The sequence below is a fragment of the Psychrobacter sp. genome, assembly GCF_018260395.1.
Classification (GTDB): Bacteria; Pseudomonadota; Gammaproteobacteria; order Pseudomonadales; family Moraxellaceae; genus Psychrobacter.
In genome coordinates this window covers 1-44,445 of record NZ_JAGLBC010000006.1, presented here as the reverse complement: position 1 = coordinate 44,445, position 44,445 = coordinate 1, and the positions used below count along the sequence as shown (strand labels likewise).

Annotated in this window: 32 protein-coding genes; 17 read left to right on the top strand and 15 right to left on the bottom strand. The window is 39.6% G+C overall.

All coding sequences use genetic code 11. The features are described from left to right. Nucleotides 1–299: 299 nt before the first annotated feature. Both acpP and lysM read left to right on the top strand, forming a co-directional pair. On the top strand, nucleotides 300–542 hold the full coding sequence (gene acpP, locus QZ265_RS01295; RefSeq protein WP_296402600.1) for an acyl carrier protein: 243 nt from the start codon (nucleotides 300–302) through the stop codon (nucleotides 540–542). A gap of 387 nt (nucleotides 543–929) precedes the next feature. Next, a complete protein-coding gene (gene lysM / locus QZ265_RS01290) occupies nucleotides 930–1,451 on the top strand; it encodes a peptidoglycan-binding protein LysM (RefSeq protein ID WP_296402598.1) in 522 nt (173 codons plus the stop codon). A 253-nt stretch (nucleotides 1,452–1,704) separates the two neighbouring features. Here the strand turns inward: lysM and queG are convergent, their stop codons facing one another. Then, nucleotides 1,705–2,883, bottom strand: a complete 1,179-nt coding sequence (queG, locus tag QZ265_RS01285) for a tRNA epoxyqueuosine(34) reductase QueG (RefSeq protein ID WP_296402596.1) — start codon at nucleotides 2,881–2,883, stop codon at nucleotides 1,705–1,707. 90 nt (nucleotides 2,884–2,973) lie between these two features. Here queG and QZ265_RS01280 point away from each other — a divergent pair, with 90 nt between their 5' ends. Next, the gene (locus QZ265_RS01280; protein ID WP_296402594.1) at nucleotides 2,974–4,653 is read left to right on the top strand and encodes an NAD(P)H-hydrate dehydratase; all 1,680 of its coding nucleotides are present in this window, start codon (nucleotides 2,974–2,976) and stop codon (nucleotides 4,651–4,653) included. Here QZ265_RS01280 and QZ265_RS01275 read toward each other — a convergent pair. Together QZ265_RS01275 and QZ265_RS01270 are read right to left on the bottom strand one after the other, a co-directional pair. Continuing rightward, nucleotides 4,650–5,243, bottom strand: a complete 594-nt coding sequence (locus QZ265_RS01275; protein WP_296402592.1) for a hypothetical protein — start codon at nucleotides 5,241–5,243, stop codon at nucleotides 4,650–4,652. The genes QZ265_RS01280 and QZ265_RS01275 overlap by 4 nt on opposite strands. Before the next feature lie 79 nt (nucleotides 5,244–5,322). Beyond that, nucleotides 5,323–5,886 carry an NUDIX hydrolase gene (locus QZ265_RS01270; protein WP_296402590.1) on the bottom strand — a complete coding sequence of 188 codons (564 nt, stop codon included), beginning with the start codon at nucleotides 5,884–5,886 and terminating at the stop codon, nucleotides 5,323–5,325. Nucleotides 5,887–6,162: 276 nt separating this feature from the next. Between QZ265_RS01270 and QZ265_RS01265 the strand changes: the two genes are divergently transcribed. After that, on the top strand, nucleotides 6,163–6,996 hold the full coding sequence (locus QZ265_RS01265) for a CoA pyrophosphatase (RefSeq protein ID WP_296402589.1): 834 nt from the start codon (nucleotides 6,163–6,165) through the stop codon (nucleotides 6,994–6,996). Between the two features lie 99 nt (nucleotides 6,997–7,095). Here the strand turns inward: QZ265_RS01265 and QZ265_RS01260 are convergent, their stop codons facing one another. Continuing rightward, nucleotides 7,096–8,136 carry a ligase gene (locus tag QZ265_RS01260; RefSeq protein WP_296402587.1) on the bottom strand — a complete coding sequence of 347 codons (1,041 nt, stop codon included), beginning with the start codon at nucleotides 8,134–8,136 and terminating at the stop codon, nucleotides 7,096–7,098. Between the two features lie 288 nt (nucleotides 8,137–8,424). On the opposite strand from QZ265_RS01260, the gene QZ265_RS01255 reads away from it, so the two are divergent. The 3 genes from QZ265_RS01255 (at nucleotide 8,425) to QZ265_RS01245 (ending at nucleotide 14,714) form a co-directional block, all read left to right on the top strand. After that, entirely contained in the window at nucleotides 8,425–9,237 is an 813-nt protein-coding gene (locus QZ265_RS01255; protein ID WP_296402585.1) for a sulfite exporter TauE/SafE family protein, read from the top strand. A gap of 193 nt (nucleotides 9,238–9,430) precedes the next feature. Then, nucleotides 9,431–13,285 (top strand): AAA family ATPase, encoded by a 3,855-nt coding sequence (locus QZ265_RS01250; RefSeq protein WP_296402584.1) that lies wholly within the window; start codon nucleotides 9,431–9,433, stop codon nucleotides 13,283–13,285. Between the two features lie 310 nt (nucleotides 13,286–13,595). After that, complete coding sequence (locus tag QZ265_RS01245) at nucleotides 13,596–14,714, top strand: cell division protein ZipA C-terminal FtsZ-binding domain-containing protein (RefSeq protein ID WP_296402582.1); 1,119 nt, start codon at nucleotides 13,596–13,598, stop codon at nucleotides 14,712–14,714. Nucleotides 14,715–14,786: 72 nt separating this feature from the next. Here the strand turns inward: QZ265_RS01245 and QZ265_RS01240 are convergent, their stop codons facing one another. The 4 genes from QZ265_RS01240 to QZ265_RS01225 all read right to left on the bottom strand — a co-directional run bounded on the left by QZ265_RS01240 (nucleotide 14,787) and on the right by QZ265_RS01225 (nucleotide 19,119). Beyond that, nucleotides 14,787–15,665: an SDR family oxidoreductase gene (locus QZ265_RS01240; protein ID WP_296402580.1), complete on the bottom strand. Its 879-nt coding sequence runs from the start codon at nucleotides 15,663–15,665 to the stop codon at nucleotides 14,787–14,789. Nucleotides 15,666–15,745: 80 nt separating this feature from the next. Further along, nucleotides 15,746–16,495 (bottom strand): histidine phosphatase family protein, encoded by a 750-nt coding sequence (locus QZ265_RS01235; RefSeq protein ID WP_296402578.1) that lies wholly within the window; start codon nucleotides 16,493–16,495, stop codon nucleotides 15,746–15,748. Between the two features lie 60 nt (nucleotides 16,496–16,555). Next, nucleotides 16,556–17,761, bottom strand: coding sequence for a phosphotransferase family protein (locus QZ265_RS01230; protein ID WP_296402576.1), 1,206 nt, complete (start codon nucleotides 17,759–17,761; stop codon nucleotides 16,556–16,558). A gap of 116 nt (nucleotides 17,762–17,877) precedes the next feature. After that, a complete protein-coding gene (locus QZ265_RS01225) occupies nucleotides 17,878–19,119 on the bottom strand; it encodes an acyl-CoA dehydrogenase family protein (protein ID WP_296402575.1) in 1,242 nt (413 codons plus the stop codon). Between the two features lie 388 nt (nucleotides 19,120–19,507). On the opposite strand from QZ265_RS01225, the gene ligA reads away from it, so the two are divergent. Both ligA and QZ265_RS01215 read left to right on the top strand, forming a co-directional pair. Next, nucleotides 19,508–21,595: an NAD-dependent DNA ligase LigA gene (gene ligA, locus QZ265_RS01220; protein ID WP_296402573.1), complete on the top strand. Its 2,088-nt coding sequence runs from the start codon at nucleotides 19,508–19,510 to the stop codon at nucleotides 21,593–21,595. A gap of 326 nt (nucleotides 21,596–21,921) precedes the next feature. Continuing rightward, nucleotides 21,922–23,187, top strand: coding sequence for an FAD-dependent oxidoreductase (locus QZ265_RS01215; RefSeq protein ID WP_296402571.1), 1,266 nt, complete (start codon nucleotides 21,922–21,924; stop codon nucleotides 23,185–23,187). Between the two features lie 44 nt (nucleotides 23,188–23,231). Here QZ265_RS01215 and QZ265_RS01210 read toward each other — a convergent pair whose 3' ends face one another. Together QZ265_RS01210 and QZ265_RS01205 are read right to left on the bottom strand one after the other, a co-directional pair. Further along, nucleotides 23,232–23,894 (bottom strand): hypothetical protein, encoded by a 663-nt coding sequence (locus QZ265_RS01210; RefSeq protein ID WP_296402569.1) that lies wholly within the window; start codon nucleotides 23,892–23,894, stop codon nucleotides 23,232–23,234. Nucleotides 23,895–24,134: 240 nt separating this feature from the next. Then, entirely contained in the window at nucleotides 24,135–25,832 is a 1,698-nt protein-coding gene (locus QZ265_RS01205; protein ID WP_296402567.1) for a VWA domain-containing protein, read from the bottom strand. Between the two features lie 336 nt (nucleotides 25,833–26,168). Between QZ265_RS01205 and QZ265_RS01200 the strand changes: the two genes are divergently transcribed. Continuing rightward, entirely contained in the window at nucleotides 26,169–27,086 is a 918-nt protein-coding gene (locus QZ265_RS01200; RefSeq protein ID WP_296402565.1) for a DUF808 domain-containing protein, read from the top strand. 162 nt (nucleotides 27,087–27,248) lie between these two features. Here QZ265_RS01200 and QZ265_RS01195 read toward each other — a convergent pair whose 3' ends face one another. Further along, complete coding sequence (locus QZ265_RS01195; RefSeq protein ID WP_296402564.1) at nucleotides 27,249–31,424, bottom strand: Rne/Rng family ribonuclease; 4,176 nt, start codon at nucleotides 31,422–31,424, stop codon at nucleotides 27,249–27,251. Between the two features lie 1,207 nt (nucleotides 31,425–32,631). Here QZ265_RS01195 and QZ265_RS01190 point away from each other — a divergent pair. Genes QZ265_RS01190 through QZ265_RS01175 form a run of 4 tightly spaced genes read left to right on the top strand, consistent with a single transcriptional unit; the run spans nucleotide 32,632 to nucleotide 36,106 of the window. Beyond that, nucleotides 32,632–33,726: an RluA family pseudouridine synthase gene (locus QZ265_RS01190; protein WP_296402561.1), complete on the top strand. Its 1,095-nt coding sequence runs from the start codon at nucleotides 32,632–32,634 to the stop codon at nucleotides 33,724–33,726. 25 nt (nucleotides 33,727–33,751) lie between these two features. Beyond that, nucleotides 33,752–34,447 carry an HAD-IA family hydrolase gene (locus tag QZ265_RS01185; protein WP_296402559.1) on the top strand — a complete coding sequence of 232 codons (696 nt, stop codon included), beginning with the start codon at nucleotides 33,752–33,754 and terminating at the stop codon, nucleotides 34,445–34,447. Between the two features lie 26 nt (nucleotides 34,448–34,473). Then, nucleotides 34,474–35,424: a 4-hydroxybenzoate octaprenyltransferase gene (gene ubiA / locus QZ265_RS01180; protein WP_296402556.1), complete on the top strand. Its 951-nt coding sequence runs from the start codon at nucleotides 34,474–34,476 to the stop codon at nucleotides 35,422–35,424. 25 nt (nucleotides 35,425–35,449) lie between these two features. Then, on the top strand, nucleotides 35,450–36,106 hold the full coding sequence (locus tag QZ265_RS01175; RefSeq protein WP_296402554.1) for a DUF4112 domain-containing protein: 657 nt from the start codon (nucleotides 35,450–35,452) through the stop codon (nucleotides 36,104–36,106). Here the strand turns inward: QZ265_RS01175 and QZ265_RS01170 are convergent. Beyond that, nucleotides 36,103–36,528, bottom strand: coding sequence for a secondary thiamine-phosphate synthase enzyme YjbQ (locus QZ265_RS01170; RefSeq protein ID WP_296402553.1), 426 nt, complete (start codon nucleotides 36,526–36,528; stop codon nucleotides 36,103–36,105). The two genes, QZ265_RS01175 and QZ265_RS01170, sit on opposite strands and share 4 nt — an antisense overlap. Before the next feature lie 347 nt (nucleotides 36,529–36,875). Continuing rightward, complete coding sequence (gene efp / locus QZ265_RS01165; protein ID WP_296402551.1) at nucleotides 36,876–37,448, bottom strand: elongation factor P; 573 nt, start codon at nucleotides 37,446–37,448, stop codon at nucleotides 36,876–36,878. Nucleotides 37,449–37,505: 57 nt separating this feature from the next. Between efp and epmB the strand changes: the two genes are divergently transcribed. Next, nucleotides 37,506–38,606, top strand: coding sequence for an EF-P beta-lysylation protein EpmB (epmB, locus tag QZ265_RS01160; protein ID WP_296402549.1), 1,101 nt, complete (start codon nucleotides 37,506–37,508; stop codon nucleotides 38,604–38,606). 59 nt (nucleotides 38,607–38,665) lie between these two features. After that, nucleotides 38,666–39,196, top strand: coding sequence for a c-type cytochrome (locus QZ265_RS01155; protein WP_296402548.1), 531 nt, complete (start codon nucleotides 38,666–38,668; stop codon nucleotides 39,194–39,196). Nucleotides 39,197–39,402: 206 nt separating this feature from the next. On the opposite strand, the gene QZ265_RS01150 is transcribed toward QZ265_RS01155, so the two are convergent. Then, nucleotides 39,403–42,201 carry an acyl-CoA dehydrogenase gene (locus tag QZ265_RS01150; RefSeq protein WP_296402545.1) on the bottom strand — a complete coding sequence of 933 codons (2,799 nt, stop codon included), beginning with the start codon at nucleotides 42,199–42,201 and terminating at the stop codon, nucleotides 39,403–39,405. A 477-nt stretch (nucleotides 42,202–42,678) separates the two neighbouring features. Then, on the bottom strand, nucleotides 42,679–43,359 hold the full coding sequence (radC, locus tag QZ265_RS01145; protein ID WP_296402543.1) for a DNA repair protein RadC: 681 nt from the start codon (nucleotides 43,357–43,359) through the stop codon (nucleotides 42,679–42,681). Between the two features lie 510 nt (nucleotides 43,360–43,869). Here radC and QZ265_RS01140 point away from each other — a divergent pair. Next, entirely contained in the window at nucleotides 43,870–44,328 is a 459-nt protein-coding gene (locus tag QZ265_RS01140) for a GNAT family N-acetyltransferase (RefSeq protein WP_296402541.1), read from the top strand. The last annotated feature ends 117 nt before the right edge of the window (nucleotides 44,329–44,445 follow it).

Genomic DNA, 44,445 nt, shown 5'->3' with positions numbered 1-44,445 from the left:
ATTGGTTGTTATATCTTGATATATGGTTCTTTTAAGGTATGATTATTTAATTATACGAGCATTTAAATATACGAATAATGACATTAGGGCGTGTCCCTATTTGGATTATGAGGCTAAAAATGAGATAGATTTTTGTCAAACACGAATAATTTCGAAGATAATATAGGCATATTAGCTAGAAATTAGACACAGTTTGGCGAAAATATAGCCATTTTTAGACCATAACTTATTTAATTTGCAAATAGGGACACGCCCTAACCAAAATAAACTTTGAAATTTACATAAAGATGGAGATTCTAATGAGCGAAGAAATTGAATTAAAAGTAAAATCTGCTGTGGCTGAACAGCTAGATGTTGACATCGAAGACATCAAAAACGATTCTTCATTCATAAATGATTTAGGTGCTGACTCTTTAGACGTCGTTGAGTTGGTAATGACTTTTGAGAATGACTTTGATATCACCATCCCTGATGATGATTCAAACGAATTGACCACAGTTCAAAAAGCAGTAGATTATATTAAGTCAAAACTTGAATCTTAATTTTTAAATTAATTGCAGATTATAGTATATTTTTTGATTACAGTTTAAGCTGCTATTGATTAGTAAATTGACCATAAAATATTTTATGGTCTTTTTTGTTTTTGAGCATTAATATCTACTTTAAGGTTTAGTTTATCTCCTGTTTAATTATTTTACGTATACAGTGAGTAATAAAATTTAACAATTATATACACTGATTTAGTAATAAATACACCTTTCAATGAGTATACTTTGATGGTGGAAAACACAGCTATAAGCCACGCTTAGAGTGACTAATTTATTTGATAGATATTTTTTTTCTAAATCTACTATCACTTTAAGAGCATAATACTAATTTTATAAGTTATGTTTGGCTTATTTATCAACAATAATATTTAGGAGAAATTCATGGGAATTTTTAGTTTTGCAAAGGATATTGGCGACAAGATTTTTAATCATGATGACGCAAAAAAAGAACAAGAGTCACATGCAAATGCTGCGCCAGCACATACATCAACTCCAGCGCCTGCTTCTACTGAGCCTTCTGCTCAATCTGTAGCTAACTTGCTTTTAAAACGTGTTCAACAACAAAATCTCAATATCTCTAATTTATCAGTTAAGTACAATGCCACTACGGATACTGCTGAAATTAGCGGTAATGCAGAAACACAGGCAGACCGTGAGAAAGCCATTATCACTGTGGGTAATGTTCAGTACGTGGCTAAAGTTATCGATAACATCGATATCAAACAAGATGCTCCTGAGTCAACTATGTATACTGTAAAATCAGGTGATACATTATCGAAGATCTCTCAAGAAGTGTATGGTTCTGCTAATGAATATAACAAAATATTTGAAGCCAACCAACCAATGTTATCAAGCCCTGATAAAATTTACCCAGGTCAAGTGCTACGTATTCCAAAGCCATAATTAGCTTATTTCTTATTAATAGCTAACTAATTGATAGGTAACTGCCTTATAGCTAAGTAGATTACTGCTACTAACTAATTCGCATCTAATTTGCTTATGTTGTTAGTCAAGTGATAGTTAACTAGAATGCAGTATCTAAATTAATATAAAACAAAGCATCTACTTTATTTGGTAGGTGCTTTTTTTATAGCACACTTTTTTAAGTGCTTTTTTTATTGCACCGTTTTTATAGTGCTCTTTTTTTTACAGCACCTTAATCAATAAAAACATCGTTCGCTTGTTTAGATTTTTGTTCCAAAATTGACCATTGAATGTGCTCATCCAAAACGTCTCCTAAAGTTCCCAGTCTTGATTTAAGCTGAACTATATTGTCATACGCATAAGGCGCATTGCCAATGCCAATGGCTAAGTTACGCAAAAAATTAACATACCCTGTTCGACGTATGGGGCTGCCTTGTGTTTTATCTAAAAACATTTCTTCTGACCATTGCCACAGTTGTATTAATAGACTGTCATCTAAATTATGACGTGCTAAAAAGTCATCGATGGGGCTTATTTTGGCATAGCGGTTCCAGGGACAGATTAACTGGCAGTCGTCACAGCCAAAAACTCGGTTACCAATTGCCTTCCTATATTTTTCTTCAATAACACCGTCGTGTTCAATGGTCAAGTAAGAAATACAAGCGTCTGCTTTGAGTTTATAAGGGGCAACTATGGCCTTTGTAGGACAAATATCTATACAGGCAGTACAGCTACCACAATGCGCGGTTACAGGGCTATCATCTGGTAATGCCAAACTTAAAAACAGTTCTCCTAAAACAAAAAATGAGCCAGACTGCTTATTTAGTAACAAAGTATGCTTGCCGGTCCAACCCAAACCTGCAGCATCTGCTAACGGACGTTCAAAAATAGGTGCTGAATCACTAAAGGGGCGAAACACAAAAGGCTGGTCTGCATTGACATCAAGGTGTTGCCACTGCGGTAACATGATTTGAATTTTTTGGGCCAACAGCTTTAAGCGTGAACGCATGGTTTTATGATAGTCACGACCACGGGCATAACGGGCAATTATGGCATGATTAGGACGCAAGTTATCTTCTATGCGTCGCGGCCTTGGTGCTGTCTCAAGATAGTCCATGCGTACAGACACAATGGTGCGAGACCCTTCTACCAAAAGGCCAGGATTGGCTCGTTTGTCATGATTTAATGCCATAAATTTGAGTTGGCCATAGTGACCTGCTGCTAACCAGTCGCGTAACCCTTGCATTTGCTGCGAAAAAACGGGGTGATTGACTCCAATAAAGCCGCAATCAGCAAATCCAAGCGCCAAGGCCTGCTGTCGAATCCAATTTTTGACATCTTGAGCGTCATTAAAAGGGTTAACATTAAGCGTCTCAGAGTTGTCTAAATCTGGGATGTGGGAGGCGGACATAGCACAGTTGACTCGTAGCTTATAAGAAGGTGTATGATAAGCTATTCACTAACCAATATAAAACCTTACTCATAAACTAGGAGTAAAATCATGACATTAAATACTCAGTTTACTCAAGATTGTATTGCCCTAGCCGCAAATAACTATATTGCTTTATATACCCCAGAGCAAGTTTATGCCATTGAAAAATCTTGGTTTGACCAAGGAAATATGAGTTACGCTTTGATGCAACAAGCGGCTTGGCAAATTGCACATTGGATTATCCATAACATCACTGCTAAAAGGTTTAAAAAACTAGATGATAAAGGTTTGCTACAAGTATCAGAAGCATGTGACTTGACGGTTTGTGTTTGGGTCGGCAGTGGTAATAACGGAGGCGATGGGTGGTTGGTGGCCTATTATTTAAGTAAACTAGTGGCGAAAGTAACAGTCATTGAGGTGGCACAAGCGTCTACTGCTGACGCTAAAATGGCGAAAGAGCAGGCGTTACAAGGTGATATAGCAGTTTATCAGTTTTCTAATAAAGCAGTTTCTAAAATAAATGGTGATAACGCGATAGCGCAAGCTGATTTGTATGTTGATGCCATATTTGGAATTGGCCTAGATCGTGAACCTACCAATGAGTATGCTCAGGCAATAGCTACCATAAACAATCATCAACGTCTCTATAGCGATAGACTTAAGGTACTTAGTATAGATGTGCCAAGTGGTCTTGTAAGTCGTACTGGACAAGTTTTCAATCGTAGTGCGGTTAAAGCAGATATCACCCTATGTTTGGTCGCTAGAAAATTAGGACTTCATATCAAAGATGCCGCAGATTATTGTGGTCAAATAATTGATTTATCGTTAATACCCAGTGTCTTGAATATACCTCCTGTGGCATGGCTGCAATCCCATGCTAAGCCTTTAGTGGAGCGTGAAAACAATACCCATAAGGGTAGTTTTGGTCATGCTTTAATTATAGGGGGCAATCAAATAGACGGCTCTCAAGGCATGGGCGGCGCAGCCCTATTATCAGCGAGCACTGCGTTTGCAACCGGTGTGGGTAAACTGACAGTGGCTTGCCATAAAGCATTCCATAGCAGTCTAATTGGTTATGTGCCAAACGCCATGAGCTTGGATTTACACAGTATCGAGGCGGTTAAAGATTTAATATCACAATGTGACGCAATCGCCATAGGGATGGGGTTGGGTCGTGATGAGTTAAGTCTTAACTTATTTGAGCCGTATTTACAGCAAGCGCTACAGCAAAATAAAGATTTAATTATTGATGCCGATGGTCTGTATCATTTAGCCACTTTGAATAAAAAATCGCCAGAAATTGTAAAACAACTTGCTAATCATGCTGAGCGTCATGAAGTTTGGTACACGCCGCATAGTGGTGAGGCTGCTAGATTGTTGAACAAAAAAGTTTCAGAAGTAGAAGACGATAGATATAAAGCACTATCAGAATTACAACACAAATACCAAGGCAGTTGGTTGTTAAAAGGGGCAGGTTCAATGGTGATGACAGCGCAGGCAAGTTATGTCTGTGCTGCTGGAAATGCAGGCATGGCCACTGCTGGTATGGGTGATGTGTTATCTGGCTTATGTGTGGGACTTTTGGCACAGTCTAGTTTATCTAAAGAAGTTCGTAGTTTGACTCAAGCGGTAATGTTACATGCCATGGCTGGAGATAAGTTGCAGTCTATAAAAGGTACTTGGGCACTTCAAGCCAATGATATGGCGCAGATGGTCGGGGAGGTCTTCAAAGATTTAACTATAGATTAACTTTGACAATAATTATCCAATAGGCTTTGGGTTTCCTCTATCTTAACGGCCACTTGTGGGGGTGATAAGTAACGCCGTTCACCACCGGATATTGATTCATAAATGTCACCACTTGCCTGCAGATTCAATAAATTGTTATTAAGTTTCTGGCACTGTAAGTGGGTAGCGGACTTAGAATTAGAAGTTTTTGCAGTGGTTTGGTTTGAATTTGAGGTCAAAGCAGTTTTGCTTTGAGTAAAGCTTGATTGAGTCGTATCTGATTGGTTGTTAGGGTTAGGAGCATATAGTCCTGGTTGGTTTTGTCGACCATCATGACGCATCTGAATAACTTCAAAATGAGTCCCTGATTTGGGCTCAAATTGCGAATATTTGGTTTCGCCAAATTTACCAGTACTTTTATAAATAGTTTTATAGCCATCGATCGCTTGAGCGTGACAATGACCCATTGCACCAATCAACAACGTAACCAATGCCAATGCTTTAACGAAGCCTAACTTATGATTGTGGTCATTAACAGTTTGGTTATAGTCAATGGAATGATTATTGTAAATAGCATAAGGTACGGATTGATTGGATGTAGTAAAGGCCATTGGCAAGGTTTCCGTATAAAAGGTCAAACGTTTTTTTGATAAGAAGTTTATGCTGAATGATGCAACTTTAGCCCTTGTATTAATAACGTTTGATACCTTTATCTTTGGGAATGCTTTCTTGATGAATAGGAAAGCTACCGTGATCACTAATGGTTTGACGATCCTTGAAGTAATGTTTTAAAGTTCGTTTAACCGCTTCGAATGCAATCTCATCCCAAGGTATCTCATCTTCTTCAAACAATGCACATTCTAGACTCTCAGGGCCAACATCAAACTCTCCATCTTTAAGCTCAGTGAGATAAAGCACATAGATTTGTCCAATATGAGGAATATCATATAAGCAATAAAGATTAGGTTTGATAGCTATGGCCGCTGCTTCTTCTATGGTTTCTCGAGCTGCACCTTCTGCCATGGTTTCACCAATCTCCATGAAGCCGGCAGGTAATGTCCAATAACCGTATCTAGGCTCAATAGCGCGGCGGCATAGCAGAACTTTATCTTGATGAATAACAATGGCACCACAGATTACTTTTGGATTTTCATAATGTATATAATGGCAGTTGGGACATACCAAGCGTGGGTTGTGGTCTCCTTCTGGAATCTTATGTTCCGCTTGGTGTCCGCATTGTAAACAGTACGCCATAGGGCCGTCCTTATTTTTGCAGGTAGTGACTTATTAAATGCATTTAAAGTGATAAAATATTATATTTAATTTAAGGTATTCATTGAGTCAGCTTACATTTTAACTTGCAGAAACCTTAATTGTAGTAAGTTGACGGTAACGGTATCATGATATTCTATTTATCATTACTGCAAATCCGTTACTAAAACGTGCAAGTCATCAAGATAGCATACTTAATAGTAATACGTTAGTCTAACCTAAACCTCTAACCTATTTGAAAATTATTTATTAGGTATTATGAAAACCTCTATTGAAACGTTGTCAGCATCAAAAACCACTCATCAAAATACACACTCAGCGCTTTTTGAAGAGTTAGCTGTGGTATTGCCTCAGCACATCTCTCACCCTTTGTTAAGACAAATGGCCGAACGGGTGCAACAGGCTATGTTCGAGGAAAGCATAGCAGATGTCGTTAGCCAAACTAGTGGCGATGATGATAGTGCCATTTATAATGATAATGACGATCATAATAACTATGAAAGCCTGAGCGAGATTGGCCAAGTTAAAGAGATCCTTGATCATCTGCTTAACACGCCCAATGCTGATGCAGCGGTATTGGTGTTGATAACCAATGAAGATCAGCCAAAGGTATTATTAACTCGTCGTGCAGCACATTTGAACAGCCATGCCGGTGAAGTGTCTTTTGCTGGTGGTAAGCACGATGTTGGTGATGGCAATAATGTGGTTACTGCGTTACGAGAGGCTTGTGAAGAGGTTGCGTTACCCCCTAGCAAGGCACAAATTGTAGGTCAATTGCCTCCACAAACTTCAAAGAAAGGATTGGCAGTTCGACCTATTGTTGCTTTGGTTGAGCCCCCGGTGACCTATGTTCCTGAGCTAGGAGAAATTGACCGTATTTTTTGGGCAGATTTTGAGAAGCTACTTACTGCACCCACATGTGATTATGTCTTACCTTATAAAAGGTCTGGTCAAACTGTGCATATCAAAACCGCCTGTTGGAAGGTAGATGGTGAGGTGGTATGGGGTTTGACAGGTCGAATATTGGCAAGCTTATTACAAATAGGGTTTGATCGTGAAGTTGAATGGTACTATCAACAGGTCAATCCTTAAGCCAAGCTCTTAACTTAAACCAGCGTTAAACTTTGATTTAAGACCGTATTTTTTGATTTAAAACTGTACCTTCTAGTTTAAAACTGTATCTAAAATCGCTCAGAGCAAGCGAATAGTTCCTGTATAAATATTCATAGTCAGCTTTGAGTCAGTTAATTTTAGCTTTAAACTGCCATCTTCATTTAAGTCCATGACCTCACCTTGTAAAATATGGGTCTCTATAGTCTGTCTACCCGATTCATCACTTTGCTTAAAAGAATGCTGAGTAAACTCTACTTTATGCCCGTGTAATACATTTAAAGACCTATACTCATTGATAAACTTAGGCAGGCTGTAGTCTTGTTGCCTAAAGCCTATAAATTGATTAATGGCACGTACTATAGTGGCACTTATAGGATAATATAAATCATCAGCCTTTGGACATGGCAAGCTAGGATGAGAAACGCTTGCCGTTTGCCGTACCTGTTGCGTAGCATCTAAGTTTTTAGCATTGCCACTTATAGCGTAAGCTTTATGAGTCTCGTCTATTATCTGGGTCAAACTGACTGCCTGATAGTCCATACTTTGCTTAGGGTGCTTACCCAATATTGGGGCAGCCTCAATGTTCATGCCCACACCTACAACAACCCCAGTCAATTTGTCATCAATAAATACCGGCTCTATTAAAATACCCGCAAGCTTATTAAAACGTTGATGTGTAGTGCTATTAGGTGTTTCAGATTCGCTTACTTCATAATAACCAATGTCATTGGCCCACTTCACGCCAATCATAGGAAGATTGACTGTCTGACGTTGACGGTTTATCTGTTGCATTATAGGCAGGCGAGTCAAGTGAAAGCCAATCACCAAAGACAATAATCCTGAAATAGGTACTTGCAACGGGTGATATAGCGATAGATATACATTGCCAATAGGCGACTGCCAGGTACGGGTACGTTGACCTCGACCTGCGGTCTGCATGCTAGCCGTTAATAGATAAGGTTGGGTTTTATCAATTTTATCTTCTATGAGGCTTTGCATAAGCTCGCTATTAGTTGAGCTACAGACGGCTAGGTGATGATGAGCGATAGGCTTAGAGGATAAATGTGATGATGCATGGGATGATGAATGGGAGGATAACTGAGAATAAGATGAGGTCATAGCAAAGCCTATTATTTTGGAACATGCTGAGTCTAGTTAGGTATAGCCTTTTGTTTTAAAAAAACGTCAAGTTAACAAGTTTTAGGGTTAAAAAAATCAAACATTAAATAAATTTAAAAATTGTTCAAATAAAAATAGCAACTAAGATTAATCAAAGTTATAGGTCGATTATACGCTGAATGGGAAGTTAGCTAAAGCGATGCTCAACCTATGCTTTATTTGCTACCGACGTATATGGTTTTGCTATACTGTGGGTTTATTCATTGTTAACAGCAGAGTAATGGCCTTATGATGATAGTTTGGTTTTTAGTTGCTGGAACTTTTGCAGGGTTATGTGCAGGGTTGTTCGGTGTTGGTGGCGGTATGATTATTGTACCAGCTTTGGTCTGGCTGTTTACCGCTTACGGTTATTCTCCAGAGATTGTTGCTCACTTAGCAGTTGGCACCTCTTTGGCCACTATTATAGTGACCTCAATCAGTTCCTTAACCGCTCATCATAAACGGGGCGGGGTACGCTGGGATGTTTGGAAAAATATGGCGATTGGATTGGTTGTGGGTAGTTTGTTAGGCGCCGCCGTTGCTGAACAAATCCATGGACTAATGTTGCAAGCTTTGATTGGGGGCGGCGCGTTACTAATCGCCTTTAAGATGCTATTTTTCTCTAACAAAGAGCAGTTGGGCAAACCCTTACCTTCAACACCTGTGCAAATAGGTGCAGGGTCGGGCATTGGTCTTGCATCGTCTATATTTGGCATTGGAGGTGGTAGTTTAACGGTGCCATTTTTAACTTGGGCAGGATTGCCTATGCGTCAGGCAGTAGGGACTTCAGCAGCTTGCGGTTTGCCCATTGCGCTAGCGGGGGCGGCAGGTTTTGCTTGGTTTGGTCAAAATGTAGCTGAGTTACCAGAAGGGGCAGTAGGTTTCGTCCATATAATAGGATTTGTTTGTATTTCACTTACAAGCTTTATCATGGCGAAGCTTGGCGCTAAATGGGCACATCAGTTACCTGCAAATACTTTAAAAAAATGCTTTGGTATATTGCTAGTTATCGCAGGCGGTCAATTACTATGGTCTGGATTATCTGGTATGGGTATTGTTTGATAAACCTTATATAGCCATTTTCTATGAACCGTGCAATTTGAGGTTTGGGAGAGTTAACCTATTTGTTCATGTCTGCTCGCAAATGATACCTTAAGCCTGAAAATTACTGCGATTTAGGGTAAAATACGCCACCTTATTTATAGCAATGCTTTGAATAATATATTCTACTAACCCTCAACCACATGCGGCCTTCATGCGTTTAAAATCTCTTAAGCTGGCAGGATTTAAATCTTTTGCTAATCCCACAACTTTTATTTTCCGACATGGCATTACTGCGATCGTAGGCCCTAATGGTTGTGGTAAATCCAACGTAATTGACGCTATTCGTTGGGTACTAGGCGAGTCGTCTGCCAAACAACTGCGTGGCGGCGCAATGAGTGACGTTATATTTGCAGGGACGCAGAATAAGGCATCTAAAAGTGTCGCCAGTGTCGAGTTAACTTTTGAGCACACCCAACATGAACAAACTGGTATACGACATGAATTAAACCTATATCATGAATTGTCTGTACGTCGTCAAATAAACCTTGAAGGTAAGTCGGATTATTTTATCAATGGCACCCGTTGCCGTCGCCGAGATGTGGTAGATGTGTTTTTAGGCACAGGTCTAGGACCACGCAGCTATTCTGTGATTCAGCAAGGTATGATTGGTCGAATAGTAGACTCAAGTCCCCAGCAGCTACGTGAATTTATTGAAGAGGCGGCAGGGGTGTCTCGTTACCAAGCGCGGCGTGAAGAAACCCAGAAAAAACTCTTAATAACGCAAGAAAACCTTGAGCGTCTTAAAGATATTGAAGCTGAGTTAAGCCGTCAGAAAAAAAAGCTGTTAAAACAGGCAGAAAGTGCCAATCAATATCAGCAAATTCAGCAACAACTGACTACGGTCAAAGAACAGTTGGCTATTTATCAGTTGTGCCAAGCCAAAGCATCGCAAATGCAGCATAAATCTAGTGAAGAAGCCCTTACTAAATCCGTATCCGCTTTACAGCTTCAGCATAGTCAAATAAAAGCTAAATTTAACAAATCAAGCGAACGCTTGGCTCAAGAGCAATGGCTTAAAGACGAGGCGCGTGACAAGCTTCATGTACAAGATATGCAGTGTCAGCAAGCAGAGCATCAGCTAAGCACCTTGCAAGCCAATATTAACCAGCTTGAAGGACGCTATCAAGTCAATTTAGAACGTCAAAAGACAACAGAAAATAGGCTAGCTGAAATTGAAAAAGAGCAGACAGAACATGCTGAGGTCATTCGTTTAGTTAGCCCTAAAATTATAGAGCTTGAGCAAAAACTACAACAAAAACATCAAGCTAATGCGCCGTTGCAAAAAGCGTTAGCAGAAGCTAACAATCAAGTGGTAAGTTTAGACAATCAAAAGCGTCAGCATGAACAACAGCTAGCGCTCGCTAAACAAACGGAAAGTCGCTTACAACAAGATTATTCTAAATGGCAATCGCAAAATAATACTTGGCAAAAAGAGGCAGTCAAATGGGGTCTTACAACTGAGCCTGACAATAAAGATACTGCAAACCATGAGGATAATTTTGCAAAAGATTTGGCACAATTAGAATCGAAGCTGGGCAGTATTGTTAAGCAGCAAGAGACAGTGAGCGAAAACTTAGAAACTGAGCAGCCTGCTTTATATGAGCTATCGCAAACCGTAAGTACTCAGCAGGTGCAATTGGCACAGCTCGAAAAGCAACATGCCAGTTTAGTAGCTGAGTATGAAACGCTACACAGTATAGTGCACCCAAAAAAGATGAAGAGTACCAATAATGTCTTAGCAACGCATCATCCAACGGATACCGCACATAGCAGTGAAATTGGCAGTGCTAGCAACAAATCTCTTGCTGCATTAAATAATCTACCAGTATTAAATCAGCAAATAAAATTAACCAAAATGGGCGAGCAACATGCATCAGTGTTAGACAGATGGCTGGCTTTTTGGTTAGACAGCCGAATTGTCGATATCTCTTTATCAAAAGACAAAAAAGATGCCGATAAGTGGCAACAGCTTTTATCTTATTTAATGCAAACAGAGGCGGATTTATCCGTCAGTGCTACCGCTCATAAAACCCTAAATCAGGTTAAAAATTCAAATAAAAAGACAGCTACGACGCAAGATACGCAGTCATTTGACAATCAGGCAAATAGTGTGCTCTTTGCCAACTCATCTATGGATATCAATAATCATAAAATTGCGGAGCAATTAACATCGCTAGCTGATTTAATTGCTACACCGAAGCTTGGTTTATGGCAACAATGCTATTTGTATACGCCTGTAAATTCAGAGTCTATTTTGGAAGATGAGAGACTAGTTACAGTGAGCGCTTTAATAGGTCAATTGCCTCAGTCTGCTTTTATATTAACCGCTTCAGGTTGGGTGATTGGGCATTTTGGAGCCATTCATTTGTCCAAACTTAGCAATAACGCTCATACCTCTGAGTTTTTGAGTGTACGTTTACAGCAGCAACAACGTTTGGCTATTTTAGAGGACAAGCTAAATGACATTGAGCAACATATTGAAACTGCAAGTAAAAGCTTAAAAGCAAACACCCAGAAAAAAGAACAAAGCGCAGTTTTTGTAGAAGAGCTCACGGCGCAGTTGTCCACCTTGACTCATAGTTTACATAACCTGAAGCAGCAACAAGTGACGCTATTGGCGAAGCAAGACAGACAAAATAGCGAGCATCAACGACTAAAACAGCAACGAGAGCAGTTAGAAAACGATTATCAGCAGCTTCAAAAACAAGAGTTTGATGTTAAAGCTTGTATTGATCAGGCCAGTGACAATTTGCAAACTGTAGTACCTAAACTGATAGCGGCTCAGGATACGCAACAAAAGTTAGAGTATCAGCGACAAACCATGTCCTATCAAGAGCGTGAAGAAGCGGATATCTTACGTCAATTGCAGATTGAACTGAATAAATCTGAGTTGGCTGAAAAGCATAGTCGACAACAGTTGCAACAACTGTCTATTGAGCTAAAACAGCTACAACAAGCTCAGCTGAGAATCCAACAAGAACAACAAAATCTCGAAAGTCAGTTGCCAAAGCAAGAAGCTTCTTTAAAACAAGCCAGTAGTAGTTATCATGAGTTACAAACGGCTTTGAAAGAACGTAATGCGATTATTCATACTTTGCAATCTGAAGCCGCTACTATGCAAAAGCAGCAAAACGAAATCGAGCTTCAGTTACAGCAGCAGCAGCAAAATTTGTCCGAGACAATAACTCTACTTGCTATTGCCAATGAGCGTATCAATGAAGCTGGTGAGCGTTTAAAACAGGTGAGTAATGAACTTACACCTGAGCGTGTGCTGACGGATTATTTGACCCATGGTCGTAGCTTATCAGAAAGCAAATATATAAAACTACAGACTGATGAGGTAGAACTTAGCGTTAAGTTAAATGATATGGGACCTGTGAACTTAGCAGCCGCAGCAGAATTGGCAGCTGTTGATGAGCGTTTATTGCCCTTAGAGCAACAAATTGATGATATTACTGCTAGTATGGCTACATTAACTGATGCTATTGCTTCTATTGATACTAAGACTAAGACGCTATTTTTGGATACGTTAGACTCGGTTAATAAGTCGTTGACCAATTTGTTTACCAAAGTATTTGGGGGCGGGCAGGCTAGTCTTGCTTTAGTCAAAGAAGAAGGATTTACCCAAAGTGAACAATGGCGGGCAGGATTGGAATTAATGGCTCAGCCAAAAGGTAAGAAAAATAGCCGATTGGCAGTGTTGTCTGGTGGTGAAAAGACGTTGACAGCGCTTAGTCTGATTTTTGCTATTTTTAAACAACATCCCGCTCCGTTTTGTGTTTTGGATGAAGTAGATGCCCCTTTAGATGATGCCAACGTGATGAGGTTTACCAATCTGATTTCAGATTTGGCAGATGAGGTTCAATTTATTTTTATCAGTCACAATAAGCTTGCGATGCAAATTGCTGATGAGTTAAAAGGGGTGACCATGCCACAACCAGGTATATCCTCGTTAGTGAGTGTTAGTCTGGAAGAAGCAGAGCATTATTTGGAACCAACCATTTAGAGATAAGTAGCTATAAAGCATTATTTAGACTTAAGTTTAACGCTTTATCGTTACATTGGCGGAATAGATTATTTTAGTTTTATGACGTTATAATAAATGGTGTAATAATTTATTATTATTATAAATAATTTTAAATTAGAGTTTGATACTTAATTTTTTTATAAGTCACTGACACTTTTATATTTAATTTAACCACTAGCCTTATCTTGCTAAAAAAGGTGTCTATTGCCAGTCATCATTGATGACGAGTGACGGTAAGCGTGGTAGACTTACATCGATTTTTCTATCTATTTTTTAGGACGCGTACATCATGACCACCGTAGACTATATTTTAATCATCATTGCTGTTGTAATTATGGTCGTAGGTATTTATATGATTATTCGCGCAATATTAGCCCGCAAAAATGATACCAATTCACAAGCAGTTGAGAGAGATAAAAACGGTATTCCTATTATCCCTCGTCATGAGCGTAAGCTAGTAGAAGAACCTAAACCTGTAAGTTTGGGTGAAATCGAAACCATTATTATTCCTAATCGTGAACATTTAAAGCCCGTTATTCATGATGCGCCTACTGCAACATCTCAAAATAACTTTGCTACCACTAACACTCAGCAGCCAGTAACGTTAGATGATTATGCCAACGACCATTTAAATGATCAGGCAATTAATTATGAGCAAGATCTCGCCCATCAACCGGCGACTCAAATGATAAGCAGCCAGCAACCTATCCCTACTAGTCATAATTCTAGTAATACTGTTAATAAACCAGGTATCTTAAATAACCCCAATGCAGATACTCAAAATTCGCAACAGGTTGAAATACCAAGTTTGCATATGGATGAAAGCGAAGACGATGTGTTCTCAACTTTAGCTACTGCTACAGAGAAACTAATGCCTGTTATTGACACTGCGCAAGAGACTGAATTTGCAGATAATAGCCCTATGTTAGACCATCATTTATTAGCAGAAGCTGATCAGGATCAAAATAGTCCTTTAAATCATGCACAAGAGAACATCAATATCACTGTAGTGCCTAAGAATAGTCAAGAGCTTATCGACGGAAAAACCATTTTATCTTTGGTATCTCAGTATGGGTTAAAGTATGGGGCAATGAATATGTTCCATCGTTATGAGAACAAAGATGGTTCGGGTATTCTTTGGTTTAGTATGATGGGTATTAATCAAGAAGGTATCGCACCTTTTGATTTAAACTTATTACCAACCTCTCATTATTATGGATTGGTTCTGTTTTTATCATTGCCACATCCGAAAGCGACTCAAGGCTTCGATACTATGATGAGTGTTGTAAACCTTATTGCCAATGATTTAAATGCACAAATATTAGATGAAAATAATGAAATATTAACCCGTGAGCGTAGGCAGCAGTTACGTGCTGAGGTTCAAGAGTACCAAGCATCGATGCGTTAGTTATTGGTTTGCAAAGTAAAAAGGTTGCTTAACACTAAAAGCCGTAGATTGACATGAATCTACGGCTTTTTATTATCCTATTTTATTGACCAAAGTCAATGGTAAGTGCTTCATCGCTTTGCCTACCACTAGCCAAGGCATAGCAGGTACACAAGCTTCATCAACGCCAGATTCTATGGCAGCAACTAAAGCATTGCTGCCGGTCTCTTCATCCACTTCAAAAGGCAGTTTTTTAGCACCAGCATTAATCTCTGTACGGATATAACCGGGATAAATTGTGGTAACTTTAATAGGAAGTTTGTCGGCTATCATTTCAGCACGAATGCCTTCTGCTAAGTGTGCCAACCCTGCTTTACTTGCCGCATAGACGGTCAAGTGCTTTGGCATACCTCGCATCGCTGACATACTTGAGATGACCACCAAATGTCCGAAGTTTTGTTCGCGGAAGATTTCCATTGCTGCTTCACATTGAGCTAAAGCAGAAATGAAATTAATTTCAGCAGTGCGACGATTGATGTGAAAGCGACCTGTTCCGATACGTCGACCTTCACCCACACCTGCGTTGACGATTACTCGATCAATAGTCCCAAACTGTTTTTGGAATGCCTTAAAGGTTTCAAAAACTGCTTCATAATCGCAAACATCAAGAGATTTTACTTCTACTTGAATATCTGAACTATCAGCCTCTAATTGTGTTTTTAGAGCATCTAATCGATCGATGCGTCTGGCACAAATGGCCAAATTGTAGCCCATTTTAGCAAAATTTCTGGCCATACCAGCGCCAATGCCTGAGCTGGCGCCTGTAATAAGAACCGTCTTACCTTTGCCGTGCTGACCAATTATTAAAGGGTCTAAATTTTGGTTTTGTAGCAACAACTTAGTGTTGGCAATTTTACTTTGTACCGTGCCCATAAGCCCTTTTTGTATGGTACTAAACAGTGAATTTTTCATAAATATCCTTATAGTTTGAAAAAAATAACTAGTATGAATAAGGTTTAACGGTTCAGTTAAAACCTAGCGTTGGTTTTTATTTATTGCCAAGAAACCAAACGCTCACCTTGATAGTATAGGTGACTGTATTCATTCAATGACAGTAATCGAGGCTGGTTACCTTTGAGGACAATTGAGGTAACGCCAGTATTAATCAAGCTACGATTAATCTGATAAGCTGCCATACTGATATGGTCACTGTCTGGATTAAGTAGACTGGCAGCAATGGCAGCAATAACACCCCCTGAAGTAAAAATGAGCACAGTCTTGGCTTGCTGCTGCTCAGCATACTCAACAACCTGCTGTAAGGCTTGCTGTACTCGTTGATTAAATTGAGGCCAACTCTCTATATAGTCATCATCATGCGCCCCAGAATGCCAGCGAATCATGGCATCATTGAACAGCTCTGCCAGTCGCACTTTTGGCACCGGTGCTTGAGCCACTGCTGCCATAATGCCTTCATTGTTGGCAAAATTTGGATCTAACTTTATAAATACATCTTGGTGATTAAACTCATTAAGGGCTTCGATGATTTGGGGTGAGGTAGGATCTAATTCTAGTGAAGATGATCCATGACAACCATCATAACCATCATATGCGGTCAAAAAATGCTTGGCTGAGTCCTGTTGACGCACTAAACTACCTGTAATAATCGCTTCTATTTTACGCTGAGTATGGGCATAATGCTGACCTAATAGTGTGGCTTGCCGAACCCCTAAAGGGGACAGTTGATCATAGTTTGACTTACCAAAAGAGGCCTGTCCGTGTCTGGCAAATAACAAAGTAGTCATAACTTCCTTCAAATTACTATAACTTCAAATTACTATAAATAAACGTTGTCTTATTAATAACTATTTAACCAAACGCTGTGCCAAAGATTGCACAGATGTTGGTAACTTACCACTATCGATAAGGCGTGAGGCTTCATGCTTAGCAATTAGTTTCAACGCACGTGCATTAATGGCATGGGTGATAATCCAAAAGCTTTTAAACGCTGGATTATTGGTTTGTTTATTGTAATATCGATAATAAATTTGCTGGGCAATCCCTGCCAGACGAAATAGGCCAAATACTTCATAAAAGGCCCAATTTTCAGTGCTCAAACCTGTTTTTTGTAAATAATACTCTACCACTTGTTCGCGAGACATCATGCCTTTTAGATGCGTAGGCTGACGACGCGATTGACGCATGATTATGTTGTCATCTTTTTGCACCCAATAAGCAAGCGCACTGCCCAAATCCATTAAAGGATCACCTAAGGTGGCCATTTCCCAGTCTAATACTCCAATTACAGATGTTGGGTTTTTAGGGTCTAAAACCACGTTGTCAAAGCGCCAGTCATTATGAATAACACAGGTACGGGTGTCTTTGGGAAGATTACGTTTTAACCATTGGCGCACAATGAAAAAGCTTGGAACATTAGGGGTTTTTGCTTTTTTATAGCGTTTATCCCAGCCCATAACTTGACGTTCACAATAGCCTTCTCCTTTACCTATCCCAGTTAATTGAGAGTTACTAGCATAGTCAATTTGATGCAGCTCAATAAGAGCGTCAATCACATTGGTACAGAGGGTGTGAATTTCAGACGTATTGAGGCTTAGTTGCTTCGGAAGATTGGCGCGAGGTATGATACCTAGCAGTCGCTCCATGACATAAAAGTCACAACCAATAACTGACTCATCGGTACATAGAGCTATCATCTCTGGCACGTAAGGATAGTCTTCTTTTAAGGCCTGTTGGATGTTGAACTCCCGCACCATATCGTGTGCTGATTTGGCCTTGGTACCAGAAGGGGGACGACGTAAAATCAAATCTCTATTGTCATAGTGTAGGCAGTAAGTCCAGTTCGATGCCCCTCCAGAAAACTGAGTCACTTCAGGGGTACCTTGAATGTCTACGTTTTGTGATTTAAGCCATTGTGTAACTGCTTTGGCATCTAACGTTTCCGTCTCTCTAACTTTGGTCGGCTTGTCTATAAGGGTATCTGTATCTGAATCTATAATAGCAGAAGTTGAATCAGCGTCATTGGCGGTTGAATTAAGTTGATCAATGCTCATAAAAATCCCTTTAATATGGCGTAAATTACTCAAAGAATAGATATAAAACTTAATTAAATATAAGACCTGAAACTAGATAAGTCAGGATTTTTTTGCAAATCAAGGGTATGCAAAAGCTATTTTGATTTAGGACGGTTATACCCAAGCTTCTTCAGTTCTAATTTAGCGATCATGCCTTTGTGTACTTCATCTGGCCCATCTGCCAAACGTAAACTACGGGCTTGTGCATAGAATGCTGGAAGTGCTGTGTCTTGGCAAACCCCCATACCGCCATGAATTTGCATCGCCATATCGACCACTTCTTGTAGCACATTAGGGGCAACTACTTTAATGGCTGAAATTTCAGTTAAGGCTTCCATCACACCCTGAGTGTCCATTTTTTGAGCGGCATACAGTGTCAATAGGCGGGCTTGGTCAATTTTGATACGGGCTTCGGCAATACGTTCTAAATTACCGCCAAGCATTAATAGGGTTTTACCAAAAGCTTTGCGACTCATACCACGGTGAATAGTCAATTCCAAAGCTTTTTCAGCAGCGCCGATACAGCGCATACAGTGATGAATACGACCAGGGCCCAAGCGACCTTGCGCAATCATAAAGCCCATACCAGGACCGCCGATAATATTAGACACAGGAACACGCACGTTCTCAAACACAACCTCTCCATGACCATGAGGGGCATCATAGTCACCGAAAACCTGTAGCATGCGCTCAATTTTAACACCAGCGGTTCTAATAGGGACCAATACCATCGAGTGCTGTTGGTGACGGCCTAAGGCTTCATTAGGGGTATGGGCCATAAAAATGATAAAGTCGACATCGGGATCTCCCAAACCTGAAGACCACCATTTGCGGCCATTAAGTACAATTTCATCACCCTGTACAATGGCTGTGGCTTCCATGTTAGTGGCATCACTTGAAGCAACATTCGGCTCTGTCATACAAAATACTGAACGAGTCTTACCGTCTAATAAAGGTTGTAAATAGCGCTCTTTTTGTTCCTTATTACCAAAGCGCCATAATAGCTCCATATTGCCACTATCAGGAGCGTTGCAGTTAAAAATGTTAGGAGCAATTAAGCTACGACCGGTTAATTCTGCAATAGGGGCATAATCAGTAACAGACAGGCCAGCCCCTAGTTCATCATCGGGAAGAAATAAGTTCCATAGACCATCGTCTTTGGCTTTTTGACGCAGTTCGTAATATTCTTTTGGCCATTGCCACTGGGTCCAGTCACTATGATTATTGGTATTGTGACTTGATTTGATAAGGTCAGATTCGATAGGTTCGATTTGTGTTTCGATAAATGCTTTGACGCGATTATAAAATTCTTGTCCACGTGGGCTGATATTGAACATTATAAATTCCTTTTTATAGTGTACGGGTTTTCATTTTAGGTAAGTCATTACGTAGCTAGGTTATTAAAATAGCTTATTAAGGTAAGACTGATTAGTTATCTGCTATTCCTACAATAATTATATCAATTTTTTAGTGATAACTTATTACAATCAGAAGCAAAGGTATACCATAGCGTTAAAATAACACCTTAGTAGACAACTGTATCATTAAATCGAACCATTCTTTTTATTTGCTTTTGACCAGATAGTATTTTTTGAGTCTTATAACACGATTATAGCCATATATGTGGTGGTCGTTTTGTGTTTACTTCGGCATCTATATCTGAAAATTGCTATCATATTATACCTAATCTTTTAGATAACCTAATGCCCTGAATAAGATGCCATTATGACCAAAACTACGACCAATAATTGCCAGAAAGCCAAAATGAATGTTAATAAATCGTTAAATGCTGAGCAACACGATATTGTAGAAAAAATGCGCTCTTTGATTAAAGAGGTACGTAAGCATAATTATGCCTATTATGTAATGGATACGCCAAGTATAAGCGATAACGAATATGACCAATTGCGTCTGAGCCTTATTGAACTTGAGGAGCGTTATCCAGACTTAACCCAATCAGACAGTCCGACTGCCAGTGTCGGTGATAATCCTTTACCATCGTTTTCACAAGTACAGCATGACATACCTATGCTGTCATTGGGTAACGTGTTTAGTAAAGATGAGTTGATTGAGTTTATGCGCCGAGTCAATGATAAGCTAGGCGATAGTGACAAGGACCCTGCATATGAGGTCGAATTGAAGCTAGATGGGCTTGCGGTGTCGTTAAAATATCACAATGGTCAATTCGTCAGAGGCGTGACCCGAGGTGATGGACAAACTGGCGAGGACATTACTCAAAATGCAAAAACCATCAATAACATTCCTTTGATAATAGAAGAGGCCTTTGATATTGACGTACTAGAAGTGCGTGGTGAAGTATTGATGCCTAAAGCAGGTTTTGAGCGTTTAAACCGTGAAGCTAAAGCTTCAGATGGTAAAGTTTTTGCCAATCCTCGTAATGCGGCAGCAGGTAGTTTACGTCAATTGGACCCTGCAATAGCTGCTAGTCGTCCCTTGGCTTTTTATGCTTACTCAGTCAATCAAGGTTTACCTGAGCACATTACTAAGCAGTCAGAGGCATTGGGATGGCTAAAAGAGCTTGGCTTCACTGTAAGTGCGGTCAAATTAGTAAAAGATGTTGATGAGTTGCAGGCTTATTACGAATCGGTTATCGACATGCGTGATAGCCTACCTTTCGAAATTGATGGGACGGTGATTAAGGTCGATAACTTGCAGCTACAAAGCCAACTTGGTTATCTATCGCGTGAACCTCGCTGGGCCACTGCTTATAAGTTTCCTGCTGAAACAGTGATGACCAAGCTTAATGCCATTGAGTGGCAAGTGGGTCGTACAGGGCAAATTACTCCAGTGGGTAAGCTTGAGCCAGTGCAGGTGGGCGGCGTCACGGTAAGTAATGTAACCTTGCATAATATTGGCGAAATCCAAAGGCTAGATGTACGAGCTGGAGACACTGTAAGTGTGCACCGTGCGGGAGATGTGATTCCTAAGGTAACTCGTGTCTGGCATGAACTGCGCCCTGAAGACAGTCAGCCGGTCATGCTACCTAGTCAGTGCCCAGTTTGTCATTCGCCTGTTATTTTGCCAGAAGGCGAGGCCTTAGCTCGCTGTACGGGTGAGCTGTTTTGTCCTGCCCAACAACAAGAAGCGCTTATTCACTTTGTGTCACGTAAAGCGATGGATATTGACGGGTTGGGTGAGCGTTGGTTAATCAGCTTCTTTGAGCACGGGATCGTAAAAACGGTAGCAGATATCTATCATCTGCATGAGCACAAAGAGGATTTGATAACTTTTGAAAAATTAGGTGAAAAATCTGTCAACAATATATTAGCGGCCATTGAGGACAGCAAAAAAACCACCTTATCTCGATTTATCTATGCCATTGGCATTAAGGGAGTGGGCGAAACCACGGCACAAAATCTCGCCCAGCGCTATGGTGATTTGCCTGCACTCATGGAGGCTAGTATCGAATCGTTAGAAGCGGTTCCAGACATTGGTTCTGTCACAGCTGAGCTAGTTTATAGTTTCTTTCGTGCCGAGCATAATGTTGAGGTTATCAAAGCATTAATAGCTGCAGGTGTGCATTGGGACAAAGTAGAGCAAGTTGCCACCGAACAATTGCCTTTAAGTGGAGAAACTTGGGTAATTACCGGCACATTGGTCGAAAGTGGTATATCACGTGATGAGGCTAAAGAGATATTGCAGTCCATGGGTGCCAAAGTATCTGGCAGTGTCTCAGCCAAAACTTCAGCGTTACTAGCAGGTGAGAAAGCTGGCTCCAAGCTAACCAAAGCGCAAGATTTAGGGGTTCGTGTGGTAGAAGAAGCTGAATTTTTACAGCTTATAGGCCGATAACAGTTCAAGATTTTAAACTATCGTTGTAAGTGGCATATCCATTAAACAAAGGCAGCAAAAACTGTCTATGCCATTTTCATTTTGTACAAATATATCCCTAAAAATGATGAAAAAAACTCAATCGAAATAGTAGAACTTTGTATCAATAAAAGCGGTATTATAAGACAGTGCACGCCTTATTTACAAAAACGCATGCGCGTGCTTTTATTATTGAATAATCTAACAGGTTAGCGTAGCAGCTATGTTTACAGGTCTAACTAGGCAGCTCTCTATGCGGCACTAACTAGGCACCTATAACTATGCGGCACTAACTAAAAGGAACTTATATGCAATATGATGTTATTGTTATTGGCTCAGGCATGGTAGGTACTTCAATTGCATGGCACCTACAAAAAAACAACTCTAAGGTTTTGGTCATTGATAAAAAAGCGCCAGGTGAGGAGACTTCATATGGTAATGCAGGCTTAATCCAAAGAGAGGCTGTGCATCCAAAAGCGTTCCCTCGAGAAATGGGTGAAATCTTGAGAGTATTGCCGAATACCAGTACGGATATTCGCTATCGTTGGTCGGCTTTATTTAATTATCAAAGTGCGTTATACCAATATTGGGTCAATTCAACTCAAAATAAATTAACCAAAATTGAAGATGAGTGGGCAACCTTAATTGAGCATTGTACCAATGAGCATGGCGTTATGATACAGGCTTCTGGAGCAGATGACTTAGTACGCAAAGGCGGCTGGTTTGAACTTTTTCGTACCCAAAAAAAATATGACGAAGCCATTAAATTGGCGCAAAGAGCTACTTCTAAAGGCGTTCAATATAAACTACTTACGCCAGATGAGTTAAAACAATTTGAACCAAACGTGAATTTCGATGATTTTATCGGCGGTATTCATTGGTTGAACTCTTGGCAGGTAAAAAACCCAAGCCGTTTGGTGAAAACTTATGCCAAAAACTTTGAAGCCATGCAAGGTGAGATTCAAAAAGCTACGGTAAAAACTATCGAGCAACTTGCGGACAAAAGCTGGCAGGTAACGGTTGAAACAGATGCAGGCGAGTCGGCTACTTATAACAGTACCCATGTGGTCATTGCTGCAGGTCCTTGGTCAACTGAATTGACCCGGCCATTGGGTTACAACTTCCCATTATTCCCGATGCGTGGTTATCATCAGCATTTCAAAGTTAGCGAAGCCAATCGTATTGGGCATAGTTTATTTGATGCAGAAAATGGCTATTTAATGGGCCCTATGGAACAAGGTATTCGCATTACCACCGGCGCTGAAATGACGACAATGACGGCGCCAAAAAACTTTGGTCAAATTGAAGCGGTTGTAAAAATCGCTAAAAAATTCTTACCCTTAGATCAAGCGGTTGAGTCTGAAGCTTGGTGTGGGTCAAGACCTTGCATGGCAGATATGAAACCTGTCATAGGTCCTGCGCCGAGACATGAAAAACTTTGGTTTGCTTTTGGACATGCCCATCAAGGCTTTACCCTAGGACCAGCAACAGGGCGTTTGGTAGAAGAGATGATTCATAATAAGCCATTATATATTGATGCAACGCCATTTAGTGCAGAGCGTTTTAGCAGATAGTAATAATAGAGACTTATATTTTTATATTTTTATCTATCTATCTGTTAATGGACGGCTTTAGGGTGCAATGGCTGCCCATCGGTAGTTTTAGATTGCGGTACAATTTCGATAGGTAATGTAAGGCCACGCGCAAATTCATGAGAAATAATATAGTCATGTTGACTAGGCGCAACATTGGGCGTGGTATAAATAAACAATTTAGCGTCACTCTCAGAAAACTTATGAGACAGGTAACTGTCCCCCAACTGATCCAACAGCTTTTCGAGGGGCTCATTACTCGCCATACCTACGGTTAGAGCATACTGAGCTTGCTTAGGGGTTATATTTGAATATTTAGCTTGTGATTTAACGGGATCACTATCTAACTTAAAAGGATAATTGAAGTTTTCGGCATTAACCGCTTTTTGTGCTGAGTCGATACGACTCCAGTCTATTGTTATTGGATTTTCTCGCGTAGAGATTTGCTCATTGCCGGCGTTATCTTCAGTGCCGTCAATTGAAACTGTATTAGCTTTAGTTTCAATAGTTGTGTCAGCTGTGTCAGCTGAAATAGAGGATTGAGTTGTCTCAGTTTTAGGCGTGGTTTCTATAGAAGTAGAATTATTACATCCAAAGAGTAATAAAGACGATGCAATTAGCATAGTTAGTGATACAGGTGATGCAAAGTTAATCATAGGGCGTTTGTTAAATGTTTTTAGTTTTTGCATATTGGGTCTCAAAAATTGAGCTGATGTTAATTAACCCATCAGCATAAGAGTGTCGAATTAAAGATTTAAAACAGCTATACATTGAAGCTTAGTCATTAGATCTTACACATTGGATCTTAAACAATTATTATTGAATATCAATTAACACAGTTGGATCTTAAAAAATATAAATGGATCTAAAAAAATTTAGCTAAAGCGCATGTTGCGGTCTATATATTTGAATTAGCATAAATGTAAGGACTACTGCAAGCCATTCGCAAGTTCTACTAGTTTGATAAATTCTGCTCGGCTGTTGGTTTTATCTACTGAGCTATTTAGACCAGATCTAGCCAATTGAGCCACTTGATTGAAGCTTAACCCATTTACATATTTGCTATCTGTCAAAAGTTGTCCATAGCCAGCCACGGCCATTGCAAAGTTCGTATCTGAAGAAGCATTAGTTGCTTTATTGGCGATAGGGAACGAAATAAGTTTTGACGTATCTGAATTAGGCGCTTTATAACGAATTTTTAGGTAACCAAGCTCATTTTTATTATGAGTGAAAATGGCTGCATTTGATTGATAGCGGCTAGGTTCCAATAATCCTTTTTCTCCTACTGGGGTTACTTCAAATAAAGCAACCACCGACTTACCCGCACCCAATTCTCCAGCATCAACTTTATCATTATTAAAATCTTCTTTAGCCAATACTCTATTTTCATACCCTATCAATCGCCATTCAGAAACAACAGCTGGGTTAAATTCCAATTGAATTTTAACGTCTTTTGCCACAGTATTAAAGGTGGCAGACATCTCATCTATTAATACCTTTTTGGCCTCTGATAACTTATCAATGTAGCTATAGTTGCCATTGCCACTGTCTGCCACTTGTTCCATCATATGGTCATTGTAATTGCCCTGCCCAAACCCTAATGTAGATAAAGATATACCTTTATCACGGTTTTTGCGAATTATATCTAACATATCTTCTACGTTAGAAACACCCACATTAAAGTCCCCATCCGTAAGCATTAAAATACGGTTAATACCTTGCTTTTTGAAGTTTGCTTCAGCTTGTTGGTAAGCCAGCTTAATAGCCGCTTCGCCATTGGTTGAACCGCTGGACGAAAGGTTGTCAATGGCATTAAGGATTTTTTGAGTTTGGTTTCCGGCAGTTGCCGGCAGTACGACTTCTGTATTACCGGCATAAGTTATCAAAGTAATGGTGTCTTGCGCGCGCAGCTCTTTGGTGAGTAGCTTTAAGCTTGATTTTGCCAGTTGCAATTTATCATTACTATTCATTGAGCCTGACACATCTACCAAAAATACTAAGTTTGCATCAGGCTGATTATATTTGGCCGTAACAACATCTTCAGCTTTAATACCCACTTTGACAATGTGATTGGTCAGATGCCAAGGTGATCTAACTACTTCAGTACTGACTAAAAAAGGGGCATCACCTTGTTTTTTGGCAAGGCTAAAATCGTAGTTAAAGTAGTTTATAAGCTCCTCAACTCTAACCGCATCGGAAGGGGGCAGAGTCCCTTGATTTAAGAAGCGACGTACATTGGCATAACTTCCAGTATCCGTATCAATGCTGAAAGTAGCAAAGGCTTGCTCGCTGGTTGCATTGACACTGTTGCGTTCTACCTCAGCATAATTTTCATTATGGGTATCCGTGTTTGCTACAGTCATCTGCCTTACTGTTGGTCTAATATAAGATGCTTCTATACTTGCTGGTGAAGCCATTTTTTTATAAGAGGCATTAGATGAAGTATCTGCAGAAACTATTATGACTGGTTGGATATCAATGGCTTGTGGTTTTTGTATAGTAGCTGAAGTTACTTCACTTGAATCCGCGATATTTTGTTGGGGGCTGCATCCATTTAATAAGGATAAAGTTAAGACAGTTAGCGAGGTCACCAAAATTGGTCGCTTTAGCAATGGGTTTTTTTTCATAATAGTTCCATTATATATGAGTGAATTTATTAGCTTAAAAAGAAAGCTTTGAAATATAGACATTTTTGTTATGTTCAAAAAATTATGCACAATTAAAATAAAAAATTAGCTTCCTAGCTTTATGGTAATTACTCTGACAAGTTGGATATGAGTAAATAAAATTTAATAAATAGTTTAACTTTTAAAGAAAATCTTGCAAAAAAAGGTCTTTGTTTACAATCGTAATATGATTTTAGTAAATTTACGAGATAAACTACGTTCATTTAGCAAATTCATATTAAATGTTATATTGTTAAACTTGTATTAGCATGTTTAACAAATAATTAAGGAGATTTTATGGCAGGTGGTAGTTTATTGATGCTACTCGATGATATTAGTGTGATTATGGACGATGTGTCTGTAATGGCCAAGGTTGCAGCCAAAAAAACAGTTGGGGTACTAGGAGATGATTTAGCACTAAATGCTGAGCAGGTAAGTGGGGTTAACCCTAGTCGAGAGTTGCCAGTAGTTTGGGCAGTAGCCAAAGGGTCTTTTGTCAATAAACTTATACTAGTGCCTGCAGCACTTTTGATCAGTTATTTTGTTCCTTGGCTCATCACGCCATTGCTAATGATTGGCGGATTGTTTTTATGCTTTGAAGGCGCTGAGAAAGTGGTTCATAAATTCTGGCCTAGACTTTTACCAGAAGATGAAGAACAACATGCTCGAATCGCCGCAAATGCAGATGAATCAGTAGATTTAGTAGCAATGGAAAAGGAAAAGGTTAAGGGCGCTATTCGTACTGATTTTATTTTATCTGCAGAAATTGTAGTTATCTCTTTAGGTACATTAACCACTGCTAGTCTACTTGATAAAAGTTTGGTGTTATCACTTATTGCTGTTGTGACTACCATTGGTATTTATGGTTTAGTGGCTGTAATTGTCAAAATTGATGATGTCGGTTTGCATATAATGCAAAGACCGGGTGCAAGTAATATAGCAAAAAAGATTGGTCAATTAATGTTGGTAGTTGCCCCTAAATTGATGAAAATATTAACCATTCTTGGTACTTTAGCAATGTTCTTGGTCGGTGGTGGTATCATTGTTCATGGACTACATAGTCTACACCTTGCTGTAGAAGACCTTGCTCATTTGACTGGCGTATTTCAAGGCTTATCAACTAACTTGTTGAATGGTGTTATTGGTTTGGCTATTGGTTTAGTTGTTTTAATTTTAATGACTTTTATCAAAAAAATGCGCTCTAAAGCTCATTAATTTTCTAGATTAGACATTTTTAAATCCTATGGTTTTAATTCAATCTTAGATTTTCAAAGCTGATTTGAAATAAAAAATGGGCCACTTATAATAGGTGGCCCATTTGTTTAACATAAATTTATGACTATCAACACCTAGCTAAGCTTAGTCAAATCAACAAAATTAGTTATCATTGTTACTTTCAGCTTCGGTATCAGCCTTTGCTTGCTTTTTAGGTTCTTCTTTAGCCTTACGACTACGTGCTTTTGGCACTTTAGGCGAGGTCAGATTAAGCAAACCTGTTTGCGGCAAAAGTTGCTCAGAGATGTTTTCAATCATACTCTTGTAGGTCTCAATGCTGGTCTTATTTGTAGGACTAGCAGGCAGCTCTTGGCTTTGAGCCTCAGTTTCAAATCGAGTTGCTTTTTTACTATCTTCTAAACTCTCTTTATTGCTGACTGCATCGGTTTGCGGTTCATTGACCAAAGCACTTGCAGGTTGCTCTAAACCTTTAGCAACTTGCTGCTCAAGTATACCCGAAGTTAGTTTTTGAGCCACAGATATCAATTTATCTTCAGGAAGACTAAGTGCTTTTAGGAAGGCAGCTTCCGTATTTCCTGATTCAATGATATCTAAGCCTTTTTGACCCAGCACTTGATTCACAAAGTCACCCACATCTAGTGACATTAAGTTTGCCATGAGTGCCTTATTAGACAAATTATTATCATTATGCTTGTCTTGGCTTTCAGTGGTGGGTTCTATTGAAATGTGGACATTATCCTGCGTAACAGCGTCGTTTACAACGTCATTAACCGTTTCATTAACAATGTCATTGCTAACATTGTCATTACTATCAGTGTCATTACTAACAGTGTCAACTATAACACTTTGGGCTACTGGAGCAGTATAATTGGGATGCTGACCACGAGGATCATTAAAGGCTCTTGCCCCAATCGGAGTTGGTTCAACCTCAGTTTTGCCTTGCGCAATATTATGTGTCGCTGCAGCAGAAGTCATCTTAGTAAAGCGCTCTAAGTAGCTTGGAGACAACGACTGATAACCATAATTTACAAAGCTAAAGGCCTTTGATGACTCAGGCGATTGGTTAACGGTGTTACGTTTAGGAGCAGATTTTCCATAGCTACCCGAAGTTTGCTTATGCGCATTTAAAGCCGCTAAGAAACAAGCAATCACCCCGTCTTTAGCCATACGCATACTAGGCTGTGCTAAGTGAGTATGGATAAATTGTCCCACCGTGCCACTAATAGCTGCCTTTTGAACAGGTTGAAATTGCTTTTCTTCTACAACAGTTTTACTTTGCTGCAAGATAGCCGCTTTTATTAAACGCGGATCATTACTGGCTTGGCCGAATTTCTTGGCAGTCACATAGCGATCAGCAAATAATAGGCTGGTATCAAAACCTATGCTTGCACGAGCATTTTCTGGGTCTGAAGTCGGCTTTTCTAGCATAGCCTTATTTTCAGTGCTTATTGTTTTACTTTTTTCTGTCTCAACGTTTGAAACCTGACGATTGTCTGTTTTGGTTTCGTTGGTAGTAGCTACTTCAGCTTTAGTACTGGTTGCAGCTGTTTGAGGTGCTATGGCAGAAGCGTCAGACTGATTGTTCTGAACATGCTCTGACCTAAAAGCAGGATTTGCGACTTGAGCGTTAGAGGCTTCAACTGTGTCAGATTTAGTAGTTTCTGAATTAGTTGGTGCTACTTTTTCAGCTTGAGCGTTCTGGTCGATAGGTGCTTTATCAACATTAGCATGTTCAGCACTGGTAGACTGTTCTACTGTCTGCGATGAAGCTTGGTCTGGGCTCGATGACGTTGTTGAGTCCGCATTAGTTTGTGCTTTCAGCTCTGCATGCGTTTCAGGCATAGTGTCAAGCTTGGTTTCAGCAGTCGTCGCAGCTTTACTATCATCTAAAGAAATATGAACCACTTCTGACTTTTTATGCTTGTTTTCTGCTTCTGTCACACGAAGGTTTACTTCGTTAGGATCAACACTGTGCTCATTTTGTGAACGGTTGCCATTTTTATCTGCGGTTTTAGCGGCATTTCTATTTCTGTCATCTTGAGGAACACGATTGTCTTGATTACGGTTAGATGACTTATCATGTAGCTGCTTAGCTTCACCACGCTCGATAGGGCCACGTGACTCACGCTTGCTATTAGACGTACGTTTTGGCAGTTCATTGGCTGGCTGACTGTCTTTAGTAGACGTTGATGTCTGGGCGTCTAACTTGTCTTCGCTATGAGTAGGCTGTTTATCGTCTTTTTCAGATTGGCGTCTACGGTTGTCAGTTTTGCTACGTTTGTCGTATTTATTACGGCTTCTGTTGTTGCGAGAACGACGACGGTCTTTATCACTGTTATTGTCATTTTCACTGTCATCTTTGTTATCGTCTTTGCTTACTGTCTCAGACGCTGTAGTAGGCTGAACGACAGACGCTGACTGAGCTTGTGCAGTTTGGGAAACAGGCGCTGCACTGACTTGACCAAATGCACCACGGCTCTGAGCACCAGTATTTACGATTGACTCAATGGCTTGTGCAGCATCTGCACTACAAACAGTAGCAGACATTTGTGCTTGCGGCGTCGGGGCAAATAGGTTTGATAACCAAGCCACAGCAGCAGGTTTAGAGGGTTCAACTTGAGCTTGGGTGTGGTTCTCAGGTGCTTGTTGAGCGGGTACTGGCTCAGGCGCATCATGCTTAGTAGACGGATTATTAGCCGGTATAATTGGTGCATCTTCATTGGCTTGACGTGGTTGGCGCGTAGGCTGCTGCTCTGGACGCTCTGATTCAGAAGTTTGCCAATCTACCTCATAGCCACGACCACTGGTTTCTTGTAACTGAGTATCGGTCACACGCTCATAACTTGCCGGAGCAAAACCTTGATGGTTAAAATGTAGATTGAAATTTGGAGACTCTAAATGCGCATGTGGCAAGATGGTAATACGAGTGCCACTGTCTTGCTCAAGGTACACTAGGCTTTCACGCTTTTCATTTAATAAAAAAGCAGCGATATCTGTCGGGACTTCAGCTTGTACCTCACCATGACGCTCTTTAAGGGCGGTTTGCTCAATTTGACGCATGATTGACAAGGATAAGGAGCGTAGGTCACGAATCATGCCATTACCATGACAGCGAGGGCAGATATAACCGGTTGACTCTTCAAGAGAAGGACGCAGGCGTTGACGGCTCATTTCCATTAAACCAAAGCGTGATATTTCACCAAACTGAACACGAGCACGATCATATTTAGTTGCTTCAACCAGACGTTTTTCAACTTCTTTTTGATGCTTGTTATCATTCATGTCGATAAAATCGATAACAATTAGCCCACCCATATCACGTAGACGTAATTGACGAGCGATTTCATCAGCAGCTTCTAAATTAGTATGATATGCCGTCTCTGCAACATCAGCACCCTTAGTAGATTTGGCCGAGTTAATATCAATAGAAACTAAGGCTTCGGTTTGATCAATAACAATAGAGCCACCAGATGGAAGTCGTACTTCACGTTGATAAGCTGTTTCGATCTGACGCTCAACATTGAAGCTTGAGAACATAGGTTCAAATTCGGTATATTTACGCAATTTATCGATTTGAGTGGGCATAACCGCTTTTACAAAGGTTTCCGCTTCAATGAAAGCCTCTTCATTATCTATCCAAATTTCGCTAATATCATCACGTAAATAGTCGCGTACGGCGCGTGTCACCACACCCGCTTCTTGATGCACAAGACGGGGAGAGGGATATTTTTTATTTTGATCTTGAATAGCGTTCCAGATGTTTAATAAATGATTTAAATCATGTTGTAAGTCATCTTGGGTCTTGCCGATACCTGCCGTACGAACAATAACGCTCATGCCTTTTGGTAGCTCAAGATTGCCCAGCATACGCTTCATGTCTTCACGCAATTTGCCAGAGATCTGACGTGAGATGCCGCCACCTTTAGGATTGTTTGGCATTAATACCAAGTAGCGACCAGCTAAAGAAACGTAAGTAGATAGGGCAGCGCCTTTATTACCACGCTCTTCTTTTTCAACTTGAACGATTAGCTCATCGCCTTCTTTGATAAGCTTACGAATATTGTCTTCACGGGGGTTGCCAGCTAAATATTCGCTAGCAATTTCTCGAATAGGTAAAAACCCTTGGCGTTTTGATCCATACTCAACAAAGACTGATTCTAATGAAGGTTCAACGCGGGTGACGTGACCTTTGTAGATATTTGCTTTCTTTTGTTCTCGGGTACGGTTTTCAAGATCGAAGTCATAAAGATGGTTGCCTTTACATAAAGCAACACGTACTTCTTCGTTGTGGGTGGCGTTAATTAGTATGCGTTTCATTGGTGTATCCTAGTTAGGTCATGACACACAATGGTGGATACTTAGAGGAGAAGCTTGAGCATTTAGTGGTTAAAATTTAAACCTTCTATTTATTAACTCATAAATAAAGCATTTTTCTTTAAGATCAATAGAAACTAAAGATATTTTATGAGTTAGTAGACCAATGATAATTGTTTTAAATATATTTTTAGGATAGTTTGATTAAGCATTAAACAGGTAAAAGCCAGTTTCAGCATCCTGCTGTAAATAAGTTTGCAGTTTATATTACGCCTTTAAGATATATAAAACTGGGAGTCTCTTAAAGGTCGAAATGATTTCTTGACGTATGTCATCAGGATTTACTGCTGTTTTTCAGCTTCGGTTATTATGAAACTGTCTTAGTACGTTAATGCTTTAAGTTGAAAATAGTCATAATCAAGTCATTCTGAACCTAGTTTTTTTAATGATAACAAGGAGAGGTGTAAGGTCATCCTTATCGCATGTTGGTTTGACGAACTAATTATTATGTAAATTAGCGTGGTGTCAGTGACCATGAAGGTAGTCTGTCTTGATTATATAAACATATTCAATAAATTTTAAAATCCTAAAGTTTTATCTCACTATCAATTCAGTACTTAATTTGACGGGGCGTACTTGGCAAATAACGGCTTTTTTATTATGACAAAAAGCAAAATATAAGAAACATCTAATTACAGTTATTTGACCGCCAACTCAGCACGATTTGGTCTGATATATTCATGCTTATTACCAGGAAAGCTAAGCGGTAGCTTAGATTAAAGCTTTATAAATTGTAAGATTATAACGCTTGGCTAGCGGCTACATTAGTTCGCTGGGCTTTTAATAAATAGTTTTGGCTTTAACCCAAAGCTATTAACTCTCTAAATATTACAACATTGTATACATGTTAAATTTACATGGGGGATGTGGCGCCAAGTCGGCAAAAGGAGTTGTAAGCTCCAAGACCACCTACCCAAAATCATTGTTTATAAAAATAACGGTGTGGGCTGACTTTATATTCTCTACAGAATATTTAAAAAGAGACTCACTGTTAGACAGGTATGCTGTCGCAAATAGAACTCAAATAATGGTGTAATCGCATAAGGTTATAAAATGACCTTAAAAATAGGCTTATGTTAATAACAATACACGAGACACAAAGTCAACGTGTTAGACTATACCAAATCTTTTGCCAAACACCTAACAAAATATGTCAAAATCAAATCAAAATTACGAGAAAAATGTAGATCAAATGAACTCTAAAAACCCTAAAATTGAACAAGATCTAGACGGGCTGATGGCGAGTGTCGGTCTTGAGCCGTCTCAAGTTAGACGTCATTCCACCAAGGCTCGTCCGCAAAGTGCTGATGAAGACATTAAAGACTTCACTCAGGTTAATCACTTAGAAGTTACCCGTAACCAACATGGTCAACGCGTTGATAATTTTTTATTAGCACGTTTAAAGGGCATGCCACGTGCTCATATTTATAAAATGATTCGCTCAGACGAAGTGCGTATCAATAATAAGCGTTGTAAGCCTTATGATAACCTTGAGCGGGGGGATGTGGTACGTATAGCCCCAGTTAGATTGGCGACACGTGAGAAGCCGGTTATCAGTGAAGGTTTTGCCAAAAGCTTACTTGAGCGTGTGGTATATGAAGATGAGGGACTGATCGTACTCGATAAACCTTCTGGTATGGCGGTACATGGTGGCAGTGGACTGGACTTCGGGGTTATTGAAGCCATGCGTGATGCTACCCATAAGAAATATCTAGAATTGGTACATCGCATTGATAAAGATACTTCTGGGCTGCTAATGATCGCTAAGAAGCGTTCAACTTTGAAAGTATTGCAGGAACATTTACGTGAGAAAACGATACAAAAGCATTATTTATGTATCGTTAAAGGTCAGCCTGCCCTTAATGATATAAGCATTGATGCGCCTTTATTACGTTTTAATCTTGCCAATGGTGAGCGTAGAGTTAAAGTAGATAAAAATAATTCTGATGCTAAAAGCAGTCAAACCATTTGCAAAGTAGTAACGCGTTTTGAGATTAATGGTGAGCCAGTAAGTTTAATTGAAGCCATGCCCCTTACCGGACGTACTCATCAGATTCGTGTCCATTTGGCATATGTAGGTCATCCTATCTTGGGCGATGACAAATACAATATAAACGATCAATCTAATGTGCGCCGTTTGTGTTTGCATGCTTGGAAGTTAGATGTACCTGAATTTGAGACCATTAAAGCACCGTTGCCAGAAGACATGCAATCGCTATTGCCTGAAGATTTTAAATTAAACTAAGCTTGGCTGTAAGGATAAAATTGCTATGAATGATATGGCTACTCAGGCTGAACATGACTTAAAGAAAAAGTCACTGATTATTTTTGATTGGGACGGAACCTTAATGGATTCAATAGGCTTGATTGTTAAGTCTATGCATATCGCTGGCGAGGCAAATGGTTTTTATACCACTGATGAAGCAGTGAAATCTATCATTGGTTTGAGCTTAATTCGGGGCATACAGATTTTATATCCTCATGCTACTTCAGAGCAGCACTTAGCCATTCAACAAAGTTATGCCGATTATTATATCAATGCCAGTGTTGAACCGAATCAGCCACACTCGCAGTTCTTTAATGGCATCGAAGCAATGTTACAAAGGCTAAAAGCTCAAGGTAAACAACTAGCAGTAGCTACGGGAAAGAAACGTGCGGGACTTGATCGGGTTATGGATTACGCCCAAAGTCGCCATTATTTTGTTAGTACTCGCTGTGCAGATGAGTCGGGGTCAAAGCCGAATCCACAAATGTTATTAGATATTTTGCAAGAGACAGGTCATGAAGTTTCTGATTCAGTTTTCGTAGGGGATAGCATTCATGATATCCAAATGGCCAATAAGCTTAATATGATGTCTATTGCGGTAAATTATGGGGCGGCAGATCACGACATATTAGCTGCTGAAAACCCAACTTTTCATGTGGATACGCCTTCGCAATTAATTGAATTATTGACGGCAAGATAAGACTAATCTATGGTTGCTGATACGCTATGACCCAATCAGATTTTCAAAAAAAACTTCAAGCCTATATTCACTTAACACGTTTTGATAAGCCAGTGGGTATTGAGCTGTTATTGTGGCCAACGCTATGGGCAGTTTTTTTGGCAGCTTTTGGTCGCTCAATAAATCAAGCCACGCAAGCTTCTACTGCATTACCAAGCGTTCTGCCACCATGGTCAATATTATTAATATTCGCTCTTGGTGCTATTTTGATGAGAGCAGCAGGTTGTGCAATTAATGATTTTGCAGATAGAAAGGTGGATGGCTCTGTAACCCGTACCAAAGGTCGTCCTTTAGCCGATGGTAGACTATCCTCAAAAGAGGCAGTAGCAGCATTTTTAGTCTTGTCTCTTATTAGTGCCAGTTTGTTGTTGTGGTTGCCTTTAGAGGTATTTTATTGGTCTCTTGGCGCTGTGCTATTGGCATTTATTTACCCTTTTATGAAGCGCTACACGCACTTGCCACAAGTGTTTTTAGCGGCCGCTTTTGGTTGGGCTATCCCAATGGCGTATGTGGCTGTACAAGGCTCATCCGATATGTGGTGTTGGTTATTGTTTATAGCTTACATGTGTTGGACAGTGGCTTACGATACCCAGTACGCCATGGCTGATCGCGATGATGACTTGAAAATTGGGGTAAAGTCGACTGCAATTTTATTTGGTCGCTACGATGTGGTAATCATTTCAGTATTACAAACTGCGTTTTTGGTATTAATGGCACTGGTGTTTTATCATTATTTTTCACAGACGAGCATCGGCCTGATACCTGTTTTTGCATTAGGTTTAGTCGCCATACTGTTCTCTAAGCAAAACAAAGCCTGCGCTACTGGTAATCCAATGGCGTGTTTTAATGCGTTTTTGGACAATGTTTGGGTAGGGCGCTATGTATTTTTAGTGGTTGCTTTGAGCTGCTTTTGGATCGAGTTTACTGCTATAGCATAATTTTAATTGTGAATGAGAGCTCCACATGGCTAAACCTTTTAAAACAGCCTTAAAAACTCAAACTACTGTAAACAACAAGTTTGAAGAAAACTTGTTAAAAGAAGGCTTATCTCGACAACAAGTCATTAAAATGGAACGTAGTTTGGCAAAATTCGCCAATACTATGGATTCTATAGTACGAATTCCTTTTACAAAGCAAGGTGTAGGTGCAGATGCGGCTTTATCTACCATTCCTGTTGCTGGTGACGTGGCTGGCTTATTGTTGACTGGCTATGCCTTTGTGCTAGGAAGAAGACTGGGCGTACCGTTACACAAATTAACGCCAGCAGTTAAATTGGCACTCATTGACTTGGTGGTCGGCGTAGTTCCGGTGGTAGGCACAGTGATGGATATATTTTTGCGTCCAAGTCGAAAGACGTTAGAGATTGTCCGAGATCACCTACAAGATGAGTATGGCATTATCGAGACTGCTCATATAGAACGTCCCTTTATGCATCAAGCTTTACAAAATAAACAGCAAAAGTCTAAATTTTGGCGCAACCCATTAGTCGCTTGGCTTTATTTACATGTTCCAGATATCCTAGGCCTAATAGTGTTGGCATTATTGGCAATAGCGCTATGGACTTTAGGCAGTTGGTTTATGGATTTAGTAGCTAATTTAGTGGATTCTAAGAGTTATTAAACATTGACTGTAATTATCAAACGTCGATTACCGGCATGATTACGATGCTCACATAGATAGACGCCTTGCCAAGTACCCAATCCTAGTCGGCCATTTATCAATGGAATATCAAGACTAACGCCAAGCATCATGCTTTTAAAATGAGCTGGCAAATCATCAGAACCTTCTAAAGTATGTCGATAGTGAGCTTGGTCAGCAGGCGCGACTTGGTTTAACCAGTCTTCTGTATCCAGACGTACATCAGGATCAGCATTTTCATTAATGGTCAAACTGGCCGAAGTATGCTGCAAAAACAGATTCACCAAGCCAGCCTTAGTTCCTTGCGGCAGCAGCTGATCTAAAGCTTGTTGAATATGAGAAGTAATAATATGCACCCCGCGAGTTTGAACAGGCAGAGTAACGATAGTTTGATAAAATGCCATAAATAAACCTAAAATAACTATTGGTTTCCATTAGTGGTGCTTGTAGCAACAGTGCTATTAAAGCAATAGTTCTATTAAAACAACAGTGCTAATAATAAAAGAAAGAAAACTTTTATGACGTAAAAAGCCAAAAAAACGGCCAGACTCTAAGGCTTTATTCTATTGCTACTGAATGTATAATAGGCATTCGGATAAGCAAGGCAGATAAAAGTTAAGAGACTGGCTGGATTATTTGATAAATAACTGCTAAATATCTGCTGAATATTAGATAATTAACTGGTAAATAACTATAGCACTGATGCTAGCATATAGGCTGTAGACTTGAGCATGTAAGCCCTAATAAACTATTAGCTAACGCGAGTTTGGTAGTCTCCTGTGCGAGTATCTACACGCACTACTTCATTTTGCTGAACGAATAAAGGGACACGAACTACGGCGCCAGTCTCAAGGCGAGCAGGTTTACCACCACCGCCAGAAGTATCACCACGAACGCCGGGATCCGTTTCAACAATTTCAAGTTCAACAAAGTTTGGTGCTGTTACTGATAATGGCACGCCGTTGAATAGAGTAATGGTACATAAATCGTTACCGTTCTCTTTTAACCATTGCTTAGCCTCTGCCATTGCATTAGCATCCGCTTGCAATTGTTCAAAGGTTTCAGGATGCATAAAATGCCAAAATTCACCATCGTTATATAAGTAGTTCATTTCAGTATCAACAACATCCGCTGCATCTAAGCTGTCGCCTGATTTAAAAGTTTGCTCTAACACTTTACCAGTACGCAAATTACGTAGTTTGACACGGTTAAAAGCTTGGCCTTTGCCTGGCTTAACAAATTCGTTATCAATAATGGCACAAGGATTACCATCGTACATAACTTTAAGACCGGCTTTAAATTCGTTAGTTGAAAAACTTGCCACAATATTGCTCCTGATACATTTCAAATTAATGACAAAAAATCAAATATGATGAACCCCATGATAAACCATTTGCCCGAACAAAAAAACAGGAAAATCCCCATTACATCCGTTGCTACTGGCTTATCCGAGCTTAACTCGATTGATAACTTTGAGGGAAGGGATAAGCATAATGCGCCTACCACTTGCAAAAAACAAGTAGCAGATATTATTACAGATATCGATCAGTTGCTAGCTATTTTAGAGTTAAGTCACATTAAGCCTGAACTCTACCTTCCTGAAGGCTTTGGATTACGAGTACCCAATGGCTTCGTGGCCAAGATGAAAAAGGGCGACCCGAAAGACCCTTTATTGCTCCAAGTATTGCCCAGTAAGCTTGAGCAGATTGAAGTCAATGGTTATGAAGCGGATCCTTTGGCTGAAAATGACCATAATCCAGTAAAAGGATTATTACATAAATACCATTCAAGAGTATTGGTAACGGTAACTGGCGCTTGTGCTATTCACTGTCGTTACTGTTTTAGACAGCATTTTGATTATCAATCAAATTTACCAAAATCTGACCAAATAGAGATGATTCAAGAGTATATTAGACAACATCCTGAAATTCGTGAGGTTCTGCTCAGTGGTGGCGATCCATTAAGTATATCGAATCGACGTTTTTTCTTGTGGTTAGATGCTTTAGAAGCATTACCGCAGATTAACACCATTCGTATTCATACCCGTTTGCCAATCGTTATTCCTGAGCGCTTAGACCTAGAGTTGTTGTTGCGGATGCAGGAGAGTCGTTGCCGTATGGTAATGGTAGTGCACACTAACCATTCTAATGAAATTGATGCTTATACAGCTCAGTGTTTGCAACAAGTTAAACAATATGGCGTTACTTTGCTTAATCAGACGGTTTTGTTAGCAGGAATAAATGACTCAATTCAAGCTCAAGTAGAGCTTAGTGAACGACTGTTTGAATCAGGGGTGTTGCCTTATTATTTGCACCTATTGGACAAAGTACAAGGAGCCGCTCACTTTGATATCCAAAAGCAAAAGGCTGTGGACTTGTATTGGCAAATGCTGGAACAGTTACCGGGTTATTTGGTACCAAAACTGGTACAAGAATTGCCAAATCGACCGTTCAAAACACCTGTGGATCTTTATCGTCCTTAATCGCAATTAGTAGTCTTATTTTAATAATATTCGTGACACCTATTTAGAAGTGAGTACAAATGTTAAATACTTATTGTCCCTATACCGAATCTTTTCGTCTCTATACTGGATCTAATTGTACAAACCGTTTTAAACCAATAAAAAGGCTCAGCGGATTACTGGTTATTTTAACCTTGACTGCTTTTGGCGTAGGCTGTACGCCAAGCCCTCCAGATCATCGCGCTCAGGTCACTGCACCCGTTTATAAAGCAGGCGATAGTACAAAAGGCGAGAAACTGTATGAAGATTTATGCAGTCAGTGCCACACCTTAAGACCTGGCAGTAATAAAAAAGGGCCTCAGTTGGTCGGCGTCTATATGGCACCTTCAGCGCAATTAAAGGATTATAAATATAGTGAGGCACTAAATAAAGCGCATTGGATATGGGACGCCAAGACTTTAGATTCTTATATCGCAGACCCTAAATCAGTTCTAGCAGACACGCGTATGTTGTCTGATCCTGTACCTAATGCGCAGGATAGACAAGATATTATTGCTTATTTGTCTACATTAGGACGTGATCCGCTACCAGTTACTAAAGACAGTAAGTAGTTTCATTGTCAGGCGCTTATGATAAGTTTAACTTTTTAAAAACCATCACTTCAAAACATTTAACTTCAAAAACATTTAACTTCAAAACTTTTAACTTCAAAACTTTTAACTTCGAAAACTTCTAGCTTTAAAGACTGATACATAAGCAAAAAAAAACCATGCCCTAAGGCATGGTTAATTTATATTCACTAGTAAAAATTTAGTTTTTAGGGCGACTTATTGTTGTCACGCTGTCTATCAGCATGATTACGAGCCATACGCTCTTCTAGGGTCATTTCAGCATCGCGAAGACGAGGGTCATGACCTTTTGAGTCCACTTCGTTAAAATCAGTTTGGTCAACTTTTTCATCGAGAGTATTTTGCTCAGAAGCCATTTCTACATCGCCGTCTTGCTCATAACCATGAGCACTATTGGCATCGCCTGTCTCTTCTTGAACACCCGATTCCTCAGTAGAGGAGATCGAATTAGAAGAAGATTTTTCAATTTTCTCTATCACATACGGTGTTAAGTTACTTGCCGCATTTTCAAGAGTATGTGGGTTCTCACGAGGTAATGCTTGATTAAGATGTTCATCAAATACATCAGTTAGCAAGGAGTCAAAACGTACTGCATTGTATTCAATCAACTGCTCTGATTCAGCTTCTGTAATAACGCCTTCTTTCAATGCAGTCAATACATGGTCCTCAAATGTTAGACCTACAAACTTGCCTTTATGTTCCGCTTTTTTGAACTTCTGCCATAGAGGCTCAACTTCAAGCAACATTTGATATGCGTTTTCCATGCGACCAATATTATTTTCAGGATCACGGGTATAATAAATTAAAGTTTTAAGTTGCTCGCGGAATGGATTATCTGCACCATCCGCCATAATAAGATCACCCAACTTGCGTTTTAGTTCATCACTTGGTTTAGGTGCAAAGTTTCCACCTGGGAAACACACCAATTTAACTAAACCTGCTGCCATACGATTAGGGAAGTTCTCATAGATTTCAAAGAAAGCTTCTTGAATAATATATAAAGATTTCTCTAAAGCTAAACGGGCATGTAAACGCTCTGATTCAGATTTGGTACCATGGGCGTAGAATCTTAATATAGCAGTCATCATAAATAGATGTGCATGGATGTCCGCTAAACGTCCTGATAGCATCTCTTTTCGCTTTAAGTCACCAGCGAGTATACCCAATGCCATATCCGCAGTTAAAGCAAAGTTAGCACTTAAACGGTTAATCTGCTTGTAATAAGGACGGGTAAAGCTATCGGCAAAGCTAGGTGCTTTACCACTGCCGCCAAAGTATCCTGCTACAAATGATTTAGCACCACGGTTAAACGTGTAACCCAAATGCTTGAAGAACATGTCATCAAATTGTCTTTTTGCATCTTTTTTATCTTCACTTTGCAGCAGTTGTAATTCTTCAAATAAGTAAGGATGACAACGCATAGCACCTTGACCAAAAATCATTAGTGAGCGGGTTAATATATTAGCCCCTTCCACTGTGATTGATACAGGAATGGCTTGATAAGGTAAAGCTAAGAAATTACGAGGACCCAACTGAATAGCGCGTCCACCGACGATGTCCATACCATGATTTACTGTTTCTCGCATGGTCTCAGTAGCATAGTATTTAGCCATAGCTGTCATGACAGACGGTGTACCGCCTTGATTTAGACCACAAGTCACTAAATGGCGAAAAGATTCAAGCATATAAGTACTACTGGCAATACTACTACTTGCATTTTGTACGCCTTCAAACTTACCTACCGAAATCTTAAACTGTTCACGAACTTTAGCAAAAGCACCTACTGTTAAGTAAGTCATTTCACAGGCTGATGTAGACAATGAAGGTAAGGAGATGCCACGCCCAACAGCCAAACACTCCATTAGCATACGCCAGCCTTTACCAGCATTTTCGATTCCGCCAATAATGAAATCTAGCGGAATAAACACGTCTTTACCGACTACCGTACCATTCATAAATGGGGAGCCTGGATTATGACGCTCACCAGTATGTACCCCTTCATAGCCAGCAGGAATTAATGCACAGGTAATACCATAATCTGTTTTATTCTTATCGCCTAACAACCCTTCAGGATCGTGCAGCGTAAATGCCAAACCTACCACAGTAGCTACGGGTGCTAATGTAATCCAGCGTTTAGAAAAGTTCATATTTAGACCAAGAACTTCACGGCCTTCATACATGCCATAGCAAACAACTCCAGTGTCAGGAATTGCACCAGCATCTGAACCCGCCTCAGGACCGGTTAATCCAAAACAAGGAATTTCTTCACCTTTAGCCAGCCCCGGTAACCAACGTTGCTTTTGCTCTTCAGTACCATAATGCATCAGCAATTCACCAGGACCTAAAGAGTTAGGTACCATACAAGTTACTGCTGCGGTCAAGCTTCGTGAGGCAATCTTACTCATGATACGGCTTTGGGCATAGGGGCTAAAATCTCGACCGCCATAGCTTTCAGGAATAATTAAACCTAAGAAACCGTTGTCTTTGATAAATTGCCAAGTCTCAGGCGATAAATCCTTATCATGATGATGAATTTGCCATTCATCTAACATGCCACAAAGTGTCTCAACTTCATTATCAATAAAAGACTGTTCTTTTTCAGATAAGGTAGGGTACTCATAACCGGCAAATTTATTCCAGTCAGGAGCTCCCATAAATAGTTCTTTTTCCCACCAACTAGTGCCAGCGTCTAATGCTTCACGCTCAGTATCACTCATACTAGGCATTGCACCTGCTAGCATATTGTAAGCAGGATTACTTATCAATGATTGACGTAGCGGCGTTATTAACACTACCAAACTGGCTAATATAAAAGGCACGCCTAATAATAAAGACCAGGGTGCAATAAATCCGGCAATAACAGCAATTACAATGAGTAATAAAGCACCTGCAGTGCGGCTTAAGCCATAATAAAAGACTAGCAGCAAAGCAAACAGCTGCAATAGTATGGCAAGTATAAAAAAGCCAACTAAGGTTAAGGTAGTCATAGTTTGCACCTTAAAATTGAATAAATAAAAAGTTACTATCGGAAGTTTTAGCAGAAGTTTGTGATTTAATTTTTACACTTCTTTATAGCTATTGCTTAATCAATACAATCACTTTAGTTGGGCTCATTGATAGAAATTGAATGCTCTGCGGAACATCTTAAAAAAAATGCTTGTCCATTTAATCTTGATATTAGAGCTTGTTATTAGAGCTTTGAATTAAATACTGTGGATCAATATATTATTTATTTAACAGGCATGAGCACCAAATAAAGAGAGTTATATATACATTACAGAGTAAGTATGTAAAACCATATAATCAAGACTATAATCTTTACAATTGGTTAATATCGTTGCTGTTTCATTCAAAAGCTGCAATTAACTGAACGTAAAAAAATTTAAATTTCTTAAAGTTTTTACATTGACTTTAAAATCAATAAAACTTGTTATTGGGTTTATTGTATAGTTTGGCAAGCTAAGCTAAAAAGGAGGTGTCCCTGTCTCTGCAAAAGATAAGGTATCATTACGACCCACTATAATATGATCGACTAAGATTAAATCTATGGTTTGGCAGGCGGCTTTTAGCGTTTCAGTGAGATGAATATCAGCACTAGAAGGTGTGGCATTTTGATTGGGATGATTATGAGCAACTATGAGTTGACTAGCGCCTTGTTCTAAGCCATGACGGAGTACTTGTTTGATACAAATTGAGCAAGATGAGATACCACCTACAAACATTATTTTAAAATCCAACAGATTTAATCCATTGTCTAAACAAAGCACAGCAAATACTTCATTTGTCTCACGGCGTAATTGGGTCGTTATATAATCCTTGACCATTTGAGAGCGGTTGAGGCTGTGGCCTGATTTTAATTCACTGGCTAAGTAACGTTTGCCCATTTCTAAACTAGCGAGCAGTTGAGCATATTTAGCAGTACCAATACCGTGGCAAGACAGTACTGCCTCCTGTGGCGCAGCTAATAATTCTGCAATACCCCCAAAATGGTCAATCAGGCTACGAGCAAGTTCTAAAGCAGACTGCTGCTTGGTGCCCGTTCTAAGGAAAATGGCCAATATTTCAGCATCTGTTAATTGTTCAGGGCCAAGATTTAATAGTTTTTCTCTTGGACGATCTTCTTGGTGCCAGTCTTTGATTGCCATTATTAATGTCGCTAGTTGTATATGTACTAATTATCAAGGTGATATTGAATTTGTTAAGTGAAAGTTGTTTTTAAGTGAAGATTGTTTTGAAGTGAAGATTAAATAGGTATTACAGATTAATTGTTTAGAAGATGGTTAATAAATATAGAGGCGATGTTAGTGCTATCATGACCAGTCAAAGACAGTTTAAAAAGATAAAGCGTTTCAAATAACCCTAAGCACTTATATCTATTAGCATTTTTTAAAGCAAGCTTATCTTATAATCAATTATACATATATACAATAAATATAATTAAGATTATCTATATATTTTTATTTAGTTATTATTTATTTGCCCCTTTTTTTATATCATTCAAACTTAAATAGTTGTCATAATAAACGCCATAATAACCAACATAACAATTATCTAAATAACCGCCATAATAACTGTCAAAATTATTGCCGAAATAACTGCTAAAACAATAACTAAAACGACTGCCAAAAACGACTAACTACTAGGACAAACCTTAAATGAAAACCTCGACGATAACTATTAGACCATTGACCGAAGCGGACCAGAAGGGTTGGTATAACAATTGGCAAGCTTATTTAGCTTTTTATAACACTACATTAAATGATGAGGTAACCCATGCCACGTGGACAAAGATATTAGATCCGGCAACTGCTATTTATGGATTTGCAGCTTTTGAAGGCGATAACCTTATCGGTATCATGCACGTGGTTTTGCATCCTAACACTTGGAATATTACAGATTGCTGTTACTTAGAAGATTTATATGTAGATCATGTTTGCAGAGGCATGGGGGTAGGACGACAGTTAATAGAATATGTGTATCAGTTTGCCCAAGAGCAAAAATGTAATCGTGTGTACTGGGTAACGGGTGAAGATAATAAAGTAGCCAGACAGTTATATGATAAATTGGCTCATTTGACCGATATGGTGCAATATCGCAAAGATTTAGCTCAATAGGAGCTGCTAATGAGATTAACTAATAACAAAAAGCCAAGATAGATAAGATAGATACCAGGTAGATACAGGGCAAACGCACACTTTTTTAAAAAGAAGTGCGAAAAAGGAGCAAATCGA

Coding starts and splice junctions, on each gene's coding strand:
- acpP (WP_296402600.1), top strand. CDS start 300: ATGAGCGAAGAAATTGAATTAAAAGTAAAATCTGCTGTGGCTGAACAG.
- lysM (WP_296402598.1), top strand. CDS start 930: ATGGGAATTTTTAGTTTTGCAAAGGATATTGGCGACAAGATTTTTAAT.
- queG (WP_296402596.1), bottom strand. CDS start 2,883: ATGTCCGCCTCCCACATCCCAGATTTAGACAACTCTGAGACGCTTAAT.
- QZ265_RS01280 (WP_296402594.1), top strand. CDS start 2,974: ATGACATTAAATACTCAGTTTACTCAAGATTGTATTGCCCTAGCCGCA.
- QZ265_RS01275 (WP_296402592.1), bottom strand. CDS start 5,243: ATGGCCTTTACTACATCCAATCAATCCGTACCTTATGCTATTTACAAT.
- QZ265_RS01270 (WP_296402590.1), bottom strand. CDS start 5,886: ATGGCGTACTGTTTACAATGCGGACACCAAGCGGAACATAAGATTCCA.
- QZ265_RS01265 (WP_296402589.1), top strand. CDS start 6,163: ATGAAAACCTCTATTGAAACGTTGTCAGCATCAAAAACCACTCATCAA.
- QZ265_RS01260 (WP_296402587.1), bottom strand. CDS start 8,136: ATGACCTCATCTTATTCTCAGTTATCCTCCCATTCATCATCCCATGCA.
- QZ265_RS01255 (WP_296402585.1), top strand. CDS start 8,425: ATGATGATAGTTTGGTTTTTAGTTGCTGGAACTTTTGCAGGGTTATGT.
- QZ265_RS01250 (WP_296402584.1), top strand. CDS start 9,431: ATGCGTTTAAAATCTCTTAAGCTGGCAGGATTTAAATCTTTTGCTAAT.
- QZ265_RS01245 (WP_296402582.1), top strand. CDS start 13,596: ATGACCACCGTAGACTATATTTTAATCATCATTGCTGTTGTAATTATG.
- QZ265_RS01240 (WP_296402580.1), bottom strand. CDS start 15,665: ATGAAAAATTCACTGTTTAGTACCATACAAAAAGGGCTTATGGGCACG.
- QZ265_RS01235 (WP_296402578.1), bottom strand. CDS start 16,495: ATGACTACTTTGTTATTTGCCAGACACGGACAGGCCTCTTTTGGTAAG.
- QZ265_RS01230 (WP_296402576.1), bottom strand. CDS start 17,761: ATGAGCATTGATCAACTTAATTCAACCGCCAATGACGCTGATTCAACT.
- QZ265_RS01225 (WP_296402575.1), bottom strand. CDS start 19,119: ATGTTCAATATCAGCCCACGTGGACAAGAATTTTATAATCGCGTCAAA.
- ligA (WP_296402573.1), top strand. CDS start 19,508: ATGACCAAAACTACGACCAATAATTGCCAGAAAGCCAAAATGAATGTT.
- QZ265_RS01215 (WP_296402571.1), top strand. CDS start 21,922: ATGCAATATGATGTTATTGTTATTGGCTCAGGCATGGTAGGTACTTCA.
- QZ265_RS01210 (WP_296402569.1), bottom strand. CDS start 23,894: ATGCAAAAACTAAAAACATTTAACAAACGCCCTATGATTAACTTTGCA.
- QZ265_RS01205 (WP_296402567.1), bottom strand. CDS start 25,832: ATGAAAAAAAACCCATTGCTAAAGCGACCAATTTTGGTGACCTCGCTA.
- QZ265_RS01200 (WP_296402565.1), top strand. CDS start 26,169: ATGGCAGGTGGTAGTTTATTGATGCTACTCGATGATATTAGTGTGATT.
- QZ265_RS01195 (WP_296402564.1), bottom strand. CDS start 31,424: ATGAAACGCATACTAATTAACGCCACCCACAACGAAGAAGTACGTGTT.
- QZ265_RS01190 (WP_296402561.1), top strand. CDS start 32,632: ATGTCAAAATCAAATCAAAATTACGAGAAAAATGTAGATCAAATGAAC.
- QZ265_RS01185 (WP_296402559.1), top strand. CDS start 33,752: ATGAATGATATGGCTACTCAGGCTGAACATGACTTAAAGAAAAAGTCA.
- ubiA (WP_296402556.1), top strand. CDS start 34,474: ATGACCCAATCAGATTTTCAAAAAAAACTTCAAGCCTATATTCACTTA.
- QZ265_RS01175 (WP_296402554.1), top strand. CDS start 35,450: ATGGCTAAACCTTTTAAAACAGCCTTAAAAACTCAAACTACTGTAAAC.
- QZ265_RS01170 (WP_296402553.1), bottom strand. CDS start 36,528: ATGGCATTTTATCAAACTATCGTTACTCTGCCTGTTCAAACTCGCGGG.
- epmB (WP_296402549.1), top strand. CDS start 37,506: ATGATAAACCATTTGCCCGAACAAAAAAACAGGAAAATCCCCATTACA.
- QZ265_RS01155 (WP_296402548.1), top strand. CDS start 38,666: ATGTTAAATACTTATTGTCCCTATACCGAATCTTTTCGTCTCTATACT.
- QZ265_RS01150 (WP_296402545.1), bottom strand. CDS start 42,201: ATGACTACCTTAACCTTAGTTGGCTTTTTTATACTTGCCATACTATTG.
- radC (WP_296402543.1), bottom strand. CDS start 43,359: ATGGCAATCAAAGACTGGCACCAAGAAGATCGTCCAAGAGAAAAACTA.
- QZ265_RS01140 (WP_296402541.1), top strand. CDS start 43,870: ATGAAAACCTCGACGATAACTATTAGACCATTGACCGAAGCGGACCAG.